This window comes from Klebsiella sp. CN_Kp066, assembly GCF_040065135.1.
GTDB lineage: Bacteria > Pseudomonadota > Gammaproteobacteria > Enterobacterales > Enterobacteriaceae > Klebsiella > Klebsiella oxytoca.
In genome coordinates, this window is sequence record NZ_JBEAIU010000041.1 from 115,344 (window position 1) to 173,014 (window position 57,671).

45 protein-coding genes and 1 pseudogene (2 of these 46 cut by a window edge) are annotated in these 57,671 nt (G+C 56.2%); 27 read left to right on the top strand and 19 right to left on the bottom strand.

Features of this window, described 5'->3' with window-relative positions; translation table 11 throughout:
• A protein-coding gene (locus ABLV75_RS17205) for a tagaturonate reductase (RefSeq protein ID WP_017145048.1) crosses the window boundary here: on the bottom strand, window positions 1–934 show its 5' portion. It extends 512 nt beyond the left edge of the window; the window shows 934 of its 1,446 coding nt (coding positions 1–934); its start codon is at window positions 932–934; its stop codon lies off the left edge, out of view.
• Between the two features lie 11 nt (window positions 935–945).
• Complete coding sequence (locus ABLV75_RS17210; protein WP_004108516.1) at window positions 946–1,968, bottom strand: zinc-binding alcohol dehydrogenase family protein; 1,023 nt, start codon at window positions 1,966–1,968, stop codon at window positions 946–948.
• A gap of 139 nt (window positions 1,969–2,107) precedes the next feature.
• Here ABLV75_RS17210 and ABLV75_RS17215 point away from each other — a divergent pair, with 139 nt between their 5' ends.
• Together ABLV75_RS17215 and ABLV75_RS17220 are read left to right on the top strand one after the other, a co-directional pair.
• Window positions 2,108–3,022 (top strand): GntR family transcriptional regulator, encoded by a 915-nt coding sequence (locus tag ABLV75_RS17215; protein ID WP_004108518.1) that lies wholly within the window; start codon window positions 2,108–2,110, stop codon window positions 3,020–3,022.
• Window positions 3,023–3,200: 178 nt separating this feature from the next.
• Window positions 3,201–4,562, top strand: coding sequence for an MFS transporter (locus ABLV75_RS17220; protein WP_004108520.1), 1,362 nt, complete (start codon window positions 3,201–3,203; stop codon window positions 4,560–4,562).
• Window positions 4,563–4,565: 3 nt separating this feature from the next.
• On the opposite strand, the gene ABLV75_RS17225 is transcribed toward ABLV75_RS17220, so the two are convergent.
• Complete coding sequence (locus tag ABLV75_RS17225) at window positions 4,566–5,402, bottom strand: GNAT family N-acetyltransferase (protein WP_004108522.1); 837 nt, start codon at window positions 5,400–5,402, stop codon at window positions 4,566–4,568.
• A gap of 32 nt (window positions 5,403–5,434) precedes the next feature.
• Here ABLV75_RS17225 and ABLV75_RS17230 point away from each other — a divergent pair, with 32 nt between their 5' ends.
• Together ABLV75_RS17230 and ABLV75_RS17235 are read left to right on the top strand one after the other, a co-directional pair.
• Window positions 5,435–5,968 carry a GNAT family N-acetyltransferase gene (locus tag ABLV75_RS17230; RefSeq protein ID WP_004108524.1) on the top strand — a complete coding sequence of 178 codons (534 nt, stop codon included), beginning with the start codon at window positions 5,435–5,437 and terminating at the stop codon, window positions 5,966–5,968.
• 70 nt (window positions 5,969–6,038) lie between these two features.
• Window positions 6,039–6,902 carry a MurR/RpiR family transcriptional regulator gene (locus ABLV75_RS17235; protein WP_024273690.1) on the top strand — a complete coding sequence of 288 codons (864 nt, stop codon included), beginning with the start codon at window positions 6,039–6,041 and terminating at the stop codon, window positions 6,900–6,902.
• Here the strand turns inward: ABLV75_RS17235 and ABLV75_RS17240 are convergent.
• The 5 genes from ABLV75_RS17240 to ABLV75_RS17260 all read right to left on the bottom strand — a co-directional run bounded on the left by ABLV75_RS17240 (window position 6,899) and on the right by ABLV75_RS17260 (window position 11,787).
• Window positions 6,899–7,501 (bottom strand): 2-dehydro-3-deoxy-6-phosphogalactonate aldolase, encoded by a 603-nt coding sequence (locus tag ABLV75_RS17240; protein ID WP_004108528.1) that lies wholly within the window; start codon window positions 7,499–7,501, stop codon window positions 6,899–6,901. The genes ABLV75_RS17235 and ABLV75_RS17240 overlap by 4 nt on opposite strands.
• The gene (locus ABLV75_RS17245) at window positions 7,488–8,360 is read right to left on the bottom strand and encodes a 2-dehydro-3-deoxygalactonokinase (RefSeq protein WP_004108530.1); all 873 of its coding nucleotides are present in this window, start codon (window positions 8,358–8,360) and stop codon (window positions 7,488–7,490) included. Before ABLV75_RS17245 ends, ABLV75_RS17240 begins: the two co-directional genes overlap by 14 nt.
• The gene (locus ABLV75_RS17250; protein WP_004108532.1) at window positions 8,357–9,841 is read right to left on the bottom strand and encodes a sodium:solute symporter family protein; all 1,485 of its coding nucleotides are present in this window, start codon (window positions 9,839–9,841) and stop codon (window positions 8,357–8,359) included. The genes ABLV75_RS17245 and ABLV75_RS17250 overlap by 4 nt, the downstream gene beginning before the upstream one ends.
• 103 nt (window positions 9,842–9,944) lie before the next feature.
• Window positions 9,945–10,337: a RidA family protein gene (locus ABLV75_RS17255; protein WP_004108533.1), complete on the bottom strand. Its 393-nt coding sequence runs from the start codon at window positions 10,335–10,337 to the stop codon at window positions 9,945–9,947.
• Window positions 10,338–10,347: 10 nt separating this feature from the next.
• Window positions 10,348–11,787 carry a D-aminoacylase gene (locus tag ABLV75_RS17260; RefSeq protein WP_004108536.1) on the bottom strand — a complete coding sequence of 480 codons (1,440 nt, stop codon included), beginning with the start codon at window positions 11,785–11,787 and terminating at the stop codon, window positions 10,348–10,350.
• Between the two features lie 201 nt (window positions 11,788–11,988).
• Here ABLV75_RS17260 and ABLV75_RS17265 point away from each other — a divergent pair, with 201 nt between their 5' ends.
• The gene (locus tag ABLV75_RS17265) at window positions 11,989–13,203 is read left to right on the top strand and encodes an amino acid deaminase (protein WP_004108538.1); all 1,215 of its coding nucleotides are present in this window, start codon (window positions 11,989–11,991) and stop codon (window positions 13,201–13,203) included.
• Between the two features lie 118 nt (window positions 13,204–13,321).
• On the opposite strand, the gene hpaR is transcribed toward ABLV75_RS17265, so the two are convergent.
• Window positions 13,322–13,753 carry a homoprotocatechuate degradation operon regulator HpaR gene (gene hpaR / locus ABLV75_RS17270; RefSeq protein WP_004108539.1) on the bottom strand — a complete coding sequence of 144 codons (432 nt, stop codon included), beginning with the start codon at window positions 13,751–13,753 and terminating at the stop codon, window positions 13,322–13,324.
• Between the two features lie 285 nt (window positions 13,754–14,038).
• Between hpaR and ABLV75_RS17275 the strand changes: the two genes are divergently transcribed.
• From ABLV75_RS17275 to ABLV75_RS17325, 11 genes are all read left to right on the top strand, one after another.
• Complete coding sequence (locus tag ABLV75_RS17275; RefSeq protein WP_004108542.1) at window positions 14,039–14,671, top strand: fumarylacetoacetate hydrolase family protein; 633 nt, start codon at window positions 14,039–14,041, stop codon at window positions 14,669–14,671.
• Complete coding sequence (locus ABLV75_RS17280) at window positions 14,668–15,432, top strand: fumarylacetoacetate hydrolase family protein (RefSeq protein WP_004108544.1); 765 nt, start codon at window positions 14,668–14,670, stop codon at window positions 15,430–15,432. The genes ABLV75_RS17275 and ABLV75_RS17280 overlap by 4 nt, the downstream gene beginning before the upstream one ends.
• On the top strand, window positions 15,429–16,895 hold the full coding sequence (gene hpaE, locus ABLV75_RS17285) for a 5-carboxymethyl-2-hydroxymuconate semialdehyde dehydrogenase (RefSeq protein WP_004108546.1): 1,467 nt from the start codon (window positions 15,429–15,431) through the stop codon (window positions 16,893–16,895). The genes ABLV75_RS17280 and hpaE overlap by 4 nt, the downstream gene beginning before the upstream one ends.
• 1 nt (window position 16,896) lies before the next feature.
• Window positions 16,897–17,754: a 3,4-dihydroxyphenylacetate 2,3-dioxygenase gene (gene hpaD, locus ABLV75_RS17290; protein WP_004108548.1), complete on the top strand. Its 858-nt coding sequence runs from the start codon at window positions 16,897–16,899 to the stop codon at window positions 17,752–17,754.
• Window positions 17,755–17,766: 12 nt separating this feature from the next.
• Entirely contained in the window at window positions 17,767–18,147 is a 381-nt protein-coding gene (locus tag ABLV75_RS17295) for a 5-carboxymethyl-2-hydroxymuconate Delta-isomerase (RefSeq protein WP_004108550.1), read from the top strand.
• A 127-nt stretch (window positions 18,148–18,274) separates the two neighbouring features.
• Window positions 18,275–19,078, top strand: a complete 804-nt coding sequence (hpaH, locus tag ABLV75_RS17300; RefSeq protein WP_004108551.1) for a 2-oxo-hept-4-ene-1,7-dioate hydratase — start codon at window positions 18,275–18,277, stop codon at window positions 19,076–19,078.
• A gap of 10 nt (window positions 19,079–19,088) precedes the next feature.
• Window positions 19,089–19,880, top strand: a complete 792-nt coding sequence (gene hpaI / locus ABLV75_RS17305; protein ID WP_004108553.1) for a 4-hydroxy-2-oxoheptanedioate aldolase — start codon at window positions 19,089–19,091, stop codon at window positions 19,878–19,880.
• A gap of 69 nt (window positions 19,881–19,949) precedes the next feature.
• Window positions 19,950–21,326 (top strand): 4-hydroxyphenylacetate permease, encoded by a 1,377-nt coding sequence (gene hpaX, locus ABLV75_RS17310; RefSeq protein WP_004108554.1) that lies wholly within the window; start codon window positions 19,950–19,952, stop codon window positions 21,324–21,326.
• 9 nt (window positions 21,327–21,335) lie between these two features.
• Window positions 21,336–22,226: a 4-hydroxyphenylacetate catabolism regulatory protein HpaA gene (gene hpaA, locus ABLV75_RS17315; RefSeq protein WP_004108556.1), complete on the top strand. Its 891-nt coding sequence runs from the start codon at window positions 21,336–21,338 to the stop codon at window positions 22,224–22,226.
• Window positions 22,227–22,588: 362 nt separating this feature from the next.
• The gene (hpaB, locus tag ABLV75_RS17320) at window positions 22,589–24,151 is read left to right on the top strand and encodes a 4-hydroxyphenylacetate 3-monooxygenase, oxygenase component (RefSeq protein WP_004108559.1); all 1,563 of its coding nucleotides are present in this window, start codon (window positions 22,589–22,591) and stop codon (window positions 24,149–24,151) included.
• Between the two features lie 19 nt (window positions 24,152–24,170).
• On the top strand, window positions 24,171–24,683 hold the full coding sequence (locus ABLV75_RS17325; RefSeq protein ID WP_004108563.1) for a 4-hydroxyphenylacetate 3-monooxygenase reductase subunit: 513 nt from the start codon (window positions 24,171–24,173) through the stop codon (window positions 24,681–24,683).
• A gap of 52 nt (window positions 24,684–24,735) precedes the next feature.
• On the opposite strand, the gene ABLV75_RS17330 is transcribed toward ABLV75_RS17325, so the two are convergent.
• The 4 genes and pseudogenes from ABLV75_RS17330 to ABLV75_RS17345 all read right to left on the bottom strand — a co-directional run bounded on the left by ABLV75_RS17330 (window position 24,736) and on the right by ABLV75_RS17345 (window position 35,957).
• Window positions 24,736–25,050: a hypothetical protein gene (locus ABLV75_RS17330; RefSeq protein ID WP_032728857.1), complete on the bottom strand. Its 315-nt coding sequence runs from the start codon at window positions 25,048–25,050 to the stop codon at window positions 24,736–24,738.
• A gap of 771 nt (window positions 25,051–25,821) precedes the next feature.
• Complete coding sequence (locus ABLV75_RS17335; RefSeq protein WP_004108566.1) at window positions 25,822–26,196, bottom strand: hypothetical protein; 375 nt, start codon at window positions 26,194–26,196, stop codon at window positions 25,822–25,824.
• Window positions 26,197–26,200: 4 nt separating this feature from the next.
• Window positions 26,201–34,186, bottom strand: coding sequence for a hemagglutinin repeat-containing protein (locus ABLV75_RS17340; protein ID WP_348855049.1), 7,986 nt, complete (start codon window positions 34,184–34,186; stop codon window positions 26,201–26,203).
• A gap of 88 nt (window positions 34,187–34,274) precedes the next feature.
• Window positions 34,275–35,957 (bottom strand): annotated as a pseudogene (locus ABLV75_RS17345) (ShlB/FhaC/HecB family hemolysin secretion/activation protein).
• A 502-nt stretch (window positions 35,958–36,459) separates the two neighbouring features.
• Between ABLV75_RS17345 and btsT the strand changes: the two are divergent.
• The 3 genes from btsT (at window position 36,460) to yjiA (ending at window position 39,891) form a co-directional block, all read left to right on the top strand.
• Window positions 36,460–38,610: a pyruvate/proton symporter BtsT gene (gene btsT / locus ABLV75_RS17350; RefSeq protein WP_004108575.1), complete on the top strand. Its 2,151-nt coding sequence runs from the start codon at window positions 36,460–36,462 to the stop codon at window positions 38,608–38,610.
• A 109-nt stretch (window positions 38,611–38,719) separates the two neighbouring features.
• Window positions 38,720–38,923, top strand: a complete 204-nt coding sequence (locus ABLV75_RS17355; protein ID WP_004108577.1) for a YbdD/YjiX family protein — start codon at window positions 38,720–38,722, stop codon at window positions 38,921–38,923.
• An 11-nt stretch (window positions 38,924–38,934) separates the two neighbouring features.
• Window positions 38,935–39,891, top strand: coding sequence for a GTPase (gene yjiA, locus ABLV75_RS17360; RefSeq protein WP_004108579.1), 957 nt, complete (start codon window positions 38,935–38,937; stop codon window positions 39,889–39,891).
• Between the two features lie 170 nt (window positions 39,892–40,061).
• Here yjiA and ABLV75_RS17365 read toward each other — a convergent pair whose 3' ends face one another.
• Together ABLV75_RS17365 and ABLV75_RS17370 are read right to left on the bottom strand one after the other, a co-directional pair.
• On the bottom strand, window positions 40,062–41,432 hold the full coding sequence (locus ABLV75_RS17365; protein WP_004108581.1) for an NAD-dependent succinate-semialdehyde dehydrogenase: 1,371 nt from the start codon (window positions 41,430–41,432) through the stop codon (window positions 40,062–40,064).
• A gap of 179 nt (window positions 41,433–41,611) precedes the next feature.
• Window positions 41,612–42,550 (bottom strand): Rpn family recombination-promoting nuclease/putative transposase, encoded by a 939-nt coding sequence (locus ABLV75_RS17370; RefSeq protein WP_004108583.1) that lies wholly within the window; start codon window positions 42,548–42,550, stop codon window positions 41,612–41,614.
• Between the two features lie 207 nt (window positions 42,551–42,757).
• Here ABLV75_RS17370 and ABLV75_RS17375 point away from each other — a divergent pair, with 207 nt between their 5' ends.
• The gene (locus tag ABLV75_RS17375; RefSeq protein ID WP_004108585.1) at window positions 42,758–43,573 is read left to right on the top strand and encodes an AraC family transcriptional regulator; all 816 of its coding nucleotides are present in this window, start codon (window positions 42,758–42,760) and stop codon (window positions 43,571–43,573) included.
• A 46-nt stretch (window positions 43,574–43,619) separates the two neighbouring features.
• Window positions 43,620–44,267 (top strand): LysE family translocator, encoded by a 648-nt coding sequence (locus ABLV75_RS17380; protein ID WP_004108590.1) that lies wholly within the window; start codon window positions 43,620–43,622, stop codon window positions 44,265–44,267.
• 10 nt (window positions 44,268–44,277) lie between these two features.
• Here ABLV75_RS17380 and ABLV75_RS17385 read toward each other — a convergent pair whose 3' ends face one another.
• Window positions 44,278–49,491 (bottom strand): RecQ family ATP-dependent DNA helicase, encoded by a 5,214-nt coding sequence (locus ABLV75_RS17385; RefSeq protein WP_348855051.1) that lies wholly within the window; start codon window positions 49,489–49,491, stop codon window positions 44,278–44,280.
• A 255-nt stretch (window positions 49,492–49,746) separates the two neighbouring features.
• On the opposite strand from ABLV75_RS17385, the gene ABLV75_RS17390 reads away from it, so the two are divergent.
• Together ABLV75_RS17390 and mdtM are read left to right on the top strand one after the other, a co-directional pair.
• Entirely contained in the window at window positions 49,747–51,036 is a 1,290-nt protein-coding gene (locus ABLV75_RS17390) for a DUF445 domain-containing protein (RefSeq protein ID WP_004108595.1), read from the top strand.
• A gap of 214 nt (window positions 51,037–51,250) precedes the next feature.
• On the top strand, window positions 51,251–52,495 hold the full coding sequence (mdtM, locus tag ABLV75_RS17395; RefSeq protein WP_064407093.1) for a multidrug efflux MFS transporter MdtM: 1,245 nt from the start codon (window positions 51,251–51,253) through the stop codon (window positions 52,493–52,495).
• 9 nt (window positions 52,496–52,504) lie between these two features.
• Here mdtM and ABLV75_RS17400 read toward each other — a convergent pair whose 3' ends face one another.
• On the bottom strand, window positions 52,505–53,131 hold the full coding sequence (locus ABLV75_RS17400; protein ID WP_004108598.1) for a ParB/RepB/Spo0J family partition protein: 627 nt from the start codon (window positions 53,129–53,131) through the stop codon (window positions 52,505–52,507).
• The gene (locus ABLV75_RS17405) at window positions 53,131–54,342 is read right to left on the bottom strand and encodes a DUF3440 domain-containing protein (protein ID WP_004108600.1); all 1,212 of its coding nucleotides are present in this window, start codon (window positions 54,340–54,342) and stop codon (window positions 53,131–53,133) included. Before ABLV75_RS17405 ends, ABLV75_RS17400 begins: the two co-directional genes overlap by 1 nt.
• A 372-nt stretch (window positions 54,343–54,714) precedes the next feature.
• Between ABLV75_RS17405 and ABLV75_RS17410 the strand changes: the two genes are divergently transcribed.
• The 4 genes from ABLV75_RS17410 (at window position 54,715) to ABLV75_RS17425 (ending at window position 57,215) form a co-directional block, all read left to right on the top strand.
• Complete coding sequence (locus ABLV75_RS17410) at window positions 54,715–54,954, top strand: DUF2164 domain-containing protein (protein WP_004108602.1); 240 nt, start codon at window positions 54,715–54,717, stop codon at window positions 54,952–54,954.
• An 82-nt stretch (window positions 54,955–55,036) separates the two neighbouring features.
• A complete protein-coding gene (locus ABLV75_RS17415; protein ID WP_004108604.1) occupies window positions 55,037–56,188 on the top strand; it encodes a double-cubane-cluster-containing anaerobic reductase in 1,152 nt (383 codons plus the stop codon).
• A gap of 8 nt (window positions 56,189–56,196) precedes the next feature.
• Window positions 56,197–56,964 (top strand): putative 2-hydroxyacyl-CoA dehydratase activator YjiL, encoded by a 768-nt coding sequence (gene yjiL, locus ABLV75_RS17420; protein WP_004108606.1) that lies wholly within the window; start codon window positions 56,197–56,199, stop codon window positions 56,962–56,964.
• Window positions 56,961–57,215, top strand: coding sequence for a DUF3343 domain-containing protein (locus ABLV75_RS17425; protein WP_004108608.1), 255 nt, complete (start codon window positions 56,961–56,963; stop codon window positions 57,213–57,215). Before yjiL ends, ABLV75_RS17425 begins: the two co-directional genes overlap by 4 nt.
• A 104-nt stretch (window positions 57,216–57,319) precedes the next feature.
• Here ABLV75_RS17425 and ABLV75_RS17430 read toward each other — a convergent pair whose 3' ends face one another.
• Window positions 57,320–57,671, bottom strand: the 3' end of a protein-coding gene (locus ABLV75_RS17430; RefSeq protein WP_004108610.1) for a M20 peptidase aminoacylase family protein. The gene runs 752 nt beyond the window's last position; 352 of the gene's 1,104 nt are visible here — the last part of the coding sequence; the start codon falls outside the window, past its right edge; its stop codon occupies window positions 57,320–57,322.

Here is a 57,671-nt window from a genome sequence, read left to right on the forward strand (position 1 = left end):
CCTGATCATGCATCGCTTCGCCAACAGTATCGACACCGCACAGCCACGCCACCGGCACCAGCGCGGTATGCGCGCCGTTAAGAATGGCAACCTTGCGCTCTTTGTAGGGCCGGATATCCTCTACGATACGGATATTGAGCGGGTAGCGATCTAGCCGCAGCGTCTCCGCCAGCACCTGCGATCCCTGGATGACGAATAACCAATAGTATTCGGCGGTATCCAGGAAAGCATCATGGTAGCCCAGTTCCGCCTCCAGCTTTGCCGCTTCCTCGCGCGGATAGCCGGTGACGATACGGTCAACCAGCGTTGAACAAAATGTATTGGCGGTCTCAACCCAGACGCGAAAAGCCGCGGGCAGTTGCCACTCATCGGCGTAGCGTAGCACCAGCGCCTTCAGGGCTTCGCCGTTGTAGTCGATCAGCTCACAGGGGATAATCGTCCACCCCTTATCCGCTGCGCCGTTGAAATGGCGGAAACGTTCGAGCAGCAGCTGGGTCAGCTTCGCCGGAAAGCTGACCGGCGGCTTATCGTCAGGCCGGTCCCCGGCATGATAGCTAATACCCGCTTCAGTGGTATTTGAAAATACGAACTCAATCGCCGGATTACGAGCCAGCGCCAGATAGCCAGCAAAATCCTGCCAGGGGTTGATCTCGTTATTAACGGAGCGAATAATCCGCGCTTCGCTCACCGCCTCGCCACGTTCGTCCAGCCCGCGGATCACCGTGGTGTAAAGTCCATCCTGGGTATTGAGCGACGGCGGAAACTCGGTGTTGATCGGGCGAATAATGGTCACCCCTGCCGCCAGATCGGTTTGCTCATTCAGCCGATCCAGCTGCCAGTCGATAAACGCCCGCAGGAAGTTGCCCTCGCCGAACTGAATCACGCGCGTCGGGTAGTGCGGCCCGGGAAAATCTTGTCTGTTTAACGATTTCATAGCCTTTCCTGCTAAAAATGAATGACGCCTTTAATAAGCTGGCGATTGTTAATCACTTCGCTTTCGTAAATCTCGGCCAGCGACCTGAAATCGTAACGGTGGGTCAGCATCATTCTGGCGGTCACTTTTCCCTCAGCCATTAGACGTCCGACTTTGGCGAAATCCTCTTCCGTCGCATTACGGCTGCCCATCATGGTTGTCTCTTTCTTATGAAACTCCGGGTCCGGGAACTGCAGTTCACCTTTAAACAGGCCAACAAAAATGATGCTGCCGCCGTGACGGATTAAATTCACCGTGTTGTTCATCGCCTGCTGATTCCCCGTGGCATCGATCACCTTCTGCGCCAGCGAACCACCAAACATGTCACACAGCTGCTCGGTGAATTGCGGGTCAGAAGGGTCGAGCGTGGCCAGACCAAGGTGCTGCGCCACATGGTCGCGCCGCGCCGGGCTGGTATCCGCCACCACCACCTGCGCCCCGTCGGCTTTAGCGATAGCCGCCGCCCCGAGACCAATGGGTCCCGCACCGACCACCAGCACCTGCTCTCCCGGCTGGATAGCGGCGCGACGCACCGCGTGGGCGCTGATGGCGAAAGGCTCAATCAGCGCTGCGGCTTCCGGCTCGACGTCATCCACCACCAGCAGATTTTTTACCGGCACGCAGAGGTACTCGCTAAACCCGCCGTCCCGATGCACGCCGATCACCGAAATTTTCTCGCAGCAATTAGTCCTGCCGCTCAAACAGGCCGGACACTGACGGCAGGCAACGTAAGGTATGACGACTACCTGCTGTCCGCTTTTCAAGTTAAGAATATTTTTACCGAGACCGATAATCTCGCCGCATATTTCATGTCCGAGCACGCGTGGATAACTAAAAAAAGGTTGATTCCCTCCCCAGGCGTGAATATCCGTACCACAAATCCCCACCTTTTTTATTTTAATGAGCACTTCATCATCACCGGGAATGGGAATCTGGCGTTTTTCCCAGCGCAATATTTTAGGTTCCTGACAAACTAATGTATTCATCGACGTCATAATAATTGCCTCCGTATTTGTTGGCTTAGATATCGATGAAAAACAGAGGTGAGAATAAATTCATTGCAAAAATTGTGAAATCTCACGCACAAAACTGTTTTAAATCCGGCTTTAATAGCTAAAAAAATGGAGATGTATAATGAGCCGCTCGCAAAACCTTCGTCACAACGTCATTAACCAGGTCATTAACGATATGGCGCGCGGCTTTCTTCCGTCGCCGCTGCCCTCACAAAGTGCGCTGGCGGAGATGTACAACATCAGCCGCACCACCGTGCGCCATATCCTCAGCCACCTGTGCGAGCGGGGCGTATTGCGTCAGAACGCTCGGGATTATCAGATCCTTCGCCAGCCGGAGATGCAGGACGGCTTCGATGGCTCCAGCGCCTCGCTGGCCGAGCAGAACCGTCTCTTTGAGCAGGCGTTTTTCACCATGATTAACCAGCGCCAGCTGCGCGCCGGAGAGATGTTTTCCGAGCTGCAGCTGGCGCGTGCTGCCGGCGTCAGTCCGGTCGTAGTGAGGGAATTTCTGTTGAAATTCAGCCGCTACAACCTGATTGAAAGCGAAAAGCGCGGCCAGTGGAACATGAAGAAATTTGAGCAATCCTGGGCTGAGCAGCTGTTCGAGCTGCGGGAAATGCTGGAAACCCACGCGCTTCAGCATTTTCTCAATCTCCCGGACAACGACGCCCGCTGGCTGCAGGCGAAAACTCTGCTTGAGCGCCATCGCGCACTGCGTGACAGCATCGGCGACAGCTTTCGTATGTTTTCCCAGCTCGATCGCGACTTTCACTCGCTGCTCCTGTCCGCGGCTGAGAATATATTTTTCAATCAATCGCTTGAGATTATTTCCGTGATTTTCCACTTTCACTATCAGTGGGATGAGAGTGACCTTAAACAGCGTAATATCATCGCCATTGATGAACATATGACCATCCTGAGCGCGCTTATCTGCCGCAGCGATCTGGACGCCAATCTGGCGCTGCGTAACCACCTGAACTCGGCGAAGCAATCGATGATTAACTCGCTCAGGCAGAGCGAATCCCTGGCTCATTAAGTACCGATTAAAAACAGAAAATGATTATCAGCAGCACAGTTCTCAAAACATAATCCAGTGCCAGAAAAAAGGTTATTTATGCTGAAAACAAGTCGACTTACTTTACTGTGAAATAGGTGGGTGGGTTTAAACCATTCGATGTCACTTGTCGTTCAAATAGAATAACCAGGAGTCAGGCGTGGAATCACGAAATATAACTATCGACCCGCAGACAACCTTTGATAAAGGAAAGGCGGAGACTGCCAGCGTTCCGTTAAATAATACGTTAACGCGCAGCGCGCGCATTAAAAAAATTCAGACAACGGCAATGATCCTGTTATTTCTGGCGGCGGTGATTAACTACCTCGACAGAAGTTCATTGTCCGTCGCGAACTTAACGATTCGCGAAGAGCTGGGGCTCAGCGCCACCGAAATCGGCGCATTGCTGTCCGTTTTCTCGTTGGCCTACGGCATCGCCCAGCTCCCCTGCGGGCCGCTGCTGGACCGTAAAGGCCCGCGCATCATGCTGGGGCTGGGCATGTTTTTCTGGTCGCTGTTCCAGGCGGTCTCCGGGATGGTGCATAGCTTTACCCAGTTCGTGCTGGTGCGTATCGGCATGGGGATCGGCGAAGCGCCGATGAACCCGTGCGGCGTCAAGGTGATCAACGACTGGTTTAATATTAAAGAGCGCGGCCGCCCGATGGGCTTCTTTAACGCCGCCTCGACGATTGGCGTCGCGATCAGCCCGCCGATCCTTGCCGCGATGATGCTGATGATGGGCTGGCGCTGGATGTTCATTACCATCGGCGTGCTGGGGATCTTCGTCGCTATCGGCTGGTATATGCTCTATCGCAACCGGGAGGATGTCCCCCTCACCGCCGATGAGCAGGCCTACCTTAATGCCGGAAGCGTCAACGTTCGCCGCGACCCGCTGAGCTTTGCCGAATGGCGCAGCCTGTTTAAAAACAAAACCATGTGGGGAATGATGCTGGGCTTCAGCGGCATCAACTATACCGCCTGGCTGTATCTGGCCTGGCTGCCGGGCTACCTGCAAACGGCGTATAACCTCGATCTGAAAAGTACCGGGTTTATGGCCGCCATTCCTTTTCTGTTCGGCGCCGCCGGTATGCTCATCAACGGTTACGTTACCGACTGGCTGGTTAAAGGCGGCATGGCGCCGATCAAAAGCCGTAAAATTTGTATTATTGCCGGGATGTTCTGCTCCGCCGCGTTTACGCTGATCGTGCCGCATGCCACCACCTCTATCGCTGCGGTGCTGTTAATCGGCATGGCGCTGTTCTGCATCCACTTTGCCGGTACTTCCTGCTGGGGATTGATTCACGTCGCGGTGGCATCAAGAATGACCGCGTCCGTCGGCAGCATCCAGAACTTCGCCAGCTTTATCTGCGCCTCCTTCGCGCCGGTAGTGACCGGGTTTATTGTCGATACCACCCACTCATTCCAGCTGGCGCTGGTGATCTGCGGCTGCGTCACCGCCCTCGGCGCGCTGGCCTATATCTTCCTGGTCCGTCAGCCGATTAGCGACCCGCGTAACGGCTGAATCTTAACGCCCTGCTGATGGCAGGGCGCTCAGCGTTGCGCTCATTTCATACTGTTTTAATACCCCAGGCGTATAGCCGGCGGTCTGGAACAGGGGCGTAAAGCGTTCCGGGATGGTCACCGAGGTCCCGAGCCCTGGAAACTGTCGGGCAAGCGCCATCAGCATTTCCCGCCCTAGCCCGCGCCCGCGTGCGGCGGGCTCGACCCATAAAAACTGCAGCTGCGGCCTGCTGGATAAGGTCGCCAGCACGGCGAAAGCCTGCTGATGGAGGCTCAGCGCCCGGCACGGCAGGGTGCTGAAGGTGAGCGGGTCCATCAGCCACGGCAGCTGGCCATTAAGCTCGGCGCCGGCCCTGCGCGTCAGCGCCAGCACGTCATACTCCTGCAATACGGATGACTCCTCGCTCGCGGTCTGCGCGCTCAGATAGCCGCACAGCCCGTGCCGCACCTCGAAGCCCAGCGAGTGATACAGCGCTACCGCCGCGTGGTTATCGCGAATAACCTCCAGCCACATCCGCCGTACGCCCTGCTCGCGCAATGCATCCAGCAGCGACCCCATCAGCCGGCGTCCGACGCCCTTTCCGCGATACGCGGGTCGCATCGCAAATGCCGCCAGCCTGGCTTCATCGCCGCGCCGGGCGACAACGGCCATCGCCGCAGGGACATCACCATCCAGCCAGACGCAGGAATCCAGCAGGCTCAGCCCTTCGGCGCTAAAACGCTGGACAAAAACCTCTACCGACAGCGTGACGGGAACCAGGTAATCTTCGAAACAGTCGCAAAGGATCGTCGTCAGCTGCGCGACGCTAAACTGAGTGGCGGAAACGGCGGTAAGCTCCATACATTTCTCCCGGAGGCTGCTATGCTGAGGTGATGAAAACTAACACTATAACCGCCGCCGCGACGTTACGCCTGACTGAGGAGAGAGACATCCCTCTTCTGCCCGCCATTGAGCGCTCGGCGGCCCAGGCTTTTCGCCAGATTCCGGCGCTGGCCTGGCTGGCGGAAAGCGAAGTGATAAGCCCCGAGCGCCACCGGCTGTTCCTTGAAACTGACCACAGCCTGCTGGCCGTGGCCGATGACCAACCGATAGGCTTCCTGCTGAGCGAACCGCTGGATGATGCGCTGTTTATCGTCGAGATCGCCGTTCATCAGGCATGGCAGGGGCGAGGCATTGGCCGCATGATGCTGGAGCAGGTCATTGAGACAGCCCGCCAGGCGGCTTATCCGGCGGTCACGCTCACCACCTTCCGCGATGTGCCCTGGAACGCACCGTTTTACACGCGACTGGGGTTTTCAATGTTAAGTGAGCGAAGACTACCGGAGGGACTGGCGGCAAAAAGGGAGCTGGAAACGGAACACGGTCTGCCGCCGGAGACGCGCTGCGCCATGCGCCTAACGCTGTAGCCTCCGGCGCTGATTTCAGCGGCGGAATATGGTACAAAGTATCATTGATAACTTACCTGTTGATACCCGTATGTCCTGGTCAATCGATATCATTTCCTGCATAACCGATCGCTTTGTGGAACTCACGGCGACCGAAAAGCGCATCGCGCAGTTCATTCTCGATGATGTCGCGGCGGCGGCGGAGCTGCCCATCGCGGAGATGGCGCGTCTGACCCACACCAGCCAGGCCTCCGTTACCCGCTTTGCCCGGGCGCTCGGCTGTAAAGACGTCCGCGAGCTGAAGATGAGGCTCGCGCAATCTCTGGCGGTCGGACAGCGATTTATCCTCGATGTCCCGGACCTTGAGGGCGTACAGGGGATCTACGAGTCGATCATCGGCGTGCTGGAAACCAACCGCCGGGCGCTGGACATTGAAGCGCTGAAGCGTGCGGTGAGCTGGCTGAGCGACGCGCGGCAGATCCTGGCGCTCGGGATGGGCGGCGGCTCTACCATCTGCGCTCAGGAGATCCAGTATCGCCTGTTTCGCCTCGGCCTCCCGGTTGTCAGCCAGAACGACGGTCTGCTGGTGCGCATGATGAGCTCGGCGGTGACGCCAAAGGATGTGGTTATCGTGCTGTCGTTGGGCGGCTATACCCAGGAAATCATCGAGAGCGCGGCGATTGCCAGGCAGTACGGCGCAAAGGTCATTGCCATCACCCCCGGCGGAACGCCGCTGGCGGAGCAGGCGGATCTGGTGCTGCCGCTGCTGGTGCGCGAAAACGACTACATTTTCAAGCCCAGCACTTCACGCTATGCGATGCTGGCGATGGTTGACGTGCTGGCCACCGAACTGGCGATGGCCAATAAAACTCAGGCAAAAGGCAGACTGCGCCGGATTAAGCTGGCGCTCGACAGCCACCGCGGCGGCGTCGATCGCCAGCCGCTGGGCGATTAACCGCAGCGGGCGGCGGCGATAAACCTCTCCGCCTGCTGACGGGTACGTTCCACGGCCTGCCCGGCGCGATACAGATCGCTTCCCAGGCCAGCGCCGGCGCACCCGGCCTCAACCCAGCTTGCCAGATTCTCCGGCGTCACGCCGCCGACCGCCAGCACCGGCACCTCCGACGGCAGCACCGCTTTCAGCGCCCGAATGTAGTCCGGGCCAAAAGTGGAAGACGGGAAAATTTTCAACCACTGCGCCCCGGCATCCAGCGCGTTAAACGCCTCGGTCGCGGTGGCGCACCCGGCGCAAACCCGCATTCCGCGCGCCACCGCCCGGCGGATCGTCGTCGGCTCAGTATTCGGCGTCACGATAAGCTTCGCTCCGGCATCGGCCAGAAAATCGACCTGTTCCACCTTAAGTACCGTTCCCGCGCCAATCACCGCCTGCTCGCCAAAGCGCGCGACCATCTGCGGAATACTCTGCTGCCAGTCCGGCGAATTGAGCGGAATTTCGATATAGCGAAATCCTGCCTCTATCAGCGTCTCAATATGCTCCGCTGCCTCAGCGGGGCGAATACCGCGTAAAATCGCCACCAGTTTAATCTTGTCCATGCATTATCCTCGCCATGCCGCTCAGCAGCGCCTCATCGCCGCTGCAGCTGTTAACCGTCATTCCGCGCGCCTTCATCGCCCGACTGTAGCGGGCATTCAGCGCCGGGTCGCCAACCAGCGTGACGCCAGAGGTACGGTAACGCTGCCCCAGGGTCGCCACTTCCGCGCCAATCAGCAGCCCGGAGAGATAGTCGCTGACCGAGGTCGCGGCCAGGCCTCCCAGCACCCGGGCGGCCCTGGCGACAAACAGTTCGCTAATCAGCGACGGCTGCGCCAGTCCTTTTTCCAGCCCCCGTTCAAACGCCGTCTCGTCCGGCTGCTGGACCGGCAGCCCTTTGCCGATCAGCGATTGCGTCATCAGCAGATGATGCAGTTCACCGGTCATCGCCGTGGCAAAATGACGCACCGCGCCGTTCGCCACCTGTACCCATTTGCAGTGGGTGCCCGGCAGCACGTAACACTCCGCCGGCGCCAGCTGCCAGGCCCCCAGCAGCTGCGTCTCTTCGCCGCGCATCACGTTGAAATCCCCGTCCTGTTCAATCTTGAGGCCGGGAATAATCCACACGCCTTCAGCAACGGCGCATAGCTGCTGCCCTGGCGCGTCGATCGCTGCCGGACAGTCCAGATACGGCACCGCTTGCCAGCCCGCATCGCTGCCGATCATCCCGGCCATCAGCACCGGCAGCGCCTCCGCGCCGCGCCAGGGGGCCAAATGCTCCGCGAATACGTCGGCAGGCGCTCGTCCGTTCAGGCGGGTGATACCCAGCGGCAGCTGCTTTGTTTCGACGCACTGGCCATTACGAATCAGCCAGCCGCGCAGCTGGGTAGAGCCCCAGTCGACGGCAATATAGTCCTTCATTGTGCTTCTCCTGAGACCTGCACCGTCGTCTTCGCCGGCATCGCCTGCCCTTCACGCTCCTGCGTGATCATTTCCAGCGCCTGCTCACGGCTAACTTTGCTGGCTGGCGTCAAGAGGGTGACAAAAATCGCGAAAACAAAGCTGCCGACGACCGACGGAATGCACGGGTTCCCCCAGTAAGCCAGCCAGTCGGCTTTCATCAGAACCACAAGAGAAACCAGCATGCCGCTCAGCAGCGCGGTAAACGCGCCCTGCCAGTTGAAGCGCAGCCAGAAGCGGCCGAGAATCGAACAGACGAACAGACCGGACATCAGCATGGAGATCATTTTGGTGATATAGCTGATGATATCGTTCGAGGTCAGGGCGAAGATCATCGCCAGGCCGATAACGAACGCCAGCATCCAGCGGGAGAGCGTTATCGCTTTATCCGCCGGGGGCATTTTCCCGGTGATGAGGGTATAAACATCACGCATCATGATGGCCACGGCGGCTATCGCGTCAGAACTGGCCGAGGACATGGTGGCCGAAAGCCCGGCAATCAGCACCACCAGCCCGAGGATGGCCGGTAAGAAGCTGGTGGCGAACAGGAAGGCGTAATTACTGTTCTCGAGATTGGGGTTCATGGTCCATGCCGCCATGCCGATAATCGCCGGCAGCACCGAGAAAAACAGATACAGCACGCCGGTATAGACAAACGAGCGGCGCACCGAAGAGACATCTTTCCCCGAGTAAATACGCTGGCGATAGGAAGGGGTCGCCAGCACGCCGACGCCGATGACCATCGCCAGCGATAGCGCCGGAATGACCCCCAGTTTATCGACCGCAAACAGGCTCATCGCCTTGGGATCCATCGCCTGGACGATGGCATCCCATCCCCCGACGTGAACCACCGCCAGAATCGCCATCAGGATAAAACCGAAAAACAGAATTAATGCCTGAATGGTATCCGTCCACACCACCGCAGAATAACCGCCGATGATGACGTAAATCGCAAAGGCCAGAGCGATAATAATTTTCGCTAGCGTCAGATTTATTCCCGTCGCCCAGGATAAATACATGCTGCCGCCAAGAATATGCGCCCCCAGCCAGCCAATAGAGGCCACAAATATCATTATGCCGACGATATTTTTAATTAAATGACTACCGCCGGTATAATAAGAGAGCTCTTCGCTCATGGTCATAAAGCGCAGCTTGCGCACCGGGGCGAACAGCCAGGCCACCAGCAAAATACCGATGGCCCCGCCCACGCCGTACAGCATCCCGGCCCAGCCGTTGCTGTAGCCGAAGCCAACAGCGCCCATGCTTGAACCGGTGCCCACCATGGTCGCCACGGTAGAGCCCAGGGTCAGAAACAGCGGTAAGGAACGGCCACCGAGTAAAAAATCTTCTCCGCTTTTTTGATTACGCGACACGTACCAGCCAAGCCAAATCATGGCCAGCGCGTAAATAATAAAGCCGACTAAAAAGATATGACTATTCATAATTCACATCCTGCCAGTTGAGTAGGTAAAAGGTAAAAGGCTACGAAGCGCTGAATGAATTCAGCGCTCAAAAATCCTGTTTATATTTCTGGTTAATAAATTTTTATACGCGAGCCGCGTTATAACAGGTCACATCCACTTCAACTTTACAATCCACTACCAGGTCCGCTACGCAGCAGATACGGGCAGGCGGATTGTCGCCAAAGAACTCGCGGAATACTTTATTGAAAGACTGAAAATAGCGCGCATCGGTGAGGATCACCTTGACGTGCACCACGTCGGCCAGGGTGTAGCCCGCTTCGGTCATGATATCCACACAGTTCTGAATCGCCAGACGCGCCTGGTCAACGATGCCCCCTTCCACCACTTCACCCTCCTTCATCGGCGTCTGGCCGGAAACGTACAGCCAGCCCCCCGCCTCCACCGCGCGCGCGAACGGCAGATGCTGCCCACCGGTCCCGGTACCGCCCTCAACGCCATAACGTTTAATGCTCATTTTTCTCTCCTTAGTTCATTCGGCGGCGCAGGAAACGCCCTGCGCGCCCGGTAATCTTTTTATCGCTGCCGTAGCTCATCACGCCGTTAACCATCACCGCCTCGATACCGTCCGCCGGTTGTTTCGGGTCGGAGAAGCTGGCGACATCGCGCACCGTCTGCGGATCAAACAGCACCAGATCGGCAAAATAGCCCACTTTCACCAGCCCACGCTCTGCCAGCTGGAAACGCGCCGCCGACAGACCGGTCATTTTGTGGATAGCGGTGGTCAGCGGAAACAGCCGTTCATCTCGGCAGTAGTGGCCCAGGACCCGCGGAAACGCGCCCCATAGCCGCGGGTGCGGCATCGGGTCGTTCGGCAGACCGTCTGAGCCGATCATGGTCACCGGATAACGCAGTACCCGCCGCACGTCCTGCTCGTCCATGTTGTAGTAGATGGCGCCTGCAGGCATCAGCCGCGCCGCCGCCTCGTGCAGGCTAACCTGCCAGCCGTCAGCAATCTGCTGCAGGGTTTTTCCGGCCTGCTCGGGCTGCGCCTCCGACCAGGTAATGACGATATCGAACTCATCGGTGACCTGCTTCATATCCAGCGTCGACGAGCTGGCAGAATAGGGGTAGCAGTCACAGGCGATCTCCTGGCGCTGGCGCATCTCATCGAAGAAAGCCAGCGTCTCCTTCGTGCGACCCCAGTTTTTCGCGCCGGCGCACTTATGGTGCGATACCACCACCGGTACGTTACCGTGGCGGCCAATGCGGAACGCCTCGTCGAGCGCCTCCAGAATCGGTTCGAACTCCGAACGCAGGTGGGTGGTATAAATTCCCCCTTCTGCCGCCAGCTCCTCGGCCAGCGCCATCACTTCTTCAGTGGTGGACTGAAACGCGCTGGCGTAGGCCAGCCCGCTACTCAGCCCCAGCGCGCCCTGACGCAGCGCGTCGCGCAGCTGCACCCGCATTCCGGCAATCTCGATCTCCGTCGCCGGGCGGAACAGATCGTCCATATGGTTATTACGCAGCGCGGTATGGCCAATCAGCGTGCCGACGTTTAATGACGGCTTCGCCGCCGCCACCGCGTGGGCATAAGCGTCAACAGTGGGATAAACAAAGTGCTCCGCCTCACCCAGAAGATTCATCGGGTCCGGTACGCCGTCGCGCATGGTCGCCGTCGCCGCGCTGATCCCGCAGTTGCCGACAATCACCGTCGTCACCCCCTGGCTCAGCTTCGGTAAATACTCCGGCATACGGATGACGTTGATATCATCATGGGTATGCACATCGATAAATCCGGGAGCCAGCACGCGCCCCTGCCCGTCAATCACCTGCTCCGCCGCCAGGTTCAGCGCCGGGGCCATATCCACAATTCGATCGCCCTTCACCGCCACGTCGCCGCGAAACTGTGGTCCGCCGCTGCCGTCAATGACCGTGACGTTTTTGAAAAGCCAGTTAACTTTCATCGCAATTACTCCCTTTCAACTCTGCCGACAAGTAAACCATTTACAAGGCGGAAAAACAGTGGAAAACTACGCAAAAACCAGATCAAATTGTGATACTTTTATTCACAAACGACATAAACAAATTATATATTCTATATATTTCAATTAATTAAATTTGATACTTAGCTTTAATCCGATCTTAAACCCTAAAAGGATAGTGTTATGAAATACCATTCCGATACGCTTATTCCGCACAAAGCCGCCATAATGTCCGCACCGGCCAATCTGCTGGCGGAGGAGGTTTGCCTTCCGGCCGCGCTGCTGAAAAAAACGGCGCTGGAAAATAACATCGCCTGGATGCAGCGTTACGCCGACGCGCGCGGCGTCTCGCTGGCCCCGCACGGTAAAACAACGATGACGCCGTGGATTTTTCAGGCGCAGCAGCGGGCGGGCGCATGGGGAATCGGCGTGGGCAGCGCCTGGCAGGCCAGCGCGGCGATGGCCAGCGGCGTTGAGCGCGTCCTGATGGTCAATCAGCTGGTCGGCAGGGCGAATATGCAGGCGGTATCGCGCCTGAAAGCGCATTACCGTACGGCGGAGTTTATCTGCTGCATCGATAGCCTTGCCAACGCCCGCGCGCTGTCGACTTTCTTCGACGAACGGCGGCAAACGCTGGACGTGCTGATTGAACTGGGCGTGGCCGGTGGGCGCTGCGGCTGCCGCAGCGTTGAGGATGCGCTGGCGCTGGCGCAGGCTGCGGCGGAACTTCCGGGCCTCAGGCTGCGCGGTCTCGAACTGTATGAAGGGGTGTTACACGGCGACGATCCGCAGCCGCAGGTGGAGGCTCTGCTGCGCCAGGCCGCCGGTTTGGCCTGCCGGATGGAACATCTGGTTGAGGGGGAGTTTGTGCTGACCGGAGCCGGTACCGTCTGGTACGACGTGGTGTGCAATATCTGGCTGGCGGCGAAGAAACCGGCGCGCTGCCGAATCGTTATCCGCCCCGGGTGCTATATCACCCACGACCGCGGGATCTACGATATCGCGCAGAAAGCACTGGTGGCCCGCGATCCGATCGCCTGCGATCTGGGCGGTGATTTAACCTCAGCGCTGGAGCTGATGGCGATGGTCCAGTCGGTGCCAGAAGCCGATCGCGCGGTGGTGAACTTCGGCAAGCGCGACTGCGCCTTTGACGCCGGCCTGCCGCAGCCTGTGGCCCGCTATCGCAACGGCGCGCAGCTATCCGCGGAGGGGATCGAGAGCGTGGGGATTATGGACCAGCACTGTATGCTGCGCCTCGCGCCCGGCAGCGACGTGCAGGTCGGCGATATTCTGGTGTTCGGTACCTCGCATCCGTGCCTGACGTTTGATAAATGGAAAACCCTGCTGCTGGTGGACGAGCAGTATAACGTGCTGGAAGAGCTCGATACCTTGTTCTGAAGGACGCTTTCTCCCGGAGGCGGCGCGCTGCGCCTGTCCGGGCTACCGTGCTGTGAACCCGTAGCCCGGACAGGTGCGCCAGCACCGCCTCCGGGATGTTTTTCGCGCGGACAATGTATTATTCCTCTCCCTGCGCTCCATTCCCCAGGGCGATAAACTCCTCCAGCAGCGCGGTAAGCTGACGCATTTTTTCGACGGTAAATTGGGCTTCGATCTGACGATAGGCCTCTTCCACCTGGGCCTGGGCGCTTTCATAAAGCGTCGAACCCGCCGGCGTCAGCGAAACGTAGAGCTTGCGCTGGTCATTTACCGGTTTTAAACGCAGCACCAGGCCGTCGCGTTCCATACGGGTCAGGATGCCGGTCAGGCTCGGACGTAAAATACAGGCGCGAAAGGCCAGATCGTGAAAATCCATCGACGGATGTTCGGCGAGGATACGCACGATACGCCACTGCTGCTCGGTCAGATTGTGGCGTTTAACGATGGGCCGAAAGTGGGCCATCGCCGCTTCCCGCGCCTGCAGCAGCGCGATAGTTAACGAATCATGCATCACATACCTCTGAAGTAAATCCCCAATCTGTTAATAAGTTAATAATTAGCGCTAATTCCCTCCGAAGGCAACCGGTTTCTGCCTCTGAAAAGTACCAGATGGTACAACTGCTTTTGTTATCTAATTGATTAATAATAATTAAAATACAAATCTGTAAATTTATTGTTAATCCGATCACAAAACATTCACTTCTGTTTGCCAAACATTCCCGCAAAGCATAAAAGATGATCATTAACATATTAATGAATTAACTGACTTCCCAAATCCGTAGCAGAGGAGTGGTAAATGAAAGGTACCATCTTCGCCGTGGCGCTTAACCACCGCAGCCAGCTCGACGCCTGGCGCGAAGCGTTTCAACAGGCCCCCTATAAAACGCCGCCGAAGACCGCGGTCTGGTTTATCAAACCGCGCAACACCGTTATCGGCGATGGCGAGAGCATTCCCTACCCGCAAGGCGAAACCGTGCAGAGTGGCGCCACCGTGGCGCTGATCGTCGGTAAAACCGCGCGCAAAGTCGCTGCAGAAGACGCCGCGGCTTATATCGCCGGGTACGCGCTGGCGAACGACGTCAGCCTGCCGGAAGAGAGCTTCTATCGTCCGGCCATCAAAGCCAAATGCCGCGACGGCTTCTGTCCGCTTGGCGCACTCGCGCCGCTCAGCGATGTCGATAACCTGACCATCATCACCGAAATCAACGGTCGCGAGGCGGACAGCTGGACTACCGCCGATCTCCAGCGCTCCGCCGCCGAGCTGCTGAGCGCCCTGAGCGAATTCGCCACCCTCAATCCCGGCGATGCGATTCTGATCGGTACGCCCCACTCCCGCGTTACGCTGCGCCCCGGCGATCGCGTACGTATTCTCGCCGAGGGCTTCCCGGCGCTGGAAAACCCGGTGATTGATGAAGGAGAGCTGGCATGAGGCAAGCACGTATTGAGTGGCAGGGACAGCGGCACGATGTCCAGGTGAATGAACGTGGTCAGGTCCAGCTCGCCAACGGCAGTCTGCTTAAGGAAGGCGAGTTTCGTTGGCTGCCGCCCGCCGACGGCACCCTGTTCGCGCTGGGCCTGAACTACGCCGATCACGCCAGCGAGCTGGCGTTTACGCCGCCAACCGAACCGCTGGTGTTTATCAAAGCGCCCAACACCTTTATCGGCCATAGGCAAGAGTCGGTGCGCCCGGATAACGTCGAGTACATGCACTACGAGGCTGAACTGGTGGTGGTGATCGGCAAAACCGCGCGTAAGGTCGCCGAAGCCGACGCCATGGAGTACGTAGCCGGGTACACCGTCTGCAACGACTACGCCATCCGCGACTACCTGGAAAACTACTATCGCCCCAACCTGCGGGTCAAAAGCCGCGACACCCTGACGCCGATAGGCCCGTGGATCGTCAGCAAAGAGGCGATCCCCGATCCGCACAACCTGGCGCTGTGCACCTGGGTCAACGGCGAGCTGCGCCAGCAGGGCACTACCGCCGATCTGATCTTCAGCATTCCGTTCCTGATCGCTTACCTCAGCGAATTTATGACCCTGCAGCCGGGCGACATGATCGCCACCGGCACGCCGAAGGGGCTGTCGGACGTGGTGCCGGGCGATGAAGTGATCGTCGAAGTGGAAGGCGTCGGCCGTCTGGTCAACCACATCATTAGCCAGCAGGCATATGAGGAGAAGCTGTCATGAAAAAAATTAACCACTGGATCAACGGCAAAAACGTCGCCGCCGCGGAGTATTTCCATACCACTAACCCGGCCACCGGCGAAGTGCTGGCGGAGGTCGCCTCCGGCGGGGCTGACGAGGTGAATCAGGCGGTGGCGGCGGCAAAAGAGGCGTTTCCGAAATGGGCCAATCTGCCGATGAAAGAGCGCGCGCGTCTGATGCGCCGGCTGGGCGATCTGATCGACCAGAACGTCCCGGAGATCGCCGCCATGGAGACCGCCGACACCGGCCTGCCGATCCACCAGACCAAAAACGTGCTGATCCCGCGCGCTTCGCACAACTTCGAGTTCTTTGCCGAGGTGTGCCAGCAAATGAACGGTAAGACCTATCCGGTTGATGACAAGATGCTCAACTACACCCTCGTGCAGCCGGTCGGCGTCTGCGCGCTGGTGTCGCCGTGGAACGTGCCGTTTATGACCGCGACCTGGAAGGTGGCGCCGTGCCTGGCCTTGGGGAATACCGCGGTGCTGAAAATGTCCGAACTGTCGCCGCTAACCGCTGACCGTCTTGGCGAACTGGCGCTGGAAGCGGGCATTCCAGCGGGGGTGCTGAACGTGGTTCAGGGCTATGGCGCGACGGCGGGCGATGCGCTGGTACGCCACCATGACGTACGCGCGGTATCGTTTACCGGCGGTACCGCCACCGGGCGCAACATCATGAAAAATGCCGGGCTGAAAAAGTACTCCATGGAGCTGGGCGGCAAATCGCCGGTGTTGATTTTCGAAGACGCCGATATTGAGCGCGCTCTCGACGCCGCGCTGTTCACCATTTTCTCGATCAACGGCGAACGCTGCACCGCCGGCTCGCGCATCTTCATTCAGCAGAGCATCTACCCCGAGTTCGTTAAACGCTTTGCCGAACGCGCGAATCGCCTGCGCGTCGGCGACCCTACCGACCCGAACACTCAGGTGGGCGCGCTGATTAGCCAGCAGCACTGGGAGAAAGTCTCCGGCTATATCCGCCTCGGCATTGAAGAAGGAGCGACCCTGCTGGCCGGCGGCGCGGATAAGCCCGCCGATCTGCCTGCCCATCTGAGAAACGGCAACTTCCTGCGGCCAACGGTGCTGGCGGACGTCGATAACCGCATGCGCGTGGCGCAGGAAGAGATTTTTGGCCCGGTAGCCTGTCTGCTGCCGTTTAAAGACGAGGCGGAAGGTCTGCGCCTGGCCAACGATGTGGAGTACGGCCTCGCCTCTTATATCTGGACCCAGGACGTCAGCAAAGTGCTGCGCCTGGCGCGCGGCATCGAAGCCGGAATGGTGTTCGTCAACACCCAGAACGTCCGCGACCTGCGTCAGCCGTTCGGCGGCGTGAAGGCCTCCGGTACCGGCCGCGAAGGCGGCGAATACAGCTTTGAAGTGTTCGCTGAAATGAAAAACGTCTGCATCTCGATGGGCGACCATCCGATCCCAAAATGGGGAGTCTGATATGGGAAAGTTAGCGTTAGCAGCAAAAATTACTCACGTACCGTCGATGTATCTCTCTGAACTGCCGGGTAAAAACCACGGCTGCCGCCAGGGAGCCATCGATGGGCATAAAGAAATCGGCAAGCGGTGTCGCGAGCTGGGTGTGGATACCATCATCGTCTTTGATACCCACTGGCTGGTCAACAGCGCCTACCACATCAACTGTGCCGACCATTTCCAGGGCGTCTACACCAGCAACGAGCTGCCGCATTTTATTCGCGACATGACCTATGACTATGACGGTAATCCGGAGCTCGGCCACCTGATTGCCGACGAAGCGGTCAAACTCGGGGTCCGTGCCAAAGCGCACAACATTCCAAGCCTGAAGCTGGAGTACGGCACCCTGGTGCCGATGCGCTACATGAACAGCGATAAGCATTTCAAAGTGGTCTCTATCTCGGCGTTCTGTACCGTCCATGATTTTGCCGATAGCCGCAAGCTGGGCGAAGCCATTCTTAAAGCGATTGAGAAATATAACGGCACCGTGGCGGTCTTTGCCAGCGGCTCGCTGTCGCACCGTTTTATCGACGACCAGCGCGCCGAAGAGGGAATGAACAGCTATACCCGCGAGTTCGATCACCAGATGGACGAACGGGTCGTGAAGCTCTGGCGCGAAGGCAAATTCAAAGAGTTCTGCACCATGCTGCCGGAGTACGCCGACTACTGCTTCGGTGAAGGCAATATGCACGACACGGTGATGCTGCTGGGCCTGCTGGGCTGGGACAAATACGACGGCAAAGTAGAGTTTATTACCGAACTCTTTGCCAGCTCCGGCACCGGTCAGGTCAACGCCGTCTTCCCGCTGCCGGAAACGGCGTAAGGAGTACGCAGAATGCCGCATTTTATCGCTGAATGTACCAACAACATCCGTGAGCAGGCTGATTTACCGGGTCTGTTCAGCAAAGTGAACGCCGCGCTGGCGGCAACCGGCATCTTTCCTATCGGCGGCATTCGCAGTCGCGCCATCTGGCTGGATACCTGGCAGATGGCCGATGGCCAGCATGACTACGCCTTCGTGCATATGACGCTAAAGATTGGTACCGGACGCAGCCTGGAGAGCCGTCAGGACGTGGGCGATATGCTGTTCAGGCTGATCAAAGCCCATTTTGCCGCGCTGATGGAGAGCCGCTATCTGGCGCTGTCGTTTGAGCTCGATGAACTGCACCCGACGCTGAACTACAAGCAGAACAACGTACACGCGTTGTTTAAATAGGTGCGACCCGCCCCTCTCCCGGTGGGAGAGGGTGTAAACAAATACTGCCACAAACCCCAGGCCGGCTAAGACGCCTCCGCGTCGCCACCCGGCGCAGCAGCACCGAATGACGTAACAGGAAGCAACTATGCTCGATAAACATACCCATACCCTGATCGCCCAGCGGCTGAACCAGGCGGAAAAACAGCGTGAACAGATCCGCGCTATTTCGCTGGATCACCCGACGATCACCATCGAAGACGCCTACGCGGTACAGCGCGAATGGGTAAATATGAAGATCGCCGAAGGCCGCGTGCTGAAAGGGCATAAAATCGGCCTGACCTCGAAAGCGATGCAGGCCAGTTCGCAAATCAGCGAACCGGACTACGGCGCGCTGCTGGACGATATGTTTTTCCACGACGGCGGCGATATTCCTACCGACCGCTTTATCGTCCCGCGTATCGAAGTCGAGCTGGCTTTCGTGCTGGCCAAACCGCTGCGCGGCCCCAACTGCACCCTGTTCGACGTCTACAACGCCACCGACTACGTGATCCCGGCGCTGGAGCTGATTGACGCCCGCTGCCACAACATCGACCCGGAAACCCAGCGCCCGCGCAAAGTCTTCGACACCATCTCCGATAACGCCGCCAACGCCGGGGTGATCCTCGGCGGCCGTCCGATTAAACCCGACGAGCTGGATCTGCGCTGGATCTCCGCCCTGCTCTATCGCAACGGCGTGATTGAAGAGACCGGCGTCGCCGCAGGGGTGCTGAATCACCCGGCCAACGGCGTGGCCTGGCTGGCGAACAAGCTGGCGCCTTACGACGTCCAGCTGGAAGCCGGGCAGATTATTCTCGGCGGCTCCTTTACGCGTCCGGTACCGGCGCGCAAAGGCGACACCTTCCACGTTGATTACGGCACCATGGGCGCGATTAGCTGCCGGTTCGTCTAGGAGGAATATGATGAATAACGCCTTTAAAGACGCCATAAAAGCGGGTCGACCGCAGATTGGCCTGTGGCTGGGACTGACCAGCAGCTACAGCGCTGAGCTGCTGGCCGGGGCCGGGTTCGACTGGCTGCTGATCGACGGCGAGCACGCGCCAAACAGCGTGCAGACGATACTGACCCAGCTGCAGGCGATCGCCCCTTATCCCAGCCAGCCGGTGGTGCGCCCCTCGTGGAACGACCCGGTGCAGATTAAACAGCTGCTGGATATCGGCGCGCAAACCCTGCTGGTACCCATGGTGCAGAACGCCGACGAAGCGCGGCTGGCGGTGAAAGCCACCCGCTATCCGCCCGCGGGTATTCGCGGCGTCGGCAGCGCCCTCGCCCGGGCCTCGCGCTGGAACCGCGTCCCGGATTATCTCCATCAGGCTAACGACGCGATGTGCGTGCTGGTGCAAATCGAAACTCGCGAAGCGCTCAACAATCTGCCACAGATCCTCGATGTCGAGGGCGTGGACGGCGTGTTTATCGGCCCGGCGGATCTGAGCGCCGACATGGGCTTCAGCGGCAACCCGCAGCACCCGGAAGTACAGGCCGCCATTGAGCACGCCATCGGGCAAATTCGCACAGCGGGCAAAGCGCCGGGGATCCTGATGGCCAACGAACAGCTGGCGAAGCGTTACCTGCAGCTCGGCGCGCTGTTTGTCGCCGTCGGGGTCGATACCACCCTGCTGGCCCGCGGGGCGGAAGCGCTGGCGGCACGGTTTGGCGCAGAAAAAACCGCCGAGGGTTCGTCAGGCGTCTATTAACGCCAGGTGGCGCAGCGCCACCCGGCAACCCGCAGTACCCTACAAAATTCCCATTAGAGGAAAATGATAATGAGCGATACATCATCTGCCATCCCGGAAAAGTTCGATCCGGCTAATCAGCACAAGCAGCTGACGGCGCAGCAGCAGTCGGTTATCAACAAGCTCTTTCGTCGCCTGATCGTGTTTTTGTTCGTGCTGTTTATCTTTTCGTTTTTAGATCGCATCAATATCGGCTTTGCCGGGCTGACCATGGGGCAGGATCTGGGCCTTAACGCCACCATGTTCGGCCTTGCCACCACCCTGTTTTACGCGACCTACGTCATTTTCGGCATTCCGAGCAACGTGATGCTCAGCATCGTCGGCGCCCGCCGCTGGATCGCCACCATCATGGTGCTGTGGGGCATCGCCTCCACCGCCACCATGTTCGCGACCGGGCCGAATAGCCTCTATATCCTGCGCATGCTGGTGGGGATCACCGAGGCCGGTTTTCTGCCCGGCATTCTGCTCTATCTGACCTACTGGTTCCCGGCCTTTTTCCGCGCCCGCGCCAACGCGCTGTTTATGATCGCGATGCCGGTGACCACCGCGCTGGGGTCGATTGTTTCAGGCTATATCTTGTCGATGGACGGCCTGTTGAACCTGCACGGCTGGCAGTGGCTGTTCCTGCTGGAAGGCTTCCCGTCGGTGCTGCTCGGTATTATGGTCTGGTTCTGGCTGGATGATTCGCCGTCGAAGGCCAAATGGCTGACCGCAGAAGATAAAAAATGCCTGCAGGAGATGATGGACAACGACCGCCTGACGCTGGTCCAGCCGGAAGGGGCGATCAGCCATCACGCCATGCAGCAGCGCAGCCTGTGGCGGGAAGTATTCACGCCGATCGTGCTGATGTACACCCTGGCCTACTTCTGCCTGACCAATACGCTCAGCGCGATCAGCATCTGGACGCCGCAGATCCTCAAAAGCTTTAACGAAAGCAGCAGCAATATCACCATCGGCCTGCTGGCGGCGATCCCGCAGATTTGTACCATTCTGGGAATGATCTACTGGAGCCGGCACTCCGATAAGCACCAGGAGCGTAAGCACCACACCGCCCTGCCGTTCCTGTTCGCCGCCGCAGGCTGGCTGCTGGCGTCGGCGACCGATCATAACCTGATCCAGCTGCTCGGGATCGTGATGGCTTCGACCGGATCGTTTAGCGCGATGGCCATTTTCTGGACCACGCCGGATCAGTCGATCAGCCTGCGCGCCAGAGCGATCGGTATCGCGGTGATCAACGCGACCGGCAATATCGGATCGGCGCTCAGCCCCTTTATGATCGGCTGGCTGAAGGATATTACCGGCAGCTTCAGCAGCGGCTTGTGGTTCGTCGCCGCCCTGCTGATCATTGGCGCAGTCATTATCTGGGCGATTCCGATGAAAGGATCGCGTCCGCGCGCGACGCCGTAAGGAGCCGCTATGTGCCAGAGTCCTGTTGCCAATATCGATATTAATAAAGAGTACGATGAGAGTCTGGGAACGGAGGAGGTACATTACCAATCCTTTGCCCGGATGGCGGAGTTTTTTGGCCGCGATATGCAGGCGCACCGTCACGACCAGTATTTTCAGATGCACTTTCTCGATACCGGGCAGATTGAGCTGCAGCTCGACGATCATCGCTATTCGGTGCAGGCGCCGCTGTTTGTCCTGACGCCACCCTCGGTGCCGCACGCTTTTATCACCGAGTCCGATAGCGACGGTCATGTGCTGACGGTGCGCGAGGATCTGGTCTGGCCGCTGCTGGAGGTGCTCTATCCCGGCACGCGGGAGGCTTTCGGTCTGCCGGGCATCTGCCTGTCGCTGGCCGATAAGCCCGAGGAGTTGGCGGCGCTGGCGCATTACTGGCGGCTGATTGAACGGGAATCGACGTCGCAGCTGCCGGGGCGGGAACATACCCTGACGCTGCTGGCGCAGGCGGTGTTCACCCTGCTGCTGCGCAACGCGAAACTTGACGATCATGCGGCCAGCGGAATACGCGGCGAGCTCAAGCTGTTCCAGCGGTTTAACCAGTTGATCGATAGCCACTACCACCAGCACTGGACGGTGCCGGATTACGCCAGCGAGCTGCATCTGACCGAATCAAGGCTAACCGATATCTGCCGCCGCTTCGCCAACCGGCCGCCCAAGCGGCTGATTTTCGACAGGCAGCTGCGCGAGGCCAAACGGCTGCTGCTATTTTCCGACAACGCGGTAAGCGAAATAGCCTGGCAGCTGGGCTTTAAAGATCCGGCCTATTTTGCCCGCTTTTTTAACCGCTTAGTCGGCTGCTCGCCGAGTGCCTATCGGGCGCAGAAAGTACCGGTGTCGTAAGATCTTTCCGGCGACGGCGCGGCGAGTTCGCAGCCGTCTGAGAGGCGGTAGCCCGGGCAAGGCGCGTCAAGCGCCGCCCCCGGGAGCAGAACGTAGAGTCGCTGAATTTCCCGGAGGCGATGCTGCGCATCTGTCCGGGCTACAAATTCAAAACCCGCCCTGGCTTGTCGTCGGTTCACCGGAGAGCCAGGCCGGAAAATAGAAAAACCAACCCCCGATCACATAACCCAACCCCGCCTGAAAAGTACCGACCATTGACCTAAAAGTCTCTTCACGAAAGCCGCGTTAACCGCTTCAATTGAACAACAAAAACAAAACATAAATTTAACATCGCATTCCGATTAATACTGAAGAGGTCACCTATGAAACCTGAAAATTTCCGTGCAGACGCTAAACGCCCGTTAACTGGCGAAGAGTACCTGAAGAGCCTGCAGGACGGCCGCGAAATCTATATCTACGGCGAACGCGTTAAGGACGTGACCATCCACCCGGCATTCCGCAACGCCGCCGCCTCCGTCGCCCAGATGTACGATGCGCTGCATAAACCCGAGCTGCAGGATACCCTGTGCTGGGGCACCGATACCGGCAGCGGCGGCTATACCCACAAGTTCTTCCGCGTCGCGAAAAGCGCCGACGATCTGCGCCAGCAGCGCGACGCCATCGCTGAATGGTCGCGCCTGAGCTACGGCTGGATGGGCCGTACCCCGGACTACAAAGCCGCATTCGGCTGCGCGCTCGGCGCAAACCCGGCGTTTTATGGTCAGTTTGAACAGAACGCCCGTAACTGGTACACCCGCATCCAGGAAACCGGCCTCTACTTTAACCACGCCATCGTCAACCCGCCGATCGACCGCCATAAGCCAGCCGACGAAGTGAAAGACGTCTATATCAAGCTGGAGAAAGAGACCGATGCCGGGATCATCGTCAGCGGCGCGAAAGTGGTGGCCACCAACTCGGCGCTGACCCACTACAATATGATTGGCTTCGGCTCGGCGCAGGTGATGGGCGAAAACCCGGACTTCGCGCTGATGTTTGTCGCGCCGATGGATGCCGAAGGCGTTAAGCTTATCTCCCGCGCCTCCTATGAACTGGTCGCCGGAGCAACCGGATCGCCGTACGACTATCCGCTCTCCAGCCGCTTCGACGAAAATGATGCGATCCTGGTGATGGATAATGTGCTGATCCCATGGGAAAACGTGCTGATCTACCGCGACTTCGATCGCTGCCGCCGCTGGACGATGGAAGGCGGTTTCGCCCGCATGTATCCGCTGCAGGCCTGCGTGCGTCTGGCCGTGAAGCTCGACTTTATCACCGCCCTGCTCAAGCGCTCGCTGGAGTGCACCGGCACCCTGGAGTTCCGCGGCGTACAGGCGGATCTCGGCGAAGTGGTAGCCTGGCGCAATATGTTCTGGGCGCTGAGCGACTCGATGTGCGCCGAAGCCACGCCGTGGGTTAACGGCGCGTATCTGCCGGATCACGCCGCGCTGCAAACCTATCGCGTGATGGCGCCGATGGCCTACGCCAAAATCAAAAACATTATTGAACGCAACGTCACCAGCGGCCTGATCTATCTGCCGTCCAGCGCCCGCGATCTCAACAATCCGCAGATCAACGAATATCTGGCGAAATACGTGCGCGGATCGAACGGCATGGATCACGTCGAGCGTATCAAGATCCTCAAACTGATGTGGGACGCCATCGGCAGCGAGTTTGGTGGTCGTCACGAACTGTACGAAATCAACTACTCAGGTAGCCAGGATGAAATTCGCCTGCAGTGCCTGCGTCAGGCGCAGAGCTCCGGCAACATGGACAAAATGATGGCGATGGTGGATCGCTGCCTGTCCGAGTACGACCAGAACGGCTGGACGGTGCCGCATCTGCACAACAATACCGATATCAACATGCTGGATAAGCTGCTGAAGTAAGCGGCAGCGGGAGGTCACAATGCAATTAGATGAACAACGTCTGCGTTTTCGCGATGCCATGGCCAGCCTGTCGGCCGCCGTTAACGTCATCACCACCGAAGGCGAGGCGGGCCGCTGCGGTATCACCGCCACCGCGGTCTGTTCGGTGACCGATACGCCGCCGTCGGTGATGGTTTGCATCAACGCTAACAGCGCGATGAATCCGGTGTTTCAGGGCAACGGCAAGCTATGCATCAACGTGCTGAACCACGAGCAAGAGGAGATGGCGCGCCACTTCGCCGGTATGACCGGGATGACGATGGACGACCGTTTCGGCCTCAGCTGCTGGCAAAAAGGCGCGCTGGGCCAGCCGGTGCTGAAAGGCTCGCTGGCGAGTCTCGAAGGCGAGATTAGCCAGGTACAGACCATCGGCAGCCACCTGGTCTATCTGGTAGAAATCAGGAATATAACCCTGAGCCAGCAGGGCCACGGGCTGATCTACTTTAAGCGCCGCTTCCATCCGGTGATGATGGAGATGGAGGTCGTGGCGTAATGGCCTCGCCAGCCTCTCCCCGGATAACGGGGAGAGGCAACACAGATTCGCGTTAGCGTTCCTGCTGTGTAAACTGTGTCAGCGCTGCACCGCCTGCGCCACCTTCTGTTCTTTCCACCCTTCTTCCCTTTAATCCTGTATTTCTGGTAAAAGCTCCAACATACGTCGCAATGAGCACATCCGTTGGATTAACTTCTCCATTAATAAGATACTGAATACCAGCATTTTCTGTTCCGCCCATCGCGCCAGTAACCTGCATTCCACCCGGCAGGTAGATTAGCCCCCGCTGAAGCCAACGTACCTGCATAAGCTTTATTCTCAGCAATTCCTCGCTGCCAGGCTTCACCAGAGGGGTTAACTGCACCATGCTCTCTGGCTTTCTCACCCTGGCTCCATTCGTTCCTACCCATCAGGTTATTCTCCACACTAATCCCAACTCTGTGGATGAATTTTTATCCTATCTTTGCTCTAAAATCCTTTTAGTTTGAATAGTCTGGCAATAATAAAAACCGCACCAGTGAAGATTCCAATCACACAACCAATTTTAATGGTTTTGAGTATATCGGCTTTTTTCAAATCAAAAGTTCCTGTTAGCATTCAAACTAAAACGTCTATAGACAAAGTTATACACAGGAAACTAACAATACCCCCAAGAATACAGGCGATAAATAGAATCAGCAGGTTTAATATTTTCTCATTGAAGGATTTCATTTCAATTTCTTCTCAATGATTGGTTCGAGTTTTTCCCGCCATATTCTGAAGAGAAAGATGCTCCTATGTCGCCAAAACTGCCTGGAATGTTACTCGGTGTAACTTCTTTTGAGATACCAAAGTCACCTTTAATCTCAGTATACTTTAGCATAATAGGATTAAACTTCGGATCCCAACCTGCTTTCCACCTAGTTTGCCCATGCATTTGTACCCCAAGAAATGCCTTTGCCTATACCATAACCAAACCCAGCACCAATACCATTTGTAATTGCGCCTGAACCTACGCCTGAAGGGAAACTGGCTGAGGCGGGATTCAGTACCGACACGCCGGTCACGGTCAGCGTGGACCAGGGACGACTGGTGACAGAACCAGTCAAGGGCTGACGGGTAAAAAATCTCGGCTTTAACGCCGGAATTTTATATATCTCTAATTTTTTATACCCAGACGAATTATGTCTGTTGGAAATAGAGGTTGTAATATCAATTCATTGTTAAAAATGAACAGCTTAGGAGATAAAGCTGTAACGTCATAAATATTTTCAGCAACCAATACTAGGTTAGTTCTAAAAACAGGAATGTTAATGTTATCCACAAAAACAAACACATCATGTTTTTTATTATAACAATCGGATATGAGATGATTTATATCTTCATAATCTGAATAGTTAAAATCATCCCACAATAAGTTCCCATTAATAAATGGGAACTTATACAAAATATTAAGCGCATCCTTCTCTCTCTGTCCTTCAAGCACTTCGAAATCAGCACCAAGGGCCTCTTTACACTCATCAAATAAATTCATTTTTCTACCTATTCAACTGTTTCAATATGGTTTCAAACGCTTTTTCATTACCTTCAAATGGTATAACCTGCTTGACTGCTTTGCCCGGCCCTTTCCCTTGAGAGTAATCCCATACGTTGATGTGCGTTCCCTTTTCAGGATCATAATCAACACGCCAACCAACCTTACCATCATTAGATTGCCGTCCAATTATTTTTCCATTCCCAGCACTCACTTCTAGTCGCCCAATTACAGGCTTAGAGTCAGCACCCAAATTACCCACAATATTTAGCGCCTTATTTCGAGCATTTTCCCAGTTTTTTTCAGATTTTAATATTGTTTCAATTCGAGTCGCTGGACTTGGTACTTTCCTCCCTGGCAACATAATGCCTGCCAGCAGCCCGCCCGTTGCTTCCAGTGCAGCTTGATTCCCGCCAGCCGCCTGTTTAACCGTATCCGCAACCGCAGACCAGGTTTCACCCTGCATCAGCGTGGTAACAGTATCCGCCAGCGCCTGATTCTTCCCGGCCAGGTCGCTCATCGCTTTACTGCAGTAACTGTCACCCACAGCACAGGAAGCCAGCACCATGGCCGCATCAGCAGCATAGTCAACAGAACCTAATGCCGCATCGCCGGTATCAGCAAGGCCATTGATAATGGCGTTCGCGATGGCAGAAGTGGTGCCTTCACCCAGCTTTTCCCTGACCTGATTTTTCAGGGATTCAGCAGCCTGTTTCGCCGCTTCTCGGGCCTTATCACCGCTCAGCGAGTTATTCTCAACCGCGTTCTTCCCGGCCTGCGCCCCCGCGACCGCATCCCCGCTGCTGCCTCCGCTAAGCCCCCCCATCAGTCCCGCCGCCAGCGTACTCAGCGCGCTTATCGTCGACTTCTGCTCATCCGACAGCTCTTCTGTCTTAACATCCGGATAATATTCTGCCGCTATCCAGCGCCCCAGCAGTTCGCCGCTCACCGCGCCTGCCGCCCCCGCCAGCGCGCTGTTATTTCCCGATGCCGCCGCTATCGCTCCCCACACCGCGTGCGCCATCGCATTGGCTTCCACATTCACCTTGCCTGTCGCGCTGTCCGTCGTCTGGCTGTGAATGATTTCCGCCACATACGGACTCACTGCGCCGCTCGCCGCCTGCGCCAGGTTGCCGCCCGCCAGACCCTCCATCGCCGCCGTTATCGCCTGCGCCACCTTCTGGTACTTTCCGCCCGTATCGTAGTCCGCCGTCGCCGTCCGGCTCACCTGCGCGCTGATTTGTTCCTCGCTCGGATGGGCATTCCCTCCCGCTACCAGCATCTCCCGTGCCGCTGCCCGCGCAGCCGGGTCGCTCTGCGCCGCCTGCGCGTTCAGCTTGCCCTGCGTCACGAGCACATCACTCACCTGGCGACCTGTTTCACCTATCTTCTGCGCCACCGCCAGCCGGTTCTGCTCTTTCTCCTTATCAAATATCGGACTCAACGTTTGGTTCGCATGCGCCGCATCCCGGCTTAACCTCGTCACGTCTTGCTGCTGACTCGTGCCGTCGCGGATAACGATACTGCCCTCGCTTACCGCCGCCCGCGTCAGCGAACTGTCGCTGCCGCTGCCGTTCGCACCCATCAGCAGACCGCTGGCCGCATTCCCCAGGAACTGCCCCGCCACGCTACCGCTCGTGCTCGCCCCCACGCTCTGCTGCTCCACGCTGTACTCGGCAGAGTTTTTAATATCCCGGAAACCCAGCGTCCCGGTATCCAAGCGGTTCAGCTCCGCCGCCGTGCTCGCCAGCACGCTGCCATTCAGTTGCGTATGCCCGCCCACCTTCACATCAAAACCGCCCTCGCCGGCAAAAATCCCCGTTTGCGCCTCCACCGATGCCCAGGTGCTGTGCATTTTGCTCTGGCTCAGGTTGAGAGAGCCCGAACCGCCGCCCATGCTGCCGCTCGCCCCCACGCTGCCGCTACGCTGCTTCGAATCGTAGTTATCGCTGTCCTGTTCGCTACTCAGCGTCAGGTTACGCCCGACGTCCATTGTCACCTGATGGCCGCTCACCTGCGCCCCGGTCAGCGTCATATCGCGACCGCTGACGATAGTCACCCGTTCCCCGGCGCTGAGGGGCGTTTCGTTATGCATCAGGCTGTTGCCCTTCTCGTGGCCCTTCGCGGCATTGGCGCTGGCGCTGACCGTCAACCCGTTCGCGCCCTGACCGAAGTTAATACCGACGCCAAACGAACTCCCATGGCTCTCGTTTTTACCGCTCAGGGTGCTGACGTTCTCCGCAGAGAATAAATTCACATCGCGCGCGGCATTGAGTAACGCGCTGCCGCCGGCTTGCAGCTGGCTGCCCTCAACGTTGATATCCGCCTCAGTGGCGATAATGCTGAGATTGGTGCCGGCCATCAGGCTACTGCCGCGGCTGGTGTTCTGCGTTTGTCGCTGAGTGGATTTCGATGACTGGCTACCCCAGGAAAGGTTGACCCCTATCATGCTCTCCGGACTGGAATCCGCAGTCTGCATCTGCGATGCCTGATACGCCTGTACGCCCGATAATGCCGACTGCAGCCCGCTCAGCGCGGCGAGACGGCCATTGCTCTCGGTGCTGGCCTGGTTAGCGCTGGAAACCGCGGTATTAATGGCGCTGCCCACCATCCCGGATAACGCCAGCGTCAGGCCGCTGGTTTTCTGTTCCACGGTATGGGTCTGGGTGCTCTGGTTTTCCGCTGCCAGAATATTCACGGTTTTACCGGTCAACGCCATATTGTTGCCGGCCACCATGTCAGATCCCTGAATCGTCAACACATTACCGGCGCTCAGGCTAAGGTTGCCCTGTGAGCTTCCGACGGTACTGGCGGCGCTACTCAGCGTTGTCGTCACGTCGGTGGCTTTCAGCGACGAACTGCCGACGCTGAAGCCAACACCGCCAGTGCCGGAAAAGCCGCTATGTTTCTCTTTACGTAGATGGTTTTCCTGGCGACTCTCCTCGGCGGTGGCGATGGTCAGGTTACGCCCCGCCACAAGGTTGACGTCCTGGGTGCCGGCAACACTGCTGCCGGACACCAGCAGGTCGCGCCCGGCCTGCATCACAATACTGTCACCGCTAAAATTGCTGCCGATGGCGTTCTGCGCCCACACTTCATCGTGAGTGGTGAGCGAGCGGTGAGCCAGCAGGCCGCTGCTGCTTTGATGGTTGTTTTCCGTCAGATGCCATGAGGACTCGCCGCTGCTGAGGTTAATGTCATTGCCGGCGGCAACCGTCAGGCTGCTGGTTGCCGTCACGCTGGCGGCGCAGGCATGAATATCGTGGACGGCGGACAGCGCAACCGCGCCGCCATTAATTTGCGTGCCGATATCGCTACGCTGGGTCAAAGAACGATCGTTGCCTTTCCCCCAATTTCCGCTTTCGCTGTGGGTAGTGGCGAGCGTCCGCAGGTTGAGATCGTTGCCGGCGATAATCTTCGTCTGGCTGCCCGCCGCGCTGTTACTCACCATGCTTGCCGTCAGATTAATGTTATGTAACGCCTGCAGCCCCAGCTGGCCGTTTTCATTCTGGACATAAATCCCCGCAGGCCGATCGAGGCTGATGTTACCTGGGCCGCCGCCGAGGGTGCTGGCGCTGTTGAGATCACGCCCGGCTTGCGCGATCAGGCTATCGCCGCCCTGCAGCGTTCCGCCAATATTGTTGATATCAGTACGCGCGTTTAGCGTGAGCTGGTTGCCGCCGATATAGCCGCTGTTATGAATGTTTTCCGCGGTTAGTTGCGTCACGCCGCGGCTGTGGATGTGCCCGCTGTTGGTCACATCACGGCTCACACTGAGCGCCACGTTTTCACCGCCGAGCAACGCGCCGCTGCCATCAAGATCGCCCGCTTTAACCCGCGCATAAGCCTGCGGCACCAGCACATGCCGCACAGAGCCATCCGCTAGCGTGACCTCTCTGGCGACCAGCCAGACCATATCGCTGGTCAGCAGCGCCATCTGCGCTGGCGTCAGCGCCACCCCGACCGTCAGGTTGTACTGTTTGGCGAAGGCGACGCCCGCGTCCATCAGCGCCCGGTACTGCTCTTCATCGTTACTGTAGCCCTGGAGGTAGCGCTCGCCGCTCAGTTTAACGATCTGCTCACGCACCAGCCGCTGTTCGTAATAGCCGTCGCCAAGCCGCTTCATCGCCTGATCAACGCCCAGCTGATTTTGCATGTAGTCGCTGGCGAGCCACGCTTTACCGTTGGTAAAACGCGGATCGGTTTCCACCAGATAGCCTGCTTTAGCCTGTGGATCGATCTGATACAGACTGCTGACAGGAAGACGGGTATCCGGCGTGACGAGGCGAATAACCGTTCCGTCAGCGTTAACCGGCGTCACTTCCACCAGTCGTCCGGCAGGTAGTTCACCTGGCTCATCGGCGCGATCGCGCGGGGTAATCACACTGCTATGGCCATCAATTTGGGTATTGCCCTGCCACTTTATGGTTTGCAGATCGATAGTCTGAACCGTGGGCGTCGGTTCATATTCGCTACTTTTTTTCCCCTGGCTGGTTTTGGTGCCGCCAAACGGGCGGCTGGTCTTTTTCTCATACCAACGAGTCTGGGTACCGACGTCGGTGGTCACCCGTTTACCGGTCGTGGCGACGTTGTTTAGTTCGCTAATCACGCCACCGAGCGCTCCCCCGGCGATAATCTGGCTGTCGTAGTTATTCAGCTTATCGCTGTTGATGATGAGCCGGCCGCCGGAGAGGATTTTGCCGGGATCGCTTTCCACCACCTGCGTTTCCACAACGGTACGCTGGTACTGATATTCATAGAACTCATCGCCACGGCTACTGTCCGGCATGATGGCGTCGTGAACGCCGTATTTGTTTTTATAGCTGGTATCGACCAGCGACCAGTCGAAGCGCTGTACCGATCCTTTCAGCGCCGCTTCATGGCGCCATGACTGCTCGACCATCACATCTTTCGTCACCAGATGGTCGTTGTAGTTATTGATTTGTTGGATATCGATCGCCATATCACCGGCGGACTCAAGCGTTGCGCTGTGGTTATTAAAGACTCCCGCCCGGCCGCTGAGCGAACCGTCTTCGGCAAGTTGGCCGCCAATGGTAAGCGTACCGTCGCTGTAGATCAGCGCGTGATCCTGGTTATTGAGCGTGCCGACGCCCATTGCCAGCAATGCTCGTGCAGCAATCGTCGCCGCCACGCCGTTCTCCGCGGCGTTAGTCAGCGTTGCCACCTGCAGCGCGACGGCGTCGCCGTACAGGCGCCCGCTCCCGATATTGGTTAACGTCGTGGCGACAATATGGGTTAAACCACCGTCAATCAGTCCCCGATTGACCAACTCGCCGTTGACCGTAAAATGGTTCTCGCCAGCGCTGATTTCACCTTCCTGACGGTTATCCAGCTTCGCCACATAGAGATTGAGCACCTGGCCAACGCTGATAACACCCTGATTAATCAGTCCCAAACCGGAGAGATTCCACTGCAGGTTGCCGTTGGCGATGATCCTCCCGGCGTGATGAAACGCCTGACGCAACGTTAGTGACATATCGCCCTGAGAGAGCACCTCGCCATCGCCGCTGAGGGAATCGGCATCGAGAATAAGTTTGCTCGCGGCAAGTAGCGTCCCGCCCGTATTAGCCAGCACCAGGTTGACGCCTGCTATATCCAGAGCGGCGGCGGAGACGATCTGCCCCTGCCGGTTATCCAGCCCCCGATTGTGGATGGTGATGTTCAGGTTACCGCCGGACTGCAGTTCTCCCTGACGGTTATCAACAGCGGCGCTCTGAATACGCAGGGCATCAACGGCGGTAATTGTGCCCTGCTGATTATCCAGCAAACCGCTCGTCGTCAGGTTGACGCTGCCCCGCTGCGCCGAGCCAACCTGCCCGTGACGATTGTTAAGATTTTGAGCCCGTAGCCGGATGTCGCCGCTGGCGATGATATTCCCCTGCGAGTTATCCATCCCATGGCGCGCAGTGAGCTGAACGTCGCCCTGCGCCGCGCTGATTTTTCCGCCATGGTTGATCAGATTGTCGGCGTCAAGCTTGATATTGCCATTTGCGGCAAGAACGCCTTCGCGGTTATCCAGCCCTCCTTCAGAGCTCATGGCCAGGTCGCCCTGCGCCGCAATCAATTGCCCATGCTGGTTCCGAAGGCTTGCTACTTGTAGAGAAAGGCTACCGCCAGCAACGATATTCCCTTGTGAATTTTCCAGCTCATGACGCGTAGTGAGCTGAGCATTGCCTTGCGTCGTGCTGATCTTACCGCTGCGATTATTAATGTTATCGGAGTACAAAACGATATTGCCGTTAGCGGCAATAGTGCCTTCGCCGTTGTCCAGCACGCCATCGCTGGTAATCGACATGCCGCCGCTGCCGGTATGCAACAGCGTTCCGTTTTGATTGAGCAACTGGCTGGTGCTGAGCGTCAATGCATGGCTGTTGCTGGCGATCTCACCGCCGTGGTTATCCAATCCCGCGCAAAAATCAAGGCGTAGATCGTCCTCGCCCGTCTGCTGGATTACGCCCTGCTGGTTATCCAGCGCCATTGCTTTCAGCTCAAGCTGGCTGGCCGTCAACAGGCCACTGTGGTTTTTGAGTTTGCCGCTGGCGGCCAACTGGAGTTTTTCGCTGGCCGCCACCACCGCATCTCGGGTTGTGATATCGCCGGACGCGGCGCTGACCACAATCCGCGCCCCCGAGGTTCGACTGTTATCAAGATCCACTGCCCTGCCCTGCGCCGTCAGCGTCCCTGCCGCCATATTGCGGCCATTCAACGCCAGCGAAGTCTGGCTATTCAGCGTCAGCGCGCCGCTGCTGGCGGAAGAACCATCGCTATTTAATCCGGCGGCGAGCGTGCTATTTTGCGCGCTACGCAAAGTGCTGGCGGCAATCCGCGTATCACCTTGCGCGGCGATAATGCCGTCATTGGTTAGCGTCGCGCTGGCCGTCACCAGGCTATCTTTTCCGGCGTACAACTGGCCCTGATTGTGAAGATCGCCCTTAACGGATAGTTGCAGATTCTGTGCGGACTGAATCACGCTGCTGTTGCTGAGCGCGCCATCAGCGCTGATTGCTACGTCCCCCGCCGCCGCGCCGATATTGCCGGCATTGTGAACGCCTACGCCTCGCTCGGTACCGACAAGACGAATTTTATGGGCGTACATCCCACCTAGCGCGCTGACGTCTATCGCCACCGCTGGCGCCGCACTGCCGTCGGATGATTTTGCCGTCGTCAGACTGTGCGCCGCATCGATCTGATTACGCCCTGCAGTAACCTTTAGCTCCTGCGCCCAAACCCCGGCGTTGATTTTCACCGCGCGGGCGAGCAGGTCGGTGCTGTCTACCGAGCTCGCATCAAGCCCGCCTCCCTGTACGATAATTTCGCCGCGATTGACATCGTAACCGCTAATCTGCCCGTTGCTGTACTGCACCTGACCTGTCGTCAGCGTCGCGCGGTTGGCATTGATAAACCCGCAGCCGTCGCAGCTAATTCCGCCAGGGTTAGCTATCACCACCTGCGCTTTCTGCCCGGCAACCTCGATATAGCCATTCAGCCGGCTCGGATCACGGGTATTCACCTCGTTGAGGATCACTCTGGCTTCCCCTTTCGCCAGATTCGGGTTACCGGCGACCATCCCGGCCAGTTGGGTTGAAGTGCTGGCGTGGCTGTTATTCAGCACCACGCCGCGCCCATCGACGTCAAACTGGCTGTAGACGTTGCGCGAAACGCCTGCGCCACTCGGTGTCTGAATATTGACCTGCGGAGTGCCATTGGCGCTATTGGCGATCTGCGGTTGCTGGCCGCCGGGCGCATGGTTATCGGCGACAATCGCTGCCTTAGCCGGGGTGAGACAGGAAAACGCGAGCAGAAACCCAAAGGCCAGCGGCGCCAGGATGGACGTCAGCGTCGACCCGGTTCGCGCGTCGGCGCCAGATTGCGGCGACACGCCCGCCCGATGAGAGCGGGTCGTTTCCGCCACCACTATCAGCATCCCGCGAGCCTTATTAAATACGATTCGATAAAAGCGTTTATTCATTGCCGTTACTCGTCATCCGTTGTTCACCGCGGCGCGGAAAATCATCCCTGTGCGCAGCACGCGCCGCCGGACGGCGCGTGAGTAAAAGTCAGTAGCTCCAGCTGACGCTGAAACCAAAAGTTGCTGGCTCGGTTTTAAAATCATCGGGTTTGTCTAAAGGGATACCGGCGAACAGGTCGTAGCTGGCGCGTAGGTACTGGCCGCGCAGCCCTGCCACGCCTCCGGCGAGGTGTTTGCCCACCAGCGTTTCACTGCCAGCGCCGCCGACTTCGCCGTAATCTGCTCCCAGATAAAACTCCTGCCCCGGCAACGGGGTCGACCAGGCGATATCGTTACGGACGTACCAGCCGTGGCTGGCGGTCAGGGTGCGCTCGCCGTCAAAGCCGCGAACCGTCCAGCGGCTGCCGATGGAAAACATATCCGGCGAAGTCAGCGGCGTGCTGCTCATCTGCCGCTGATAGCGACTGGTAAAGCGAAAACGTTGCCCGCCCAAGGCAAAAGGCAAATTGAGCTGAGCATTAAATTGCAGGATCTTGCTGAGGGCGGTTGCTTCCCCCCACTGCTCTTCTGGCGCAGGTTGAGCGCCGAACCAGCGGGTACCGCGCTGGTAGCTCACTCCGCTATCGAGAGTGGCGTTGCCAAGGTAATGGCGATGCTGCAGACCAAGCTTCCAGGCCGCCGTTTGCCGCCGCTGGACGGCAATCTCGGTGTCGTTAATGAAGTTACGCTGCTCGCGGGCTAACACATCGGCGCTAAGAGTGGTCTTCTGACTACCGCTACGGTGCAGTACGCGGCTAAGCTGGAAATCAACGTTCTTGCTTTTACCGCTGTACTGGTAATCGCCGTTAGCCCCCGCCACGGTTTGCACGTAATCGTACTGGCTGGCGGTTAATACGAACTGCCAGTAGCCCAGCGGGACCGAATAGTGGCCGGTCAGGTTCTTTGAGGATTTACCGCCGTTGCCATCGAGGTTATGTGAACCGGAAAGGTAAAAAAGATCGCTTAAGGATAGTGGGTTATCCAGTGACAGCGTCAGGTTCCCCTGGTAACGGCCGGTGGCATTAGAGCCGGAATCATCGAGCGAGGCGTCGATGCGCCAGAAGCGCTCCTGTTGGCGGTTAATGACAATATCGCTTTGCCCCGGCATCTCGCCCGGAACAATTTCCATGCTGGCCTGAACCGTCGGCAGGCGCTGCAGATTTTCCAGCCCCTGTTCAATATCGCGCAAATCCAACAGTTTCCCGTCAGTCGCCGGAAATGCGCTCGCCAACCACAGATAATCATCGCTCTGCGCCGTAAGCCTGGCTTCACGGATATAACCCGGCATCACCACCAGGCGTAAAACACCGCTTTTTAAGTCCTGCTGCGGAGCAAGGATCCGGCTGGTGATATAACCGCGGTCGATTAATATATTCTGCAATTGGGCCATCAGTAGATTTATTCCCTTTCCTCCCAGACAACGCCCATTCACTTTATTTGTCTGGCGCTGGAGCGGAAGCCAATGCGGTAAGGCTTCGGCGCCCTGCAAAATAACCCGAGAAATAGCAAAGCAAGGTTATTCAACGGGAAATAGCCCATCATCGATATTTACTCCTTCCGCGGATAAATGAATATCCGGTGACGGCGGCGCGAGCTGACTTTCCAGGGCTTGCTGGCGCTGCTGCTGGTTGATGAACTGCTGCTCACGTACGGTATCCGCAGGCGCGGCGTACCCCCACACTGGCAGCGCAGAGATAATAAAAGCCTTATGAATTAAACTCCGTTTATTCATTATTTTTTAAGCCAGGGCTATCCATGTCGATGACAAACACTCTTTAATGGCGATTAAATACATTCAAACGTGCATAAATATCAACTCATATTCATAAGGCAATCATCGTAATAATAACTTAACGACGAATTCATCAATGAGGGGCTATTTTTATTGGACTGCTGAATATATTTCAACAATAAAGGTAAAATGTGAAGTCATTATGAAATGAGAATAATGAATTTGAATTGATATAATCTGCCGCTGGTATGACTCGTGCCACACCACAACTCCCTGTGATCTCAATCACATAATTATCCCCTGTTAACTTCCCTCCCAACCGCTTACCCCGGCAAGTGACCGCTTAACCCCGAATATAACCACTCACAGATTTACCCAACTTTACGCGCGCAAAGTTCTGGCAAGATCGTCTCCAGCATAGCTAATCAATACCTCCACCAACCCTGACTCAAAACTAAACGGCTTCGGCCCATTATTCATCTCATTAACGCCAGGTTTTACTATGGATACTAAAAAGTTATTCAAGCACATACCCTGGGTGATTCTTGGAATCATCGGGGCATTTTGCCTCTCGGTCGTCGCTCTGCGCCGCGGTGAGCACGTCAGTGCGCTGTGGATCGTGGTGGCGTCGGTTTCCGTCTACCTCGTCGCCTACCGTTATTACAGCCTGTACATTGCGCAAAAGGTGATGAAGCTCGATCCTACGCGTTCGACGCCGGCGGTAATTAACAACGATGGCCTGAACTACGTTCCGACCAACCGCTACGTGCTGTTTGGCCACCACTTTGCCGCGATTGCCGGCGCCGGTCCGCTGGTGGGCCCGGTGCTCGCCGCGCAGATGGGCTATCTGCCGGGTACCCTGTGGCTGCTGGCGGGCGTCGTGCTGGCAGGAGCGGTACAGGACTTTATGGTGCTGTTTATCTCCTCGCGTCGTAACGGCGCCTCGCTGGGTGAGATGATCAAGCAGGAGATGGGTCCAGTACCGGGCTCCATCGCGCTGTTCGGCTGCTTCCTGATAATGATCATCATCCTCGCGGTGCTGGCGTTAATCGTGGTTAAAGCGCTGGCGGAAAGCCCATGGGGCGTGTTCACCGTCTGCTCGACCGTGCCAATTGCCCTGTTTATGGGGATCTACATGCGCTTCCTGCGCCCGGGTCGGGTAGGCGAAGTGTCGGTTATCGGCATCGTTCTGCTGGTGGCGTCTATTTACTTCGGCGGCGTGATTGCCCACGACCCTTACTGGGGCCCGGCGCTGACCTTTAAAGACACCACTATTACCTTTACCCTGATTGGCTACGCATTTATCTCGGCTCTGCTGCCGGTATGGTTGATTCTGGCGCCGCGCGACTACCTGGCGACCTTCCTGAAAATCGGCGTAATCGTTGGCCTGGCGCTGGGTATCGTGATCCTTAACCCGGACCTGAAAATGCCGGCGGTGACCCAGTACATTGATGGTACCGGTCCGCTGTGGAAAGGCGCGCTGTTCCCGTTCCTGTTTATCACTATTGCCTGCGGCGCGGTCTCCGGCTTCCACGCCCTGATCGCTTCCGGCACCACGCCGAAGCTGCTGGCTAACGAAACCGACGCCCGTTTTATCGGCTACGGCGCGATGCTGATGGAGTCCTTCGTGGCGGTAATGGCGCTGGTGGCGGCATCAATTATCGAACCGGGTCTCTACTTCGCGATGAACACCCCGCCGGCGGGTCTGGGCATCACCATGCCGAACCTGCACGAAATGGGCGGTGAAAACGCCGCGCTGATTGCCGCCCAACTGAGGGATGTCACCGCTCACGCGGCAGCGACCGTCAGCTCCTGGGGCTTCGTGATCTCTCCTGAACAAATCCTGCAAACCGCGAAAGATATCGGCGAACCGTCGGTCCTGAACCGCGCAGGCGGCGCGCCGACGCTGGCCGTGGGTATCGCTCACGTGTTCCACAAAATCATCCCGATGGCGGATATGGGCTTCTGGTACCACTTCGGTATTCTGTTTGAAGCGCTGTTTATCCTCACCGCACTGGATGCCGGTACCCGCGCAGGCCGCTTTATGCTGCAGGACCTGCTGGGCAACTTTGTACCGTTCCTCAAGAAAACCGACTCGCTGGTAGCAGGCATTATCGGTACTGCGGGCTGCGTTGGTCTGTGGGGCTACCTGCTGTATCAGGGCGTGGTCGACCCGCTGGGCGGCGTGAAGAGCCTGTGGCCGCTGTTCGGCATCTCTAACCAGATGCTGGCCGCCGTGGCGCTGGTGCTCGGTACCGTGGTGCTGGTCAAAATGCAGCGCACCAAATATATCTGGGTCACCGTGATCCCGGCTGCATGGCTGCTGCTGTGCACCACCTGGGCGTTGGGTCTGAAACTGTTTAGCACCAACCCGCAGATGGAAGGCTTCTTCTTCATGGCTCAGCAGTACAAAGAGAAGATCGCTTCCGGCGGCGAACTGACCGCGCAGCAGATTGCCAATATGAACCATATCGTGGTGAATAACTACACCAACGCCGGTCTGAGCATTCTGTTCCTTGTCGTGGTCTACAGCATCATTTTCTACGGCATCAAAACCTGGCTCAACGTACGCAACAATAAAGTGCGTACCGACAAAGAGACACCGTACGTGCCGGTACCGGAAGGCGGCGTGAAGACCTCTTCACATCACTAACCCCTAATGCCGGATGGCGCTACGCTTACCCGGCCTACACAAGCGAATGTTTGTAGGCCGGATAAGGCGCTAGCCGCCATCCGGCTTTATTCGTTCTCTGGAAAGCATAATGTTTGGTAACTTAGGTCAGGCAAAAAAATATCTCGGTCAGGCAGCGAAAATGCTGATTGGCATTCCGGATTACGATAATTACGTCGAGCATATGCAGACCAATCATCCGGACCAGCCGTACATGACCTATGATGAATTCTTTCGCGAACGCCAGCAGGCCCGCTACGGCGGCGACGGCAAAGGCGGCGTGCGCTGCTGCTAATGGAGGCAAATATGGCACCGATTGCAGTTACCCTATTAACCGGTTTTCTTGGCGCCGGTAAAACCACTCTACTGCGCCATATCCTGAACGAACGGCACGGCTTTAAAATTGCCGTTATCGAAAACGAATTTGGCGAAGTCGCCGTCGATGACCAGCTTATCGGCGACCGCGCGACGCAGATTAAAACCCTGACCAACGGCTGTATCTGCTGTACCCGCTCCAACGAACTGGAAGACGCTCTGCTCGATCTTCTCGACAGCCGCGATCGCGGAGAAATTGATTTTGACCGACTGGTGATTGAGTGTACCGGCATGGCCGATCCCGGCCCGATTATTCAGACCTTCTTCTCTCATGATGTACTGTGCGAACGTTACCTGCTGGATGGGGTGATTGCGCTGGTTGATGCGGCACATGCTGACCAGCAGATGAACCAGTTCACCATTGCCCAGTCGCAGGTGGGGTACGCCGATCGTATCCTGCTCACCAAAACCGACGTGGCGGGCGACAGCGACAAGCTCCGCGAGCGGCTGACGCGCATCAACGTCCGCGCGCCCATTTACCGCGTCATCCACGGCGATATCGACCTGAATCTGCTGTTTAACACCAGCGGTTTTATGCTGGAGGAGAACGTGGTTAGCAGCAAACCGCGCTTCCACTTTATGGCCGACAAGCAGAACGACGTATCGTCAATCGTAGTGGAGCTGGATTATCCGGTAGATATCAGCGAAGTCTCCAGGGTGATGGAAAATCTGCTGCTCACTTTTGCCGAACAGCTGATGCGCTATAAAGGGATGCTGTGGATCGACGGCGAACCGAATCGCCTGCTGTTTCAGGGCGTTCAGCGCCTCTACAGCGCCGACTGGGACCGACCATGGGGCGATGAGCGGCCGCACAGTACCCTCGTCTTTATCGGCATCAATCTACCGGAAAAAGAAATTCGCGCGGCGTTTGCCAGCTTGCGCAAATAGCCGCATGGACGGTTCCCTCTCCCCTTGGGGGAGAGGGTCAGGATGAGCGAAGGAGGCGCAAAATTACCCTTCCCCTCCCTCTTCCTGAGGAAGAAACCCTCGCCAATCGATGTCTTCCGGGAGGGCCATTAGTCCTGTGGGGGAGTCAGAGCATCTGCGCGCTCGGTTGCTTAGCGGCGAACCACCACCAGCTTCTGATTCACAAACTCTTTAATCCCAAGATCGGAAAGCTCGCGGCCGAACCCGGAGCGCTTAACGCCGCCAAACGGCAGCTCCGGCGCGGTATCGGTTAACCAGTTGATATAGACCATCCCGGTTTCAATCCGCGAAGCCATGCGTTTCGCCCTGTCGATATCCTGGCTGAACACGGCTCCGCCGAGGCCGTAATGCGAATCGTTGGCCAGCTTCACCGCCTCATCGTCATCTTTCACCACGTAGATTTGCGCGACCGGACCGAAGAACTCTTCAAAATAAGCCGGATTATCGCGGGTAATGCCGGTCAGTATGGTGGGCTCGAAAAAGCTGCCTTCTCGCTGCGCAGGTTTGCCGCCCAGATGCAGTTTCGCGCCATTTTTCACCGCCTCGTCCACCTGTTTGGTCAACGTTTCCAGCGCGTCCTTTGAGGAGAGCGGGCCCAGCGTGGTACTTTCGTCCAGCGGATCGCCAATTTTCACCTCGCGGAAGGCTTGCGTAAACTGGCTGAGGAAAGCGTCGGCAATTTTTTCATGCAGGATAAAACGTTTCGCCGCGGTGCACACCTGCCCGGCATTATTGAGCCGCGCCTGCACGCCGGTCTTCACCGCTTTCTCCAGATCGGCATCGTCGAGAACGACAAATACATCGTTGCCGCCCAGTTCAAGCGTCGCTTTCTTAATGTGTTTAGCCGCCTGCGCCGCTACCACGCCACCGGCTTTTTCCGAGCCGGTCAGGGCCGCACCCTGTACGCGATCGTCGGCGATAATCTTCGCTACCTGATCCTGAGAAATGAACAGGTTAGTCCATGCGCCCTCTGGCGCGCCGGCCTCACGAACCAGCTGAGCGAAGGTTTCCGCACAGTGCGGGACGATGCTGGCATGTTTGGCGATCACCGGGTTTCCTGCCGCCAGATTCGGCGCCAGCACGCGCATCAGCTGATAATAAGGGAAGTTCCACGGCTCTACCGCCATCAGTACGCCGATGGGATGGTGTTCGACCCAGGCTTCACCCAGTTCTGACGGATATTTTACCGGCGCCAGAAACTGTTTTGCGTTATCGGCGTAGTAGCGGGCAATTTGCGCGCACAGTTTGACCTCACCGCGGCTTTGCTCGATAAGCTTACCCATCTCCTGGCTGGCGATTTTGGCCAGCTCTTCAACCCGGCTGTCGATCAGGTCCGCCAGCTTGTGCAGGATCGGTAGCCGTTGGTCAATATTTCCCTTGGCCCACTGCGAATGATAAAGCGCATCCGCCTTTTGCAGCGCCGCTTCCACGTCAGCATCGCTGTGTGCCGGATACGCTTTGATAAGCTGATTATTGGCAGGATTCACCGTCTGATAAGCCATATCGCATGTCTCCTTGTTATCGCTGTTAACGCAGTCATAAATACCGCACAGGTTATTAAGGGTAGTCGAGATAGCTGAGGATGCGCTCCGGATCAGGTAGATACGGAATTTTCCAGGAATGAAATGGTGAACGCCTGGAGGGCTAAACGGCTCCAGCTGCCCCCCGGCGCATCAGGGGCCTAATGATGCCTGACCGCAAGCGCCGCCTCCGGCAAACCGGTAATTCTTAGCACCGTCTCCAACGCCATACCTTCGGCGAGCATCGTTTGGGCGATACGCAGCGCTTCGGCGCGCTGCCCCTCTTCAACCCCCTCCAGACGACCTTTCTCAAGGCCTTCCCGCTTCCCCTGCCTGCGCCCTACTTCACGTAACCTTTCGGCGATAGTCATTAGCTTCTCCTTGTGCTGCGGTACCCGCTGGGCCACTTCGCGGATGAACTTACCTAACCGAAGCGCTTTGCCCGAGTGAATCAGATAATTAAACAGCGTTTTCAGCTGCCTGTCATTAGCGTATCCATTAAGCAAAATGGCCGTCAGATGCTCCACAATACCCAGCAGATCGCGCTGACGAATATGTTTTTGCATCAGCTCCAGCAGGGCGACTCTTCGATGCTGCACAATTTCGTCATCAGGTACGACGGTAATATCCACCAGCGGAAATGGTCCGGTATAAAGCTGTTTTGCCAGGGCTGGGTCGGCGAACATGTCGAGCCAGGATAACGACCAGGGGTATGGCGTGGCGACGCCATGATAAAACAGTATCGGGATCACCAGCGGCAGCGTTTTATGCCCGTTATCCAGATGGCGCTGCATCGCGGCAATAGCATAACGCATGAGTCTGAAGGCCATAAACGCATCCGGGGAGCTTTGATGTTCGATGACCACATAGATATAGCCTTCTCCCGCGGCAGTTTTCAGCGCCCACAGAACATCGGAGTAGTATGCCCGCAGGTTCTCTTCAATAAAGCTACCGGACGCAAGCGTTAACGTATCCAGGTCGCACATTTTTCGTAGCGCTGGCGGCAGATGGATATCAAGGAAGTCCCGCGCGGTGTCAGCATGACGTAGAAACTGTTTGAATACCGCATCGTGCGGCGTGGACGTAGTCCCCTTTTCCATGGCTATCCGCCTGCGTAAGAAATCCTGCCGCCACTCTACTGCGCCCTGTTTCTTACCACACGCCCTGCTGTTGGTCTTTACGAGCCGCGACGAAAGCTATTTTTCTTCGGCTGCAAGCAAAACATTTTTGTCCAACGCGACTCGCAGTTTTCCCACCGGCTGATGGCATGTTATAAACAGCTATTCCCTTCAGCTCAGGAGCCAGCCGTGAGCCATACGCGCGACATTCAGCAAACTTTCTGGCGTGACGAACAGCTTCCCTGGCTGGAGCTGCGCAGCACATGGCTTAGCCGCCAGGCCTATAAACGGCATCGTCATCCGCAGCTCTCCATTGGGGCGATTATCGAGGGGGAAACGCGCTGTATCTGCAGCGGGCAGGAGTATCTGCTGCGCCCTGGCGACCTGATTATTATCCCCGCACAGGCACCCCACAGCTGTAATCCGCGCGACGGCCAGCCGCGCAGCTACCATATGCTCTATCTCGAGCTAAGCTGGTGCTGGCAACAGCTGACAGACGGTGTGCATCAGGCAAGGTTGATCACATCATCGCCCGTCATTCGCGATGCCGGGCTCTTTGCGCAGTATCTGCAGATCGTGGAGCAGATGAGGCAGCAGCAGACCATGCAGCTCCCTGCAAGCGTCGCTCGTCTGGTTCATACTCTACCGCTGCGCCCGCATGCGCCTCAGGCGCTAAGCGAGACCAGCGCCCGTCTTTTCACCCGCCTGGCAACCGATCTGCAGGCTCCGCCGACGCTGGATAGCCTCGCCGACGAGTTTGCTCTACGTAAAGAGACGCTGATCCGCACCTTCAAGCAGGAGACCGGCCTGACGCCCGCCAGTTTTATCAATATCGCGCGTATTGAATTCGCTAAAACGCGCCTGCGCGCAGGGGATAATATTGCCGATGTGGGCTACCAGGCCGGGTTTGCCGATCAGAGTCACTTTCATAAAACCTTTGTCAGCTATACCGCCGCCACGCCGCGCCAGTATGCGCAGTCCCGATCAATAACAGACAATAATTAGCGTTCACGCTGGCGTAGGGTGACCTCAGGTTACTACTGAGGTTGCTATGGACATACTCGCTACGCTCTTTCCTTCCGCCTTCCCCGCGCTGGCGCTTTCTCATTTTGTCGCCCTGCTAAGCCCCGGGCCGGATTTTTTTCTGCTGGTGGGCTACGCCATCCGCTATCGCCTGCGCGGCAGCGTCGGCCTGTGTATCGGCATTGCCGCCGGAAACGGTCTGTATATTATTCTGGCGGTAATCGGCTGGGGGATCCTGCGCCACGCGCCGCTACTGTTTACGGTGATTGAGCTGCTGGGCGCGGCGTATTTACTGTGGATTGGCAGCCTGCTGCTAAGAAGCCGTCCGACCACGCTGGCGCTGGATGGCGCCTCGGCTTCGCGCCCGTCGCTGGTGAAACAGCTTTTTCTCGGGCTGGGTTCTTCGCTGCTCAATCCGAAAAACGCCCTGTTCTACCTCGCGCTGATGACCTCCCTGTTGGGACCGAACGTCACGCTGGTGCAGCAGGCCGTCAGCGGGGCATGGATGACCAGCGTGGTGTTGATATGGGATCTGTTGCTGGTTACGCTGATTGCGCTACCGTCGGTGCAGCGCCGCCTTTCCGCCGTCGTCTGGCGAGTCGAGCGCACGGCCGGCGCCATACTGATGGCTTTTGGCGGCTGGATTGTCTGGCAATTTTTGCACGAGGCCGTGTAAGTATTCTGCTTCAAGTAATATTGTCATAAGCGGCTTCTTCACGGGTTTCAACCAATAATATCGGTACATACCAATTGTCCACTTTCACCGCAACTTGATAATCCTCTGCTGTTAGTGTTTTGCTGCGCTGTAGCATGGCAAGCACTTCAATTTTGCGGATCCCGGAAAGAGAAAATTGCCACTGGCTCTTTCCGGCACTTGAAAGCTGCGCAATTGCCGATTGATTAGCATTCACCTTGATGGTATTCCCGACAGAGACCAGTTGGACGCTATCCCCAACCTGCATATCGGTAAGTAACGAATGAATGGGATGACCAGCCGGATGTCCACCTGCAAAACTGATATAGAGCTGGCGCAATCCGATGATCGAGAAACGACGTAAGATCCCAGGCGCAACGGCTTGTGCAGCAGTATGGCTGATGACCGCTGGATCTAACTGTTCGATATAGGGATTTGGCGCACGATCATCATGCATAATAACAAGTCGGGATATCGCTCGCGTCATGCCAACATAAAAGAGCCTTCGTTCTTCTTCGTTATTTTCAGGTTGCAGAGAGTGCGAACTACGCCAACCTCCATCTAATATAATGACATGCTCAAACTCTTCACCTTTTACGCCATGTACGGTGCTCAGCAAAACCCCCAGGCCAAAGCGAACCTGGCTGTGCTGGGCATGTAAATATTCCAGTATGAAATGTTCAAAATAAGCGGCAGGTAATGGCTCGCCTCCCTGGCTTAGCTCCCATTGCTCAATTAATTCATAAATAATATCGTGCCAACGGTTCGCCTGGTCTCGCCCCGGTAGTTGCTGACACAGCTCTGCTGGCGTCAGCGACTCGAGCGCTCTTTCTCGTAGCCATAGCAGATAATTGGCGATCTCCCGACAGTGGCGAATGGGGAAACCATAATCTTTCTCCAGCGCAAAGCGGCAAGGAATACCTGCATCCGCAAGGGCTGAACGGACCCAAATAAGCTCCTTTTTGTCGAGCCCATTGCGTGCAATAACCGCAATTTTCTCAAGAGGGCATTCCGGCTGCAGCCGTTGAATATACTGAATTTGGCGCACGACTTCTGCCGCCTGCTGAGCCGCGCCGGTACAATGCTGGATAACAACTTTGCCTTCCGAAGGTTCAAGTGCGCTCCACTCTCCGCCTGGCGGAAGCATCTGGCGAGCGCGATCGATTACGATCGGATGCTCGCATTTCATTCTCCCCTGATTATGACTGATAAGATAATTTGAACATGCAATAATATTGGCCGTAGAGCGGTAATTCCACGTTAAAAAATGAGTACGGGCGGAGTAATCGCTTTCAAACAAACGAATAAATCGCACGCTGGCATCACGGAAACCATAAATAGATTGATCGTCATCACCCACCGCCATGAGATTAAGACGAGCATCATCTTCACTTTCATTTTTACCTGCCAGCGCGGCAATCAGCTGATACTGTGGCTCATCAATATCCTGATATTCATCCACTAGTAAATACTCAAGCCCGCCGAGGAGGTATTCACGTTGTTCTTCAACTTCTAACCCGAGCTGCGTTTCATCGCCTTTGAGTAAAGCTATTGCTTTCCAGAGCAGGTTATCAAAATCGATTTCGTCATTATCTTTCCGCTCAATCTGGTATCCCGTAAGGCTCAATGCTAATCCGTGGAAGGTTTGTACCATTATGCTGGCGCCATCTTTACCAAGCAACGACTTCAATCTGCGTCTTAAGGAAATCGCTGCGTTACGGTTATAGCAGAGCAACAGGATTTTACGCGGGTCGACCTGCTTCACGCGTAAAAGATAGGCGCATCGATGGATAATAACTTTACTTTTCCCTGAGCCTGGTCCGGCAAGAACTAACGTATTTTGTTCAAGGCTCGCCTGCACAATTTGCTCCTGATCGGGATTATGCAAATTTTCAACAATGCGTTTCCATGAGCTTTCGCTGGTTGCCAGATCGAGAATTTTTCGCCGCCCTTTAAAATAAAGTGGAACAAATGACTCGGCATCCATAGCAAAGTAATCCTGTACGAGCCGTTGGGCATAGTTAGGTTTTTCAAGACCAAGCCTGGCGTATTCATTCATCACATGGATCTGAAGCGTCTTTTGCTGATAATGGAGAGCCAGTGGTTCATAATCAGCTTTGACATACCGTTGCGATTTTTCAGCCTGCAATTTCAAGCTCATCGCTGTCCGGAAAACAGCCAGCCCATTTTGCAGCACAATGGCATGTTGTTCATGAAGATAAAGTAGAGCACGTTCTGCACCAGCCATCAGCCACTGCTGCTCATCCCCCCCCTGTCTCTGTTGGATCATTGGAATAATATCAACATCTTTTCTTAAATAATCGATAACCTGTTCCAGTGAGAAAGAAAGCATCACTTTTTTGATACTGCTTTCATCACTATCCAATGCCAATTGATAAATAAAATTCAGTACGGAGCTTGTCACACGATGACGTTGTAAAATGGCTCTTTCGATATATGCCCAGTCACGATACATAATAATCTGGTAGCTGTTCCTTGTACCATAACGAAAATCAATAAGCCCTTTATGACCGTTTGCTCGAGCATCCTGAGACCAGCTAAATAATATATTTTGTAGTAACGTGGTATTACTTCTATCATAGCCTTGCTGAATAATCTCTTGATTCATAACCGCAATCTGGAGAGGCCATGGCATCCCCAGTTCAATATCAGGATGAGCTTCGCGCAGCAGCCCTAACATGGCGATTTCAATATTGTGAATTAACTCAGTTGTGATCCTCGCATTATCTTTCCCTTTGGGGCGCATACGTACGGTCAGCAGCATTCCCCTGGTGACCAGGCCAACATCAGCCATCTGTGTCAATACGCGCATAACATCTTTTGCTTCAATTCCTGACGTATTATTTTCTTTATGCGGAAGAAATTGGGCAACCTCATCAGCAATGCTGTCGGCACTAAGTCCGTCATCGTCATTAGCATTTAATAGCGCCTGTAAAACAGCATTCCAGAGAACCATCGCCGCAGGATTCAAGTGCAGCGCTGCCATCTTACTTTGCGCTTCTTCCAGAGAAGAAAAGGCCACTTTTCCCTGAAAAACCTGAGTTATATTATCAAGTCGCTCCACATAACCAACACGTTCCAGCCACGCTATCCCCGTTTTAACTTTAGTATCCGCATTGTTATCATCGATAGAGAAACTGGTTTTAACCATAGGATGATTAATTAGCTCAATACTTGTGGCAACGACTTCATTATTTTCATTAACTTTCTTTTTGATTCCCTTAAATATTGCATAAATATCTTTAAAGCTTACTTCACTAATAGCCTGAAGGCGAAACTGTTTTTCAATGTCCTGCTCATCAAATAATAGCACACAATGCGCGTCCAGCGTATCCCGCCCAGCACGCCCTGCCTCCTGGAGATAATTTTCCAGAGAACCGGGGATCTCCGCATGTATTACTAAACGTACATTTTCTTTGTCTATTCCCATGCCAAAGGCATTAGTAGCACAAATAACTCGATAACGGTTAGCAATAAACCCTTCAAGGATTTCTTTCTTTTCACTATTTTCAAGCCGGGCATAAAAACGAGCAACCGGTAAAGGTTGCTGTTGGGTCAACACATCGCTGATTTCATCTACCGAACGGCGGGTCGCGCAATAGATAATGCATGCACCTTCATCATCATTAGAAAAAAATTTATCGAGCAAATTCAAAATCTGACTAATTTTGCTCAAGCCATTACTTGCAATGATTTCATAGTGAAGATTAATTCTTTCTACTCCCTCTGAAAAACGAGCTAATGGGTGCGATAATTTTTTGTCAAAATACCGACAAATATCATTAATCACATCCAACTTCGCCGTTGCGGTATAGCAAAATACCGGAGGAATCTGCACAGACTGCTCCTGCGCCAAAGATTCAATAACCTTGCCACAATACAGATAGTCAGGACGAAAATCATGGCCCCACTTTGATAAACAGTGAGCCTCATCAAAAACCCATCCACTAATCTGACGTTGCTTGATAGCTTGTTTTACCGCGCGGTTACGTAATTGCTCAGGAGAGAGGTAAAGAATCGCAATATCCCCCTTACGGACCTGCTCAAGAATAGCGCCGCGCTCAGGTAAAGTTAGCATCCCTGAAATGGCCTCAACGCCTTTAATACCTGCCTTATGACGTAAATTATCCACTTGATCTTTCATAAGCGCTTGTAAAGGCGAAATAACAATGGTTAAAGAACCATTTCGCAAATTCCTGACAATCGCAGGAAGTTGATAACATAAAGACTTCCCTCCGCTAGTCGGTAATATCCCAAGCAGTGAACGACTAGCTAATCCGTACTCAACGATATTGCGCTGTAACGGCGAGCCATCAGGAAGTTTACGAAAATCGTTCAGCTCGAAAATTTTCTGTAAATGCCGACGAGCATCATGGTTTTCACAGCAGTAGCGGCAAGTTTCAGACTGGCATTTTTGCTCACGCAATTCGCGGATGATATCAGCGGTGACGGGAAAACGGCGCCATATCCAGGGCGGTAAAACAGAATTCCCTCCCGATACGGGGAGCCAGGCACAGGCAAAAGCCAATGGTAGTAAGCGCAAAGGCTGTTTAAGAGCATCGCCAATAACCCGATTAAGCTGGTTAGGGCATGCTTTATTCTGAGCAACCGATTTAACTAGCGTAGGTAAAACTACGGCGGATATGGACGCCTGACCCGTCAGTGCGGAAAAAATGCTGGCCATCCCACGTGTACTGAAATGGCTGGCAACGCCGTGCTCAAAAAGATACTGATATAGCTGCAACTGAGCCAGCGGCTTTTCTTGCAGCGCACATATTTGCTCGGTGAATACCTGAAGCGATAATTTAGCGTCATTCACTGGATCGTTAATGCTATCTCTTACCAGTTTATAGTCTTTAATCAGCCGATGGTATGGATTTGCGGGAAAAGCTAGCGGTGATAAATAAAGGGTATCAATGATTGGTTTATCTAATAATATTTGAGCACGTACGCGTTGTTTGGCAATCCAGGGTAAATCATGATCCAGTATGTTATGACCGAGGATTAAATCTGCATCGCCTGCCATTTCATCCAATTGATGAATCGCTTCATCCTGATTTATCTTCAAACTCAACGTGCGTTCCGCCAGCACGGCCCCCATATGCCTTAACTTTTCATCACGCGTAAGCTCTAAATCGAAAGACAGAATTTTATTAAAATCAACAGAATGTTTATCCGTTTTCATCAAATATAGCACCAGGAAATTTCAGGAATGATTTTGATACACATTGAAATATAAAACGTATTTAATTTCCTATTGAATCACTAATTTCTGGTGAAATCCAGACGGTTAAATTGCTATACCGTCATTTCATATCATCAATGGTGCTCACGATGCCCACTCTTAGCTAGCTAAGCGCCACGGGAAATAAGTCTCAGGCAAATAAAGTCCCTCCCCTCCCGCTCAATCAGTTTTTGCACGAGTTCGCCGTCAGGCTATATGCTTAGACCTATGGAAAAACTCGCTGAACTGAAACGCGCCAAGCTGCTGGCGCTCTCGCTGCTGCTGATTGCAGTCGCCATTTTTATCACTACCCTTGTGCTGCCGCCGACGCCATGGGTCGGTGCGCTAAAGGCTATTTCCGAAGCGGCGATGGTGGGCGCGCTGGCGGACTGGTTCGCAGTGGTCGCGCTGTTTCGCCGCATTCCCCTGCCGTTCGTGTCGCGACATACGGCAATTATCCCGCGTAATAAAGACCGAATTGCCGACAATCTCGGCTATTTCGTGCAGGAAAAATTTCTCGATACGCCCTCGCTGGTCGCGCTGATCCGCCGCTACGAACCGGCGCTGATGCTCGGCAACTGGTTCAGCCAGCCGGAAAACGCGCGTCGGGTCGGCCAGCATCTGCTGCAGGTGATGAGCGGCTTTCTGGAGCTTACCGACGACGCGCGCATTCAGCGCCTGCTGCGTCGGGCGGTGCATAAAGCGATTGATAAGGTCGATTTAACCCAAACCAGCGCCATGATGCTGGAAGGATTGACGCGCGATAACCGCCATCAGAAACTGCTGGATTCGCTGATTAGCCAGCTGATCGCCCTGCTCCAGCGCGACAGCTCGCGGGCGTTTATTGCCCGCGGTATCGTGCACTGGCTGGAGACCGAGCATCCGCTTAAAGCCAGGCTACTGCCTACCGAATGGCTGGGCGAGCACAGCGCTGAAATGGTTACCGATGCGGTTAACACGCTGCTCGACGAAGTCAGTCAGGATCGCGCTCATCAGATCCGCCAGGCCTTCGATCGCGCGGCGCTCAAGCTGATCGATAACCTGAAGTCCGATCCGCAGATGGCGGAAAAAGCGGACAGTATCAAAGCGTATCTGAAAAATGATGAGACGTTTAACCGCTATCTGGGCGAAGTGTGGGCCGACCTGCGCGGTTGGGTCAAAAACGACGTCAATAGCGAGGATTCACGTATTAAACAGCGCATTGCCGAAGCCGGGCAGTGGTTTGGCGAAACGCTGCTCCACGATGAGGCGCTGCGCGAATCGCTGAACGAACATCTCGAGCAGGCGGCGCACCGGGTGGCACCGGAGTTTGCCACCTTCCTGACGCGCCATATCAGCGATACGGTCAAAAGCTGGGATTCCCGCGATATGTCGCGGCAAATCGAACTGAATATCGGGAAGGATCTGCAGTTTATCCGTATTAACGGCACGCTGGTTGGCGGCACCATCGGTCTGCTGCTGTGGCTGTTTTCACAAATTCCGTCGCTGCTGCATTTACATATTTAATTCAACTTTTTGTTTTAAAAGTATTTCTTCCATAAATATATTTTAACCACTAAAAAAGCAGGGATTTTTAAGTTGATCCTAAATTTATTGCAGTGTGAAGTGCTGAAACAGCGGGCACCGGCTAAGCGCGTACCGCTGTTTTAACACGCAAGCTCAGGATAGATTCGCCCCCTTTCCGATCGTCGTTGCGTAGAGACTCAACAAGGAGCCCACCATGTTGCAATGGATGACCCGTTTTTTTGCCCGCCATTCCGCCACGCTGTTCTTCCCGGCGGCGCTGATCCTGTATGACTTTGCCGCCTATCTGACCACCGACCTTATTCAACCGGGGATTATCCACGTTGTGCGCGATTTTGACGCCGACGTGGCGCTGGCTCCCGCCTCAGTCAGTCTGTATATGGCCGGCGGCATGGCGCTACAGTGGCTGCTCGGGCCGCTCTCCGATCGTATCGGCCGCCGTCCGGTGCTGCTCACCGGCGCGCTGATCTTTACCCTGGCCTGCGTAGCGACCCTGTTCACCACCTCAATGGAGCAGTTCCTCGCGGCGCGCTTTGTTCAGGGCACCAGCATCTGCTTTATCGCCACGGTCGGCTACGTCACCGTGCAGGAGGCATTCGGCCAGACAAAAGCCATTAAGCTGATGGCGATTATTACCTCGATCGTGCTGATCGCGCCGATCATTGGTCCGCTTTCCGGCGCCGCGTTGATGCATTTCGTGCACTGGAAGGTGCTGTTCGGGATCATTGCGGCGATGGGGTTTATTGCCTGGCTGGGTCTGCTGCTGAACATGCCGGAAACCGTCCGGCGCGGCGACGTTCCCTTCAGCGCCAGCGGCGTACTGCGCGATTTTCGCAATGTCTTCCGCAACCGCATTTTCCTGTTCGGCGCCGCCACGCTCTCGCTCAGCTATATACCGCTAATGAGCTGGGTTGCGGTCTCGCCGGTTATCCTGATTGACGACGGCGGACTGACCACCGCCGAGTTTGCCTGGACCCAGGTACCGGTCTTCAGCGCAGTGATTATTGCCAACCTGTCGGTTGCGCGCTGGGTCAAAGACCCTACCCGCCCGCGCTTTATCTGGCGCGCGGTGCCCATCCAGATGACCGGGCTGGCGATCCTGATCCTCGGCAACCTGCTGTGGCCGCACGTCTGGCTGTGGTCGGTGATCGGCACCTGCTTTTACGCTTTCGGCATTGGCCTGATCTTCCCGACGCTGTTCCGCTTTACCCTGTTTTCCAACGATCTGCCAAAGGGCACCGTTTCCGCGTCGCTGAATATCGTGATCCTCAGCGTCAGCGCACTTTCTATCGAAGCGGCGCGCTGGCTGTGGTTTAACGGCGGCAGGCTGCCGTTCCATCTGCTGGGGGTAACGGCAGGGATCGCGGCCGCGTGCTGTCTGGCGGGGCTGTTAAGCCGGATACGCCAGCGTCCCGAAGCCATGCTGGCACAGCAGGAGTAGCGAAAGGCGCTACTCCACGGTCCAGGCTTCGCTGAAGCTCTCGTCGGCGAACAGCTCCGTCAGGCCGCTGATCTGTTTCAGACGCAGCACCTCATCAGCATCCATACCGAGCTCTTCGCCGATGCGCCGATCGTCCCAGCCCTGACGATGTAAATCGCGGACGATATCGGACATCGCCGCGATCTGGTGTTTACCCCTGGCGCGATTATGGCGAATAGTGGCGGCGATACGCTCTTTCTGCCCCTCGCGCTCAGCATTGATAAGCGTCACCGGGAGATAACCATGCAGACGCCGGCTCAGCTCCGGGCGGCTCTTCCCAATCAGGTGGCGATGAAAACCATCCACCACCAGGTGCCGTCGCTGCTGGCGAGCCACCACTACCGGTTGGGTAAAACCATCCAGTTCGATAGACCGTTCCAGAAGCTTTTTTTCCACCGTCGCCATCACGTTCGGATTGTAGTCATTCGCCTCAACCGTTTTGGCTTCAACCCACAGCACGCAGTCCACCGGCTCGCGGCAGAACGGGCTGTGCTGGTGGATCAGGCTCTTCAGCTCGTTAATCGCTTTGATTTTCAGGTCAACATCGTCAAACGACTCGAGATATTCAATCACTGTCTTAGCCACATCCGGTGACATCAGAGCGTCCTCCACTCTTTACGTTTGTTACTCATCAGTCGACAGTAGCGCTCATAGTGCTTAGGCTGCGTCGGGCTGAACGACAGCATCCGGCACCAGAAATCGTTTTTCAGCAGCGTCTTACAGATGCGGCGCCATGAAGGGATATCGCGATAGCCGAGATCTTTTTCCTGCTCATCGGGGATATCGTCGGGAAACCCGCGGGTCTGGTACCAGTGCAGATAAATAGCGATTTTATTACGGTAATGCTCGGCGGTTTTTTCCGGCATGCTGTCGAGCAGAAAGAGCGCGTACTCGCGCCAGCTAAAATGCGCCGGTTTGCGGATTTTGGTCTTCAGCGCAAAGTAGTCGCCGCTGGCGTTGGCATAAATCGCACCGCTGTGCGCGCCGCATACGCGTCGGCACATCCGCTCCCAGGTCTCCGGCTCAAGAATGTGATACAGCCACAGCCCGCGCCGCTGCTCGGGGCCGAAGGGTTCGCAGACGCGCATATTTTTTAGCGGCACCCCGGCGCGATGCATCAGGTCATAAAGCGGGTTGTAGGGGAGCCGTGATTTATGATTAAAGATCCAGATGTCGCGGGTCCGCCAGTCATAAAGGGGATAGCAGGTATAGCTGAATCCCTCCGGCGAGGCGGTCGTCCACGGCTTATCTTCCTCAAAGCGCAGTTTGGTCTGCGAGGTAAGCGCCATGTAGCGATGCAGCGACTCGTCGGTGCGGATGCCGATAAGCGAAGCAAGACTTCTCCCCGCGGCCAGCCAGTGGGAAAAGGCCGGAATAAACGCTTCAAAGGTCATTTCCGGCTGATAAAAAGGAAAAAAACCGGCATCGGTGATGGCATCCTCGGGCGGCTGCCTGACCCATTCAACCCCGGCCCGCCAGGCGACCCATTCAGGCTCATGCTGCGATACGCCGCTCACCGTCGTCATCGGCAGCGCCACCCAATAGAAGCGGCTCACTACATCCTGATAGCGCTCTTTCATATTTTGCACGTGCTGGATGGTTAATAAATACTGCGCCTCCCAGTCCACGAACAGCACCGCAAATTTTTTCCCTTTTTTACGCGCAACGGCTGCCGCCAGATGAAATAATACCGTTGAATCTTTACCGCCGGAAAAAGATAAACAGACCTGCTCGAAGGTATCAAATACCCAATCCAGGCGCATCAGAGCAGCGTCAAAAACATTCATATCCAGTTTTACGCGTTTCATCCTTCACCCCTGATAAATGAATCGCCGTCAGAATGTACTTATAGAAAAAATCCGTAAGCCAGATAACCTGAAAACAGGTCTATAGATTATTCATCCAGATACCGCATGCTGAAAAAAGGCGAGCGCAACTAAATGTTATTCACACCATGAAAAACATGTTATCTCATTTAAATTCATGAAGTTATGAGAATCGCTCTTATTGTCTTCATTTTAACGAGAATACTGTGATCTCAGTCACAATTAGCTCCTGAGCGATTTAATCAACCTCCTTCGTTATGGCCAAAAACATCACGCCATATCACAACTGACTCCCCGCGATCGGATATAATCAGCAGCCCTGTTTAACCGTAACAATATTGATTAAGGAACGCTATGAGCGATATAGATCTCAGCCCGCCGCAACGCGATCTGCTACGCGAAAAGCTGTATAAATACTGCCAGGAGAATTTTGAACTGGAACTGGAGCAATTTGACGCGGAATTTTTTGTCGACTTTATCGCGAAAGAGCTGGGTCCAATGTTTTATAACGCCGGGATTGATGCGGCCATCGCCACCCACCTTGCATGGAGCGATCGAATTCAGGAAGAGATGGATCTGAAAAAAGTCTATTAGCGGAAGATCAATAAATACCCATACAAAATGTGGCTATAATGCGACCTCTTTCATCATCTCCCGTGTACGGGGAAGGAAAACCATGTCGCTTATCACCGATCTACCCGCCATTTTTGACCACTTCTCTTCAGCCCGCCAGCAGGGTTTCCTCACGGTCATGGAGCTTAAAGAGCAAAATATTCCGCTGGTTGGCACCTACTGCACCTTTATGCCGCAGGAGATCCCGTTGGCCGCGGGCGCGGTGGTGGTGTCGCTGTGTTCCACCTCCGACGAGACGATTGAAGAGGCCGAAAAGGATCTGCCGCGCAACCTCTGTCCGCTGATAAAAAGCAGCTACGGTTTTGGCAAGACCGACAAATGCCCCTACTTCTACTTTTCCGACCTCGTGGTGGGCGAAACCACCTGCGATGGCAAAAAGAAAATGTATGAATACATGGCTGAATTCAAAGCCGTACATGTGATGCAGCTGCCGAACAGCGCCAGCGATGATGCCTCGCGAGCGCTGTGGAAAGCGGAAATCCTGCGCCTGCAAAAGGCGGTGGAAGATCGCTTTGGTACGCCGATCACCGAAGCCGCCCTGCGCGACGCGATTATCCTCAAGAACCGCGAAAGGCGGGCGCTGGCGAACTTTTATCGCGTCGGCCAGCTCAATCCGCCCGCGCTCAGCGGTAGCGATATTTTAAAAGTGGTCTACGGTGCGACCTTTCGCTTCGATAAAGCGGCGCTAATCGATGAACTCAACGGCATGGCCGATCGGGTGCGTCTGCAGTGGCAAGAGGGGAAACGGCTGGAGGCGCGGCCGCGTATTCTGATCACCGGCTGCCCAATCGGCGGGGCGGCGGAAAAAGTGGTGAAGGCCATTGAAGACAACGGCGGCTGGGTGGTCGGTTTTGAAAACTGCACCGGCGCGAAAGCCACCGAGCGCTGCGTGGAGGAGACTGGCGACGTTTACGACGCCCTGACCGATAAGTATCTCGCTATCGGCTGCTCCTGCATCTCGCCGAACGACCAGCGCCTGGATCTGCTCAGCCAGATGGTGGACGAGTATCAGGCAGACGGCGTGGTGGATGTTATTTTGCAGGCCTGCCATACCTATGCGGTGGAATCGCTGGCGATAAAACGCCACGTGCGCCAGCAGCACAACATCCCCTACATCGCCATTGAGACCGACTATTCGACGGCGGATATCGGTCAGCTCAGCACCCGCGTGGCGGCCTTCATTGAGATGCTTTAGGAGCGCGCGTGACAGTTACCGTAGGGATTGATTCCGGATCGACCGCCACCAAAGGCATCCTGCTCGACGACGGCGTGATTCAGCGCCGCTTTCTCTGCCCGACGCCGTTTCGCCCCGCCGACGCCATCGTTGAGGCGTGGGAAACGCTCCGCGCTGGGCTAAGCGAGCCCCCCTTTTTAACCTTAACCGGCTACGGACGCCAGCTGGTGGATTTCGCCGATAAGCAGGTCACCGAGATCTCGTGCCACGGACTCGGCGCACGCCTGCTGGCCCCGCAGACTCGCACGGTCATCGATATCGGCGGCCAGGACAGTAAGGTTATCCAGCTGGACGAGGCGGGTAATCTGACTGATTTCCTGATGAATGATAAATGCGCGGCGGGCACCGGGCGCTTCCTGGAGGTGATTTCGCGTACGCTGGGGGCCAGCGTCGAGCAGCTCGACAGCATCACCGATGGTATTGAGCCCCATGCGATTACCAGCATGTGTACGGTATTTGCCGAATCGGAGGTCATTAGCCTGCGTTCGGCCGGGGTGCCGCCGGAGGCGATCCTCGCCGGGGTGATCAACGCCATGGCCCGACGCAGCGCCAATTTTATCGGCCGTCTGTCGGCACAGGGCCCGCTGCTGTTTACCGGCGGCGTCAGCCACTGCGCGTCCTTCGCGCGGAGGCTGGAGGGGCACGTGGGTATGGAGGTACAGACGCATCCCGACGCACAGTTTGCCGGGGCGATCGGCGCGGCGCTGATCGGTTTACGTCAGAGGAGCCGCCGGTGACGGAATATCTGTTTTTATTTCACTCAACGGTGGGGGTGGTGCGAATGCGCAAAGCCCTGCAGGCGGCGGGCATGACCTTCCGGGTGAAGGACATTCCGCGCCAGCTGCGCGGCGGCTGCGGGCTTTGCATCTATCTGAGCTGTGAGCCGGGCGAAGAGCAGAGGTGGATTCTCCCCGGCCAGACGGAAGCTCTGTTTCGCGTGGCCGGGGATGATTATCAGCTGCTGGCTCAGTTTCCGCAGCAGGCGTAACCAGGGCGTGAATCATCGCCCGGCGGCGTACAGCGAGCGCAATCACCGTTTGTATGCCGGGTACCGCCCGGCGTGAAACGAGCGCAAGGTCGGGATTTATCCTCTCATCCCAGCAGCTGGCGAATGCAGGATTTAAACACCCGCACGCCATCCGCCAGCGCGGCGCGATCGAAGTGCATCTCCGGATGATGCAGCCCCGGCAGCAGGTCGCAGCCCAGCCCCCAGAACCCGCCCTTCACCTGTGGACGCAGGCGCAGGTAGTGGAAAAAGTCCTCGCTGCCCGGCGTACTCTTCGCTGCCGTTAAGCCGGCTTCGCCAAACGTTTCCCGAATCGCCTGGCTGACGATAGCCGTGGCCTGTTCATCGATAATCGCGGCAGGCATCTCCTTGACGATCTGGATATCGACGGTGGCGCCGTAAGCGGCCGCGCTACTCTCTATCGCCCGTACCACCCGC

Excerpts from the sequence above, each read along its gene's own strand:
- ABLV75_RS17235 (WP_024273690.1), top strand. The coding sequence starts at position 6,039 with ATGTCCTGGTCAATCGATATCATTTCCTGCATAACCGATCGCTTTGTG.
- mdtM (WP_064407093.1), top strand. The coding sequence starts at position 51,251 with ATGTTGCAATGGATGACCCGTTTTTTTGCCCGCCATTCCGCCACGCTG.
- hpaR (WP_004108539.1), bottom strand. The coding sequence starts at position 13,753 with ATGCATGATTCGTTAACTATCGCGCTGCTGCAGGCGCGGGAAGCGGCG.
- ABLV75_RS17370 (WP_004108583.1), bottom strand. The coding sequence starts at position 42,550 with ATGGAAAAGGGGACTACGTCCACGCCGCACGATGCGGTATTCAAACAG.
- ABLV75_RS17365 (WP_004108581.1), bottom strand. The coding sequence starts at position 41,432 with ATGGCTTATCAGACGGTGAATCCTGCCAATAATCAGCTTATCAAAGCG.
- hpaB (WP_004108559.1), top strand. The coding sequence starts at position 22,589 with ATGAAACCTGAAAATTTCCGTGCAGACGCTAAACGCCCGTTAACTGGC.
- yjiA (WP_004108579.1), top strand. The coding sequence starts at position 38,935 with ATGGCACCGATTGCAGTTACCCTATTAACCGGTTTTCTTGGCGCCGGT.
- ABLV75_RS17225 (WP_004108522.1), bottom strand. The coding sequence starts at position 5,402 with ATGGAGCTTACCGCCGTTTCCGCCACTCAGTTTAGCGTCGCGCAGCTG.
- ABLV75_RS17280 (WP_004108544.1), top strand. The coding sequence starts at position 14,668 with ATGAGGCAAGCACGTATTGAGTGGCAGGGACAGCGGCACGATGTCCAG.
- ABLV75_RS17215 (WP_004108518.1), top strand. The coding sequence starts at position 2,108 with ATGAGCCGCTCGCAAAACCTTCGTCACAACGTCATTAACCAGGTCATT.
- hpaE (WP_004108546.1), top strand. The coding sequence starts at position 15,429 with ATGAAAAAAATTAACCACTGGATCAACGGCAAAAACGTCGCCGCCGCG.
- hpaD (WP_004108548.1), top strand. The coding sequence starts at position 16,897 with ATGGGAAAGTTAGCGTTAGCAGCAAAAATTACTCACGTACCGTCGATG.
- ABLV75_RS17415 (WP_004108604.1), top strand. The coding sequence starts at position 55,037 with ATGTCGCTTATCACCGATCTACCCGCCATTTTTGACCACTTCTCTTCA.
- ABLV75_RS17255 (WP_004108533.1), bottom strand. The coding sequence starts at position 10,337 with ATGAGCATTAAACGTTATGGCGTTGAGGGCGGTACCGGGACCGGTGGG.
- ABLV75_RS17260 (WP_004108536.1), bottom strand. The coding sequence starts at position 11,787 with ATGAAAGTTAACTGGCTTTTCAAAAACGTCACGGTCATTGACGGCAGC.
- btsT (WP_004108575.1), top strand. The coding sequence starts at position 36,460 with ATGGATACTAAAAAGTTATTCAAGCACATACCCTGGGTGATTCTTGGA.
- hpaX (WP_004108554.1), top strand. The coding sequence starts at position 19,950 with ATGAGCGATACATCATCTGCCATCCCGGAAAAGTTCGATCCGGCTAAT.
- hpaH (WP_004108551.1), top strand. The coding sequence starts at position 18,275 with ATGCTCGATAAACATACCCATACCCTGATCGCCCAGCGGCTGAACCAG.
- ABLV75_RS17240 (WP_004108528.1), bottom strand. The coding sequence starts at position 7,501 with ATGGACAAGATTAAACTGGTGGCGATTTTACGCGGTATTCGCCCCGCT.
- ABLV75_RS17385 (WP_348855051.1), bottom strand. The coding sequence starts at position 49,491 with ATGAAAACGGATAAACATTCTGTTGATTTTAATAAAATTCTGTCTTTC.
- ABLV75_RS17335 (WP_004108566.1), bottom strand. The coding sequence starts at position 26,196 with ATGAATTTATTTGATGAGTGTAAAGAGGCCCTTGGTGCTGATTTCGAA.
- hpaI (WP_004108553.1), top strand. The coding sequence starts at position 19,089 with ATGAATAACGCCTTTAAAGACGCCATAAAAGCGGGTCGACCGCAGATT.
- ABLV75_RS17230 (WP_004108524.1), top strand. The coding sequence starts at position 5,435 with ATGAAAACTAACACTATAACCGCCGCCGCGACGTTACGCCTGACTGAG.
- ABLV75_RS17250 (WP_004108532.1), bottom strand. The coding sequence starts at position 9,841 with ATGAATAGTCATATCTTTTTAGTCGGCTTTATTATTTACGCGCTGGCC.
- ABLV75_RS17295 (WP_004108550.1), top strand. The coding sequence starts at position 17,767 with ATGCCGCATTTTATCGCTGAATGTACCAACAACATCCGTGAGCAGGCT.
- ABLV75_RS17380 (WP_004108590.1), top strand. The coding sequence starts at position 43,620 with ATGGACATACTCGCTACGCTCTTTCCTTCCGCCTTCCCCGCGCTGGCG.
- hpaA (WP_004108556.1), top strand. The coding sequence starts at position 21,336 with ATGTGCCAGAGTCCTGTTGCCAATATCGATATTAATAAAGAGTACGAT.
- ABLV75_RS17410 (WP_004108602.1), top strand. The coding sequence starts at position 54,715 with ATGAGCGATATAGATCTCAGCCCGCCGCAACGCGATCTGCTACGCGAA.
- ABLV75_RS17405 (WP_004108600.1), bottom strand. The coding sequence starts at position 54,342 with ATGAAACGCGTAAAACTGGATATGAATGTTTTTGACGCTGCTCTGATG.
- ABLV75_RS17330 (WP_032728857.1), bottom strand. The coding sequence starts at position 25,050 with ATGGTGCAGTTAACCCCTCTGGTGAAGCCTGGCAGCGAGGAATTGCTG.
- ABLV75_RS17275 (WP_004108542.1), top strand. The coding sequence starts at position 14,039 with ATGAAAGGTACCATCTTCGCCGTGGCGCTTAACCACCGCAGCCAGCTC.
- ABLV75_RS17355 (WP_004108577.1), top strand. The coding sequence starts at position 38,720 with ATGTTTGGTAACTTAGGTCAGGCAAAAAAATATCTCGGTCAGGCAGCG.
- ABLV75_RS17340 (WP_348855049.1), bottom strand. The coding sequence starts at position 34,186 with ATGAATAAACGCTTTTATCGAATCGTATTTAATAAGGCTCGCGGGATG.
- ABLV75_RS17390 (WP_004108595.1), top strand. The coding sequence starts at position 49,747 with ATGCTTAGACCTATGGAAAAACTCGCTGAACTGAAACGCGCCAAGCTG.
- ABLV75_RS17245 (WP_004108530.1), bottom strand. The coding sequence starts at position 8,360 with ATGAAGGACTATATTGCCGTCGACTGGGGCTCTACCCAGCTGCGCGGC.
- ABLV75_RS17325 (WP_004108563.1), top strand. The coding sequence starts at position 24,171 with ATGCAATTAGATGAACAACGTCTGCGTTTTCGCGATGCCATGGCCAGC.
- ABLV75_RS17400 (WP_004108598.1), bottom strand. The coding sequence starts at position 53,131 with ATGTCACCGGATGTGGCTAAGACAGTGATTGAATATCTCGAGTCGTTT.
- ABLV75_RS17210 (WP_004108516.1), bottom strand. The coding sequence starts at position 1,968 with ATGACGTCGATGAATACATTAGTTTGTCAGGAACCTAAAATATTGCGC.
- ABLV75_RS17265 (WP_004108538.1), top strand. The coding sequence starts at position 11,989 with ATGAAATACCATTCCGATACGCTTATTCCGCACAAAGCCGCCATAATG.